The organism is Pseudomonas gingeri, assembly GCF_013386115.1.
Lineage (GTDB): Bacteria > Pseudomonadota > Gammaproteobacteria > Pseudomonadales > Pseudomonadaceae > Aquipseudomonas > Aquipseudomonas gingeri.
This window is the reverse complement of sequence record NZ_JACAOR010000014.1, coordinates 514,621-572,291: the sequence shown is the minus strand read 5'-3', so window position 1 is coordinate 572,291 and position 57,671 is coordinate 514,621. Positions and strand designations below refer to the sequence as shown.

The window sequence follows — 57,671 nt, the reverse complement described above, 5'->3', positions numbered from 1 at the left end:
CTGTAAACATCGGGAAGCCATGGGTACTCCCCTTTATTCGTTTCAACAAGGAACGCGTCTGACATCTGCTGTTTGCCACTTCGATCTTTCATTTTCTTTATTGGCTCCCCTTTCATCACATTTGTGGCAAATGCATGCGGATCAGGTGTAAACTAGGCAGCTGAAAATTGCAGTGCCATATCTATGTGCATTCGCAACAATGAGCGCACACAAACCATATTTCAGGTCCTGACCATTGCCGCCAGAGCACTCGAGGTGCTAACACTTCGCTTAATGGCAGCGAACACCATCCAGTCCAATGGATACATTGGACTGCCAGAAGGGCCAACAACTTCCATGCCTAGCTTAAGCAGCCCATCTTTGTCTCGTTCCAGGGCCTACAAAAGCACTTCGACATGCTCGCTCTGCACAGGGTGCCGATTGTCCATGTCTCAAATTCTCACGATTCAATTAGGGACGATGCGTTCACTTTTCTAAAACAAAGTGTCGCGTTAAAAAACGGAAGGCCAAAAACCACTGGAGACTAGCAGCAAATCATCGAGCGCTCTGCCACAGGGGCAAGCGGCCGGTTCATGGACCGCTGGCCGAAAGCAGCTGTTCGCGTCCGATCGCTTCCACCCCAGAGCCGCCAGTCTTCCTCGCCAGTTCTTGGGATATCATCAGGATCAGGGTTTGGACGAAGAGCTTAGGCATTGGCGGACCTGACGAGGGACGACGGTAGGGAGCGTAAGATGAGATTGAGTTGGTCAGCACATAGCCTCAGTGAGTTTTTAGGGAGGGAATATGGTTTTTGACGAGGACGATCGCTTTCAGCGATGGATAAAGGTTTCTATTGGGTTGATGAGGTTCGAACCACATCTAATGGGGCTAGTTCAGAGTCTCGGGGACATGGACATTAAGTTATATGAAACTGATGAAAAGCTTGTGGATTACTACTGCCAAAAAAACATCTCACCCGATTATGAGGATATTCAAGGACATGTGACCCAGTCATACCTATGGGTACTTGGCGCCTATGAAGTTGTCCGAACGTTGACTCAGCGAATGTCAGAAAATCAGTGTAATGATCCATCTCAGGTTTTTGAGAATTTCAGGCAGGTCAAAACAAGGTTTGCTCGTGTAAGAGTTCCTTTGGCAAAATTTGAGCCAGCATCAATCCATAAGAAGACAGACAGTCATATCGCCTATCCTGGGTTTTCTTTTAACCTTGGCATCGCCTGGCAGGTAAGTGAGGGCGTCATCGTCTCTCGTCGTGAACTTTCTGATGCGCTATTGAACGCGCTTGAACACGCTCGGGTGGAGAACTTACGCAAGTCACCAAGCTAATAACTGTATTCAGCGGCCGCTTATGGCCGATTCTGTTGAAAACAGTCGACCCGGGCTGGCGGTCCATGCATTGAGCGGTGAAAACGTCATTTTTGCACGCTGCTGCGTGAAATCTGAGTCCTGTACCCTCTGCTCAAAATACGGTTTTCAATCTCAGACGCGTACTTTTCTGTCGTGAAAGCCGAGACCGATTTTTTCAACAGAATCGGCCAAAAGCTGCCGCTCAATGGTGCGTACCAAACTAGGGGCGACTCGCTGTTGTTTGGGATCAGCTTCATAGTTCGAAGATGCCTGTTTGTGAAAGAGCTCCTCGCTTACGCGGCAACCTCGCATTTGAAGGCGGGTGTGTCGAGTGCGATTTTCGGCTCTCTGAGGCGGCCATGCCTATTCGCCTCCGCAATCTAGGCTCCTTCGTAATCGCGGATGACTGTCGAGCATGCGAATAGGTACCGGAGGACGCGATTGACTGTCGAAGTCATGCAATTGGCTAGCGATTTTTGAAGTCAGTGTGATGTCGACTTCGCGTGCGAATCGTTTTCGATCAGGCACGCGAATTAGTGTCGGAGTCGATGCGAATACTCAATCTAAGAAAAGAGTAATTCGAATGCGTTTTATAAGTTAAAATACTTATATGTAACGTCTGATAGCGCTAGGTAATTCTACTTACTGTTGCCCTAAGAGAACTTTCTCTCAAGAAAGTCCAGAACCTCCCTTAAACGTAGCAAAACTGAAGCAGGTAGAACTTCTTCCCCTATATCAGCGATGGCGCATCGTTCAGCCAAATACCAGCCTATCTGCTTCTTGGAGGGTTTGGCTTTAAGTTCCAGAGCAAGCTTAATTGCGTCTTCAGCCTCAGAACCAAGCAATGCTTCTAAGCTTGCCCCCTTATACGCGCCACTAACGGAGCTAATTGTAAGCACTTGGCAATCAGAGAGGTACCACTCTGAGCGGTAACGTTCGCGCTCTTTTATTCCCGCCTTATCATCGTCAAGCAACACTACGAAGTTCTCTCCACGACCCATAATTTGGCTAATTAGCGGCCCTGAAGCTCCTGAGCCAACCCCGGGAATTAGGCTGTAGGAGTATTTTTTACCAGTAGTTAATTGGGCAATTCGCAATGCATAATAATCAGAAACCCCCTCAACAATGACATAGGGGGGAGTGCCAATTATTTCCGGAGAGACGTATTGTAATTTTTCTATGACGGGCTGGAAATAGCTGGCTCGCGATGGATACTTAGAAACAAACTCTCTATACTTCGTCAATTTAACGTTAGTAGGTTTCGCGTTAAATCCAAAATTATCGTCTTGATCGTAATCAATCGCTGTGTTTTCAACAATGCACGCACCACTCAGCCATCTTGGATTTATCATATGATGACTGTGCGTAGAATAAATCACTCTGTTTCCCCCAGACGCTATTCTGGAGAAGCTTGTAAGCAACTCGGCTTGAGCTTTTGCGTGAAGATTTGCGGCTGGCTCATCAAACATGAATATAGTTGGCCTCGACTGAGCCTGCTTGAATGACGTGAACAGCAGAAATGAAAAGAACCACCGAAAGCCTAATGAACGCTCACTTATCGAATACCTAGACTCACCATCAGATAAGTGAAAGGATGCATATGGCATATCGTCTTTCTCAGAGTCAACATTCCACTCAACAAAAATATTTTTTGCAGATATTGGTCGTTGAAAAACCCTCTGCCAACTCCCCAAAACCTCGCGAGTAACTGCGTTAGATATTTTTTGAAACACTGAATCAATTGGTGCTTTGCTAGGGCTTCCAAAAAATGTGGAGTACCATCCTTTAGCACCTTGCGATGCTTTATAATCCGCTATTCTTTGGCATACATGCCGATCAACACTTAGATCCTCACTAAGACTATTCAGTATATTTTGAAACGCTAGTCTGTAATAACGGTTTATAGGCTTTTCCGCCTCATGCTCTTGAAGGTAAATTCTTGAGGGCATGTCTACTAAAAATGTCGGAAAATAAGAAATTTGCGGTAGCTTTTTCGTTAAGTGCTCTGCGCAATTCAGCCAAAAGTCAGGCGTATCCTTATTTTTTGGCCTCGCATAGGCTTTAAATGCAGTCTTTTTGCTTCTTCGAACTTTTGGCTTAAAATTCCAAATGTTGTTTGTTTCTTTTAACACACTATCTTCAAAATCATATTCTCGCCGTATTTCGAATATTGACAATACCGAATTGCTATCCAGCTCTAATTTTTGGGATGCGGCGATCTCATGCAACTCATTGATATCTTCATCCTGAAGGCGTACCTTCGCAGAAATGCTGATAGACGAAGAGAATGCCGCTTTTTTATGGATTGGAATCAGCGCTGCACCATATGTTTTTGAGTGAACCCCATCAAAAAGTGCTGACACGAACTTATCACCACTTACAAAGTGAGACAGAGCCTCAAGAATTGTTGTCTTTCCGCTCTCATTAAGCCCAATCAAAGTAATTACGGGACAGTCAATCCGATCTTCGAGATCGACAGAAACCATTTCAATTCCCTTAAAGTTCTTAATTGTGAAAGTTTCTATCGTCGGCATAAAACATCACTCCCTGATCGTTTTTTCTAAAGCAATTAAAGACACTGGTGAGCAGTAAGCATCAGAATGCCACTATCATTGTGAAGGTCAAGACTTTTATTTTGAAAGCAGTAATTGCGCTGAATGTCCGCAGACAACCGTTCGCAATATCGCGGGCCGCGCTGGTCATTGAGCTATGAGTAACCCAGGATTTCCAGTAGCCCTAAAAGCCTAGAGTGAGCACAGGAGGGGTAAGTCGCATATGAAGGGCCGCTTCTGGCCGAAAGCGAGCGCTTGAGAACGCCCACTCCTGCTCCCCAATTCGCGAAACCGCAGGACAACTCCCTTTCCCTCGCCTGAAATTTCCTAGAAAATCCCGAACGCTTGTTTGCGCCTGATCACACCGCTAGGCTTCGACTCGTCACTGCACATCAGTGACAGGGTTTGGTAGCCCTCGGTGTAACTAGGCGCAAAGCGCCACCTTGAGCAAGGCGCTTTTTTTCGGCCTCGGCTTTATGGTGGCCGTGCGCAGGGCGTCCTCGGACGCGCCGGGTTCCTAGTGCACCGGTCTACCAACCTGCGTACGGCCGCCACCCCTGAATCGTTTGGTAGCGATGGTGACGGCTCCTTAACTTGCACTAGGAGTATCGAAACCATGTTCAAACCCACCCCCAACCCGCCTGCAACGCCCAGCACCAACATCGACGCTCGGCTTGCCGACCGCGCCCTCTCCCACTACAACCTCGGGCCGAAGGCCATATCGAAACCCGTACCTATCACACCACCCTCCAATCAGCTCTCCGCCCTGGCAACCCAGGAAGACGCCCTGGTAAACGCCTATTCACTCCTGCAATCCGCCGCGGCCACCGCCTATGAAAACGCCGACAACCAGACCGGGGCCAACCGCAAGGTGGCGATGGGTGTGGTGCATTTGATCGAGATGGCGCAGGTGTGGATCGATGCGGTGCTGGATAAGCAGCCCGCCAGCATCGGTAGCTGACAGCGCTCAGGGATGAACGGGAAGCAAGGCTTCCCGTTTCTTTTGCCGGTATGTGTGATGTGACGCAGAGCGTCACGGGCTGCATTCCCACGCAGAGCGTGGGATTGATCGGCAAAGGCTTCCCGTTTCTTTTGCCGGCATGTGTGATGTGACGCAGAGCGTCACGGGCTGCGTTCCCACGCAGAGCGTGGGAACGATCGGCAAAGGCTTCCCGTTTCTTTTGCCGACATCTGTGATGTGACGCAGAGCGTCACGGGCTGCATTCCCACGCGGAGCGTGGGAACGATCAGCGCAGCAAGCCAGGGCTCAGTTGCTGGGCCGTTGCTTGGTCGCATCCAACTCGGCCTTTTTGGCCGTGCTGAGTTCGGTGATTTTCGCCGACTTGGCGATCGCCATATCGAAGGTGTCCTGCATCTTGGCAATGGCGTCGGTCGCCGTACCCTTGAGCCCACCGTTGGCGGCCCAGTCGAAGTTCCAGACGCCGGACAGGTTGTCGGCCCCGGCCACGTCATGGGTTTCGATGGCGGTAAAGACGTCGGGATGGCGCTCCATGTACTTGGCCGCTTCGGAGACGTTGGCGGGAACCTTGCCCGAGGTGTCGTTGGCCAGTTGAGAAAGCTCCTGCTTGGTGATCGCCGACTTGCCATTCTTGCGCATGTAGTCGGCAATGACCTGGCTGGACTTGGCCGTGTCCAGCGTGCTGTCAAACACGGAACTTGACGCTTTCGGACTGCTCGGCCCGCTACCAGCGGGTGATACGGTAGTAGACATCGGCGCTGCTCCCTCGATGGAATGACTGATATCGCCGCAATGACGATCACGAGTCACAGACGGTAGCATGGGCCAATGGCCACTCCTCGGCGCCTTCACAACAATTCACAACGTTTCTCATCCGCTGCCCCTGGCTCGTCACCAGACACAAAAAAAGCACCCGCAGGTGCTTTTCTTGTCAGCGCTGTCAGCTCGCCAGACCCGCCGCCCGGGCCCGCGCCGTGTGCAGTTTCTTGTAGCTGTCGATCAGCCGCTGATGCCGGTCGAGCCCTTCCAGTTTCATACTGGTCGGCGTCAGGCCATGGAAGCGCACACTGCCGTTCACCGAGCCGATCACCGCGTCCATACGCTCGTTGCCGAACATGCGACGGAAGTTGGCTTCGTAGTCTTCCAGCTGCAGATCCTCATCCAGGTGCATCTCCAGCACCGCGTTCACGGCCTGGTAAAACAGCCCGCGCTCGACGGTGTTGTCGTTGTACTGCAGGAAGGTTTCCACCAACTCCTTCGCCTCGTCGTAATGCTGCAAGGCGAGATGGATCAGCAGCTTCAACTCCAGGATGGTCAACTGGCCCCAGGCGGTGTTGTCGTCGAACTCGATGCCGATCAGGGTGGTGATGTCGGTGTAGTCGTCCAGTTCGCTCTCTTCCAGCAGCCCGACCAGCGCTTGCAGGCCGTCATCGTCCAGGCTGTGCAGGTTGAGGATATCCTCGCGGAAGAACAGGGCCTTGTTGGTGTTGTCCCAGATCAGGTCGTCGACCGGATAGATCTCCGAATAGTCCGGTACCAGGATGCGGCAGGCAGTGGCCCCGAGGTCGTCGTACACCGCCATGTACACTTCCTTGCCCATTGCTTCGAGGATGCCGAACAGCGTTGCGGCCTCCTCGGCATTGGAGTCTTCACCCTGGCCGGAGAAGTCCCATTCGACAAACTCGTAATCGGACCTGGCGCTGAAGAAGCGCCACGACACCACGCCGCTGGAGTCGATAAAGTGCTCGACGAAGTTGTTCGGCTCGGTCACCGCGTGGCCTTCGAAGGTCGGCTGCGGCAGATCGTTCAGGCCTTCGAAACTGCGGCCCTGGAGCAACTCGGTCAGACTGCGTTCCAGCGCCACCTCGAAGCTCGGATGCGCACCGAACGAGGCAAATACGCCGCCGGTCCGCGGGTTCATCAAGGTCACGCACATCACCGGGAACTCACCGCCCAGCGACGCATCCTTGACCAGCACCGGGAAGCCCTGCTCTTCCAGGCCCTGGATGCCGGCCAGGATGCCGGGGTACTTCGCCAGCACCTCCTGCGGCACATCCGGCAGGGCCATTTCACCTTCGAGGATTTCGCGTTTCACCGCACGCTCGAAGATTTCCGACAGGCACTGCACCTGCGCTTCGGCCAGGGTATTGCCAGCACTCATGCCATTGCTGAGGAACAGGTTCTCGATCAGGTTGGACGGGAAGTACACCACTTCACCGTCCGACTGGCGCACATAGGGCAGCGAGCAGATGCCGCGCTCGGTATTGCCGGAGTTGGTGTCGTACAGGTGCGAGCCGCGCAGTTCGCCATCGGGGTTGTAGATCTTCAGGCAGTACTCGTCGAGGATCTCGGTCGGCAGCGCGTCTTTACGACCGGGCTTGAACCAGCGCTCGTTCGGGTAGTGCACAAACGCCGCGTTGGCGATGTCTTCGCCCCAGAACTGATCGTTGTAGAAGAAGTTGCAGTTGAGCCGCTCGATAAACTCGCCCAGCGCCGACGCCAGCGCGCCTTCCTTGGTCGAGCCCTTGCCATTGGTGAAGCACATCGGCGAGTGCGCATCGCGAATATGCAGCGACCAGACGTTGGGCACGATATTGCGCCACGAAGCGATCTCGATCTTCATGCCCAGGTCCGCCAGGAGGCCGGACATGTTGGCGATGGTCTGTTCCAGCGGCAGGTCCTTGCCAGCGATGTAGGTCAGCGCTTCGGAATCGGAGTTGAGCATCAGCAACGCCTGGGCATCGGCGTCGAGGTTGTCCACTTCCTCGATCACGAACTCGGGGCCGGTCTGCACCACCTTTTTCACCGTGCAGCGGTCGATGGAACGCAGGATGCCCTGGCGGTCCTTGGCCGAGATATCCGCCGGCAACTCGACCTGGATCTTGAAGATCTGGTTGTAGCGGTTTTCCGGATCGACGATGTTGTTCTGCGAGAGGCGGATGTTCTCGGTGGGAATATTGCGCGTCTGGCAGTACAGCTTGACGAAATAGGCGGCGCACAACGCCGAAGAAGCCAGGAAATAATCGAACGGACCCGGGGCCGAGCCGTCGCCCTTATAGCGGATAGGTTGATCGGCCACCACCGTGAAGTCATCGAACTTGGCTTCAAGTCGAAGGTTGTCGAGAAAATTAACCTTGATTTCCATGCGGGAATTACCACTATAACGAGCTAAATAATTTGGCCGGCATTATCCGGTTTTTCCACCAGAAGAGCACGCTGTCACGGCATCTCTCGCTCGTTTGCCGGCCTTTCCGGCTGTTTGGCCCCTCAATACCCGGTCATTTCCAGATACCCCACGCCCGTCTGGCTGCCGGTGAAACTGATCGGACCTTCCCAGTAGGGAAACGCGGTGCCCATCCAGGCATCGTCCCGCAGTGGACGGGTGTCGATGCGCAACTGTTTGCCCGGGATCTCCAGTCGCCACTCCACCGGTAAACGGCGTCCGGCTACCTCGGCGATCCGTCCCGGCGTCAGGATGATCTCGTCGCCCCGCAATGCCTGGGCCTGGCCATCGGCACTGATCCAGGTGCCGGCGCGGTAGCGCTGGCCGTCCGTCTGCCGGACCTGGAACAGCATGACTTTGGCACCATCGGCCAGGTGCAGGGAGAACCAGTCCCAGCCCGACTGGTCGGCGGCCAGCGGCTGGCTGCTCCACTCGCGGTCGAGCCAGGCCTGCCCCTTCACTCGGACTTCACGGCCGTCGACCTGCAGGCTGCCGCTCACCTGGAAATAGGGCTGGCTGTAGTACCACGACGCCTGTCCCTTGCCGGACTTGAGGCTGTAGCCGTGATCGCCCTGCAAGACCAATGGACGCTCGCTGCGCAGGTTCAGCCGGTAGGCGAAGTCACTGCCACGGGCCGTCATCTGCATATCGCCCAGGCCCTGGTTGGCCGGGGACAGAGCGTGAAACTGCCAGTCGTCGATCCAGGCTTTCAAGGGCTCGGCCTCCACCCCGGCGGTACCTACCCCGCCCCGTGCCAGAGCCTGGGCGTAGTGATGGCCGTGCTCGCTGGTCAGGGCCGCATGGCCCATCCACAAGGTCGGTTCGCTCCAGCCGGTCAGCTTGCCGGGCACCTGCAAGGCATTGCGGAACAGGGTCCATTGCACGCCGTAGGAATGGCCCTCGGCATCCTCGAGATTGGCGGTGACATACCACCACTCGATGCGGTAATCGCCGTGCGCACCGTGATCACGGGGAAACACCAGCGGTTGACCGGGCACCACCTGGGCATACCCGGCGGCGGTCGCGCCGAGCCCGGCAAAGCCTTCGGATCCGGCCGGCGGTGCCTGATCGCAGGCCCCCAGCAACAGGCCGAACAACAGCGGCAACAGGCCCCTAGCGTTCATTGGCAAAGGTCCTCAACAATTCCACCGGTCGCACCCGCAGCAGTTTCCACAGGGGCCAGGCGGCAGCGACCAGGGTCACCAGCAGCGCCAGCACCGACAGTTGCAGCAACTGCCAGGGAAAGACCTGCATCGGCAGGCGCCAACCGAACGCCTGGACATTCACTACCGCCACCAGGCACCAGGCCAGCGCCAGTCCCAGGGGAATCGCCAGCAGCAAGGTGATCGAGGCCAGCAGCAGGGTCTGCCCCAGGCTCAGCAATAACAGTTGCCGGCGGGCGACACCCAACGCCCACAGCGGCGCCAGTTGCCCCAGGCGACTTTCGCTCAGGCTCAGCAGGCTGATGAACAACGCCACGCCGGCCACGCCCAGGGTCAGGCTATTGAGGGCTGCGGTCGCCGCGAAGGTGCGTTCGAAGACCTTGCCGGCGGCGTCCTTGAGTTCGCTCTGGTCGATCAGATGGGCCTCGTCGAAGTGGAAGGCCTGCTGCAATTCGCGCTTGAGCGGCGCCACGGCCTCGGGCTCTGCCAGCAAGCTGTAGCGACTCGGTCGCAGCCCCGGCCAATGGGCCTGCAACGCCCTGCCTTCGAGCAGCAGATGGCCCTTGGGGTTGCCATAATCGGCATACACGGCCAGCACCGGCAGCGACCAGTCGCCCCTCGGGGTCGGCAGCACCAGGGGCTGGCCGAGCGCCAGCTTGAGGTGCCGCGCCAGTTGCTCGCTGATCATCACACCCTCGCCCGCCGCCCAACGCTGCCAGGCATCGTCACGCGCCTCCAGCAAAGGCCAGTGCTGGCGATAGATGGGCACATCGGGTATCCCGCGCACCTGGATCGGCCAGCCCTGCAGGCTGATCTCGACGTCCCAGCCGGGCAGCAGCGCCTGAACGTCGCGACGCTCGGCCAGCCAGCGCTCCAGTTGCGCGTCCTGCTCGGGTCCTTGCGGGGTGATATACAACTGCGCGGCCAAACGCTGGTCGAGCCAGCTGGTGAAGGTCTGGCGAAACCCCGAGGTCATGCTGCCCACGCCGATGTTCGCGGCCAAGGCCAGCAGCAACGCCATCAGCGCCAGGCTCAGGGCCGGCAATTGCTGGCGGCTGTCGGCGACAAACCACTGGCTCAAGGGCCGGCGACAGGCCGGCAGCACGCTGCCGAGAATGGCATTCAGGCACACCGGCAGCAGCAAGGCCGCCGCCATCAACAACGCGGCCATCAGGACAAAGCCGCTGGCCAGGCTGTCACCCCAGGCAATACAGGCCAGCACCACCATTGCCAGCAACCCGGCCAGCCAGGCCTGCTGGCGCAGGCGCCGGGCCTGTGCCGACCGCCAGGCTTCGGCCTGGGCCAGCGCCAGCAACGGCAGGCGCGCGGCGCGCCAGACACTGCCGGCCCCCGCGAGCAAGGCACCGCCCAGGGACAGGCCCAGGCCCGCCAACCAGTCGCTCGGCGGCAGGTTCAGGCTGCCCGCCACTTCGGCGCCATAAAGGCCGCGCAGACTGGCCGCCACATCCGGCAACAGCAGGCTCGCCAGGCCATAGCCACTGACCACGCCAAGCACACCGCCGACCAGGGCGAATCCCAGCAGTTCCACGGTCAAGGCACTGAGCAGGCAGCGGGCGCTGACGCCACACGAACGCAGGGTGCGCATCAGGCCGCGACGCTGCTCCAGGGCCAGGCCGATAGCGCCGTGGACGATAAACAGCCCGACGATAAACGCCAGGAATCCCAGTGCGCTGAGATTGAGATGAAAGCTCTCGGTCAGGCGCGCCAGGTCACTTTCATCACCCGGCGCCTGCAACCGCAGGCGGCTCGCCAGATCCGCCGGCAAGGCCGGTTCACTGCGAGCGAAATCCGTCGCCAGCAACAACTGCGAGAGTTGCTCCGGCGCCTTCAGTACCCGTTGCGCGGCACCGATATCCATCAGCAGCAGGCCCGGCGGCAGTTGCGGCCGCAAGGCCAGCGGCGGCAGTAGCTGCCCCTCGGGATCACGGGGACGCTCGCCGACCTTCAAGCCCAGGCGCTGCAAGGTATCGGGCGCGACCCAGGTTTGTCCGGGCACGCCGATAAACGCCAGCAGCTGCCCGCTGTCCACCGCCTGACCGGCCAGGGTGCTGCCCTGGGGCAGGCTGACCGGATCGATGCCCAGCACCTGCAGGCGCTGGACATGCCCGGGATGGCGGGGATCGTCCAGCTCCAGCCGGCCTTGCAACAGCGGCGAAACCGGCCAGCCCGCCAAACGCAACCGGACAAACAACTGCTGCTCGAAGCGCCCGCCATCACGGCTGACCAGACGATAAGGCGCCGCCCCGCCGATCAACTGGCTGGCCCGCGCATAACTCTCCCGGGCCTGGCTGTTGAGGGCCTGCACGCCGGTCAGTAACGCCGTCGCCAGCCACAGTCCGGCCAGCACGCTGCACAACTGCACCCGATGGCGCCACCAGTGGCTGAGCAACGCGCGCAAGGCCCAATAGAAGCTCCTCATGCCCCCGACAGCTCGCTCAGGCGGCCGTTGTGCAGGCGCACCCGGCGTTGCAGCCGGCTGGCCATGCGCTCGCTGTGGGTGACCATCAGCAGGCTGGTGCCGTTGTCGGCCAACAGATCCAGCAACAGCCCCAGCACTTCGTCGCTGGTGCTCTCGTCGAGGCTGCCGGTGGGTTCGTCGGCGAGTATCAGCGGTGGCTTCGCCGCCAACGCCCGTCCCAGGGCCACCCGCTGTTGCTGGCCGCCGGACAGTTGCTCGGGGTAACGGGACAGGGTCTGCGCCAGGCCGAGACGTTCCACCAGTTCGTCCTGCCAGCGCGGATCGTGCCGTCCGGCCAGACGCGCCTGGAAGGCCAGGTTGTCGGCCACGGTCAGGCTGGGAATCAGGTTGAACTGCTGGAAGATCAGGCCGATGTCGTGGCGCCGCCAGCTCGCCAGCTGGACTTCGTTCAACTGGCACAGATCGCGCCCGGCGATCTCGATCGCACCGGCATCGGCCCGATCCAGCCCGGCCACCAGGTGCAGCAAGGTGCTCTTGCCACTGCCGGACTCGCCCATCAGGGCCAGGCTCGCCCCCTGCTCCAGCTCCAGGTCGACGCCCTGCAGCACGGCCAACGGCCCCTGGGCGGTGGCGTAGGCTTTACTCAGCCCGCGAATACGCAACATCGATAACCTCACTCAAGACAAAGCCCGACCGGCGAATCGCCGGATCGGGCTTCACGATGACTGCCGTTATAGGCCAGTGCGGACGTTTTTGCACCGTCGATCAATCGGGGAAGTTGGCTTTCAGTGCCGCCAGGCCACCGCTGTAGATGCCGTGGAACAGCGCCACCACTTCCTCTTCGCTGACCCCGACCGGGGTGAAGATACCGGCCCATTCGACAATGGCCGTCTGTGGGGTACTGCCCTCGCGGACCTGCAGGGTCGCCAGGTAGTCGGTGGCGGGGAACGGCGCCTGCTCGATGGAATAGCTGTAGCGCCGGGCCCGGTTGTCGAAGGCTTCCAGGCGCTCGACCACAGTGCCGCCATCGGCGGTCTGCAGGGTCCGCACCCGCCCGCCTTCGCTCAGGCTGCTGCGGGGAATGAACGGCAGCCAGTCGGGCAGCGAATCGAAGCCGCCCATCAATTGCCAGACCTGCTCGGGTGTCGCGGGGATTTCAATCGTAACGGATGTTGCAGCCATGAAAATTCTCCGGAAAAACCTCAGATAGCCAGGCTATCGACAACACCACCGTCGACCCGCAGCGCGGCGCCGGTGGTGGCGGAAGACAGCGGTGACGCGAGGTACACGGCCAGGTTGGCCACTTCCTCGACATCCGCTGCCCGCTGGATGATAGAAGTCGGCCGGGCGGCCTTGACGAAAACGTCAGCCTCTTCCCGGGCACTGCGCCCCGACGCGGCGGTGGCGTCCTTGAGCATCTCTTCCAGGCCGTCGGTAAAGGTCGGCCCGGGGAGGATCGCGTTGACCGTCACGCCACTGCCCGCCAGGCGCTTGGCCAGGCCATGGGAGACGGCCAGGTTGGCGCTTTTGGTGACACCGTAGTTGATCATATCGGCGGGAGTGGCGATACCCGATTCGGAGGAGACGAACAGCACCCGTCCCCAGCCGCGCTTGACCATCGCCGGCGTGTAGTGCCGCGACAGGCGTACGCCGGAGATCACATTGACCTCGTAGAAACGCGTCCATTCTTCATCCGGGGTGTCGAAGAAATCGACATCGTTGAAGATCCCCAGGTTGTTGACCAGGATGTCGGCGTCCGGCTCGGCCCGGAACAGCGCCTCGGCGCCGGCGGCCGTGCCGAGGTCGGCGGCCAGGCCGCGGACCTTGGCCTCGGGATGCGCGGCGAGAATGACCGCGATGGCCTCGTCGACCTTGGCCTGCTGACGGCCGACGATCACCACTGTCGCGCCGGCGCCCGCCAGGCCCTTGCCGATGCCCAGGCCGATACCGGCGGTGGAACCGCTGACAATGGCGACCTTGTTGGAAAGATTGATCTGCATGAGAACCTCGATTGAATGAATAAAGCGATATCAAGCCGGACACGGCCCCTGTAGGAGCCCGGCTTGCCGGCGAAGAGGCCCGTGAAGCCGCCGGAAGCTTCACAGGTTACCGATCGTTCCCACGCTCCGCGTGGGCATGCAGCCCGTGACGCTCTGCGTCACAAGAGCGGACGCGGAGCGTCCCTAGAGGCATTCCCACGCGGAGCGTGGGAACGATCCTCACGATCATCAGGGCTTTCCCGTTCTGTCAGCTCAGCGGCAATGGCGCGTTACCCGCCACCAGTCCGGCGCTGCGCAGGGCCTGCCAGAATTCGGCCGGGATCTTCACCTGCAACGCCGCCACATCCTCGACAATCCGCCCTGGCCGGCTCGACCCGGGAATCACCGCCGCCACTGCCGGGTTGGCCAGGGAGAACTGCAACGCCGCGGCCTTGATGTCCACGCCGAAGTCCCGGGCAATCGCCTTGATCCGTTCAACTTTAGCCAGAATCTGCGGCGATGCCGGCTGGTATTCGAAATTCGTGCCTCCGGCCAGCACACCGGAGCTGTAGGGACCGCCGACGACGATATCGACGTTCTGCGCCGCCGCTTCCGGCATCAGCCGCTGCAAGGCACGCTCATGGTCCAGCAGGGTGTAGCGGCCGGCGAGCAGGAAACCGTCCGGCTGCGCCTCGGCCAGTTGCAGGGTCAGCTCGCACGGCTCGACCTTGTTCACCCCCAGGCCCCAAGCCTTGATCACGCCTTCTTCGCGCAGCCGGCTCAGCACCCGGAATGCGCCCTTGCGGGCCACGTTGAAGTATTCCAGCCATTCGTCGCCATAGAAGTCCTGGGCGATATCGTGAACCCAGACGATATCCAGGCGATCGGTGCGCAGGCGCTTGAGGCTGTCCTCGATGGAACGCAGCGTGGCATCGGCGGAGTAGTCGTTGACGATCTTGTTCGGCCGGCCATGGGCGAACACCCCGGCCTTCTCGCCCAGATCACGGGCAGCGACGTCTTCGACTTCGTCGAGGATCACCCGGCCTACCTTGCTGCTCAGCACATATTGGTCCCGCGGATGCCTGGCCAGGGCCTCGCCGAGGCGGATCTCCGACAACCCGGAACCGTAGAACGGCGCGGTGTCGAAGTAACGCACACCCTGCTCCCAGGCGGCCTCGACGGTGGCGAGCGCTTCGTCCTCGGGAATGGCACGGAACATGTTGCCCAGCGGGGCGGTGCCAAAACCCAGGGGACCTTGCAGTTTGTCTCTGATACTCATGAATGGACTCCTTCAAGCTCGATAAAAGGGATCACGCCTTGCCCTCAGCAGGTGCCAGATTGTTCGCGAGGGGCGGCATCGATCGCGGTGTCGGGACAAATACTAGGTTGCGAACTTTTGACCGTCCAAGACATAATTTGCGCCACTTGAGTCCTTCGAGGTCTGACATGATCGATCTACGCCAACTCCGCTACTTCGTCGTGGTCGCCGAAGAAGAGCACGTCGGCCGCGCCGCAGAACGTCTGCACATCTCGCAATCGCCCCTCAGCCGGCAGATCGCCCAGTTGGAGGAACGCCTCGGGCTGACGCTGTTCGAGCGCAGCCAGCAGCGCATTCGCCTGACCGTCGACGGCCAGACCTTCCTCGCCGAGACCCGCGCCTTCCTGACCCACGCCAACCGCCTGGAGTCCCTGGGGCGGCGCCTGGGTCGGGGGGAAGAAGGCGGCCTGTGCATCGGCTATATCGAGAACGCCATGCATTCGGGGGTGCTGCCAGATGCCTTGCGGACCCTGCGCACGGCCCGGCCCGGGGTGCATATCGCGCTGTACAGCCTGAATTCGGCGGAACAATTGGAGGGCCTGCGCCAGCGCAGCCTGGATATTGCCCTGGTCAGCGAACCGCCGGTGGCGGACGACCCCGACCTGAACAGCGCCCGGGTGCTGGACGACCCGATGCTGCTGGCCCTGCCTGAACAGCACCCGCTGGCCCTGCTCGACGAACTGCGTCCGGAGGATTTCCCCGGCCAGGAATGGATTGCCGTGCAACATCGGCAAAATGCGGGTAAGCAGGATGACTTCGTCTCGGCCTGCATCAAGGCCGGTTTCAACCCGGATATCCGCCTGGAAGCCAGCGAGCCGCTGACCGCCCTCGGCCTGGTGGCGGCGGGCCTGGGCCTGACGATGATCCAGCGGAGCCTGCGCCACAACGCCCCGCAAGGCGTGGTGCTGCGGGAACTGCCGTGGCTGTTCTATACCACCCCGCTGTGGGCCGCCTGGCATCGGATCAACCTGCGACCACTGGTGGCGACCTTCCGCGAAGTCCTGGTCAACGACGCCTACAGCGTCATGCCATCCCTGGCGACCAGCACCGAGGCAGGCAACGTCCCGGCGTGATCCAGCAGCCAGGCATCCAGCGTGTGGCCGACATGGGTCAGCACCGCCTGCGCCGGGTTCAACGTCGCAATCGTCGCCAGCGCCAGGTTCAGGTCGTTGTGATTGCGCGGGGCCTGGGGTTGCGGCGGCATCGAGCAGTCCAGCACCAGCAGATCCAGCGGTCGCGCCTGCAGGAAGACCTCGGTTTCGGCGGGCAGGCCAACGGTGTCGGTGAGATAGGCAATGCGGCGGCCCTCGCCTTCCAGCAGATAACCCAGGGTCGGCCTGGAATGCACCAACGGTAGCGCCGTGACGCCCAGCGCCCCCAGTTGGCGGGTTTCGAAGGCGGCGAACGGCTGGCTGAAATCGAGAATCCCCGGATGCTTGTAGAGGTCCGACAGCCCTTCCGGATCGGCCGGGCCGTGCACCGGGATCACCAGGCCCTGGCCCCAGCGCAGATGCAGCAGGCCCTGGGCGTGATCGGCGTGGTAATGGGTCTGCAGGATGCCGCTGAAACTGCGTGGCGCAAAACGCTCGGTGAGGTCCGGCAGGCCGCTGTCGATCAGCCAGCGCTGGTCGCCGCATTCCACCAGGGCGCTGCAGGGCAGGCGCCGCAGCGCCGGCTGTTGGCGGGCCGCGACGCAGGCCCGGCAGTCGCAGCCATACACCGGCACCTGGCGTGCATCGCCGGTGCCGAGCAAGGTCAGGCGCATGATCACTCCTTGCCGATCAGGGCAAACAACCGGGTCACGGTCTGGCGGATCGGCCCGGAGTTGTCGAGCAGCACCAGCGACGGATCATCCGCCGCCAGCACGCCGGCCCCGAGGGTGAAGTCGGCGTTGCGCGCCAGCCGCGCCTCGATCTCCGGCAACGACTCGCGGCCCCGGGCCAGCAGCCGTTCGCGCAATACCGACTGCTCCACCGTCAGCAGCACCACCAGCAGGTCGGGATAACGCTCTCGGGCCTGGGGCAGGTAGCCGCGCGAGCCGTTGACCAGCACATCCTGGCCTTCCCCCAGCCACTGGTCGATCTCCCGGGGAATCCCGTAGAACAGCCCGTTGGCCTTCCAGCTCAAGGCAAAGGCCCCCTGCACCTGCATCGCCGCGAACTGCTCGGCGCTGACGCCATGGGCAGCCTCGCCGACCGCCTCGGCGGAACGGGTGATGACCCGCCGCACGATGCGGCAGCCCCGTTGCGCCAGAGGTTCACGGGCGGCATCGAGCAGGCTGTCCTTGCCGGAGCCCGAAGGCCCGATGAGATAGATCAACCTGCCCGCCATCAGAACACCCTCTTCGCTTGTCGCCACACTTGCTGGATCACCGGCAGGCCGCCCTGGTTACGGGCATGGATCAGGTCGGCACGCAGGCCGACGCGGATTTCCCCGCGGTCGTCGAGTCCCGCCGCGCGGGCCGGGGCCCGGCTGACCATGGCCACGGTCCGTGGCAGGTCGCAGTCGTTGTCCTGGGCGGCCAGCAGAAAGGCCGCCTGCAACAGGCTGGCCGGATAGTAATCGCTGGACAGGATATCCAATAACCCGTCTTTTGCCAGTGCCGCCGCCGCCACGTTGCCCGAATGCGAGCCGCCGCGCACCACGTTCGGCGCGCCCATCAGCACGGCCATGCCCAAGCGGTTGCAGGCATTGGCCGCCTCCATCGTGGTGGGAAACTCGGCGATGCTCATGCCGAACGCCGCCGACTCCTCGACATGGGCCAGGGTCGCGTCGTCATGGCTGGCCACCGACAGGCCGCGGGCCAGGCAATCCTCGACAATCGCCCCACGATAACGGTTGCTGTACTGCGCCGAGTTGGCGATCTGCAGGACGATGAACTCGTCCATCTGCTGGTCGCTCAGGTGGTACTTGCCCATATAGTACTCGCGGTACTTGGACTCCAGGGCGAACTGGCGCTGGCCCGGCGAATGGTCCATGACCGAGACCAGTTGCACCAGCGGGTTTTCCACCAGGTCGCGGAACACCGCCAGGGTCTCGGGGTGGCAGACCTCGCAGCGCAGGTGCAGGCGGTGCTCGGCGCGGGTCAGGCCGGCGGCGCTGGCGGTGGCGATGGCATCGAGCATGCCCGGCAGTTGCTGCATGCGCTTGCCCTTGGGGTTGACGTCACCGATGGACAAGGCGTCGAACACCGTGGTGATCCCCGCCGCGATGATCTGCGCGTCATGGCTGAGTACCGCCGATACCGACGGCCAATCCACGCCGGGACGCGGGGTCATGTGCTTTTCCAGGTTGTCGGTGTGCAGCTCGATCAACCCCGGCAGCAGGTAGTCGCCCTGCAGGTCCTGGGCCTGGGGCAACTGGCTGCGGCCCTCGCCGATCTCGGCGATCAGGCCGTCGCGCAGGACCAGGGTGCCGGTGATTTCCTGGTCGGCGAGGACCAGTCGGGCGTTGCTGAGAATCTGTTCGTTCAGCATGGCGTGGCTTCCTTGGGCATCGAGGCAGTCGGGGTCATGTCGAGATGGCGATCGGCAACCGCCTCGCGGGCGGCGCGGTCGTGGAAAATACCGATCAGAGCGGTACCGGCGGCTTTCGCCTCGCCGATCAGTTCCAGCACCACCTGGCGATTGGCGTCGTCGAGGGACGCCGTCGGTTCGTCGAGCAGCATCAGCGGCCAATCCACCATGAAGCCACGGGCGATGTTGACCCGCTGCTGCTCGCCGCCGGAGAAGGTCCCCGGCGCCAGTTGCCAGAGCCGCCGCGGGATATTCAGGCGGCTCAGCAACGCCTCGGCGCGGGCCTGGGCGACGCCGCGCTCCCAGCCACGGGCCAGGGCCGGCTCCATGACCACGTCCAGGCAGGCGACCCGTGGGATCACCCGCAGGAACTGGCTGACATAACCCAGGGTGCGCTGGCGCACGTCCAGCAGTTCCCGCGGTTCGGCGCCGACCAGTTCCAGCCAGTCGCCGGCATGGCGCACGCGGATGCTGCCGCCGGCCGGCAGGTAGTTGCCATACAGGGTGCGCAGCAAGGTACTTTTGCCGGCGCCGGACTGGCCGTGGAGTACCAGGCACTCGCCGGCATCGACGCTGAAGGCCAGGCCGTCCAGCACATTGAGCACCACACCGTGTTGCTGGTGCAGGGTGAAGGTTTTCGAGAGGTCGCGGACCTCGAGCAGCGTTGTCATCGGAGACACCTCAGGCGGAACGCGAATCAGGGTTGCAGGACGGAAGACACCAGCAGTTGCGAGTAGGCATCCTGGGGATCGTCGAGGATCTGGTCGGTGAGCCCCGACTCGACCACTCGCGAGCGGCGCATGACCATCAGCCGGTCCGCCAGCAGGCGGGCCACGGCCAGGTCATGGGTGACGATCACCACCGCCAGGTCCAGCTCGCGCACCAGGCCGCGCAGCAAGTCGAGCAGGCGTGCCTGCACCGACACGTCGAGGCCGCCGGTAGGCTCGTCCATGAACACTAGGCGCGGCCCCGAGACCAGGTTGCGGGCGATCTGCAGGCGCTGCTGCATGCCGCCGGAAAAGGTCCGTGGCAGGTCGTCGATACGCAGCGGATCGATCTCCACCTGGCTCAGCCAGTCCAGCCCGGCGGCGCGCAGTTGCGCATAGTTGCGGATGCCCTGGGCCATCAGCCGCTCGCCGATATTGGCCCCGGCGGAAACCCCCATGCGCAGGCCATCGCGGGGGTTCTGCTCGACGAAGCCCCATTCGGTGCGCAACAGCGTGCGGCGCTCGGCCTCGCTGGCGCTGTAGAGGTCCAGCCAGCGGTCCTGCTTGTCGCGGTAGGCGATCGCCCCGCTGTCCGGCGGGCAGCGGCCGCTGAGCAGCGACAGCAGGGTCGACTTGCCCGAGCCGGACTCGCCGACGATACCCAGCACTTCGCCGGGATAGAGGTCGAAGCTGACGTCCTGGCAGCCCTTCTCCGGGCCATACAACTTGCCCAGGCCACGCACTTGCAGCAAGGGCTTGGCGCGTTCGTTGCGGCGTGCCTGCACGGCCGGGTTCAGTAAGGCGGCGTTCATTGGCCTTGCTCCTGTTCGCTGACGCGCTGGGCGCAGTAATCGGTGTCCGAGCAGACAAACTGCTGGGTGCCGGCGTCGTCGACGATCAACTCGTCGAGGAACGAATCGTGGCTGCCGCAGATCGCGCAGCTCTGCTCCCAACGCTGGACCTCGAAGGGGTGATCCTCGAAGTCGAGGCTGGTCACACGGGTGTACGGCGGCACTGCGTACAGGCGCTTCTCGCGCCCGGCGCCGAACAGCATCAGCGCCGGACTCATGTCGAGTTTCGGGTTGTCGAACTTGGGAATCGGCGACGGGTCCATCACGTAGCGGTCGTCGACCGTCACCGGGTAGGCGTAGCTGGTCTCGATATGCCCGTAGGTGGCGATGTCCTCGTACAGCTTGACGTGCATGACCCCGTAGTCGTTGAGGGCATGCATGGTCCGGGTCTCGGTTTCCGACGGTTCGATAAACCGCAGCGGCTCGGGATTGGGCACCTGGTAGACCATGATCTGGCCTTCGCGCAGGGCGATTTCCGGAATCCGGTGACGGGTCTGGATCAACGTCGCCTCGGGCGTGCGTTCGGTGGTGACGACACCGGCGGTACGGGCGAAGAAACGGCGGATCGACACCGCGTTGGTGGTGTCGTCGGCGCCCTGGTCGATGACCTTGAGCACATCGTCGGCACCGAGGATCGCCGCGGTCAGTTGCATGCCGCCGGTGCCCCAGCCGTAGGGCAGCGGCATCTCGCGGCCACCGAACGGCACCTGGTAGCCGGGAATCGCCACGGCCTTGAGCAGGCCGCGACGGATCATGCGTTTGGTCTGTTCGTCGAGGTAGGCGAAGTTGTAGGCCTCGTCGCGAATCGGGGTCTGGCCGTTCATCAACGGTTCTCCTCGGGGTTGCGCAGTTTGCGGATCAGTTCCAGTTCGGACTGGAAGTCGACGTAGTGCGGCAGCTTGAGGTGCGAGACGAAGCCGGCGGCCTCGACGTTGTCACAGTGGGCCAGCACGAATTCTTCCTGCTGGGCCGGTGACACCACCTCTTCATTGAATTCCTCGGCCCGCAGCGAGCGGTCGATCAGGGCCATGCCCATGGCCTTGCGCTCGGCATGACCGAAGGCCAGGCCATAGCCACGGGTAAACTGCGCCGGCTCGGTTTTCGAGCCGACGAACTGGTTGACCATCTCGCACTCGGTCACTTCGATCGAGCCGATGGCGATCGGGAAACCCAGTTCCGCCGGTTCGATCCAGACTTCCACCGCGCCGATACGGATCTCCCCGGCAAAGGGGTGATTGCGTCCGTAGCCGCGCTGGGTCGAATACCCCAGGGCCAGCAGGAAACCTTCATCGCCACGGGCCAGTGCCTGCAGTCGCTCGGCACGCGTGGCCGGGTACTCCAGGGGTTTGCGGGTGATATCGTCGACCGCGGCACCCTGGTCGCTTTCGGACTTGATCAGCCCTTCCCTGGCCAGCAGTTCCAGGACTCGCGGACACGGCGCCAGGCCGGCGCCCTCTGCCACCTGCGGCCCCGGATGCTCGCCCTCGGCCAGCAGCGCGAAATCCAGCAGGCGGTGGGTGTAGTCGAAGGTCGGGCCGAGCAGCTGACCACCCGGTACGTCCTTGAAGGTCGCCGACAGGCGCCGGTCAAGTTGCATGTCCGAGGTATCGATGGGCAGGCTGTCATTGAAGCGCGGCAGCGTCGTGCGGTAGGCCCGCAGCAGGAAGATCGCTTCCACCAGGTCCCCCGCCGCCTGCTTGATCGCCAGCGCGGCCAGTTGTTCGTCGTACAGCGAGCCCTCGGTCATCACCCGGGCCACCGCCAGCGGCAGTTGCTGGCGGACCTGCTCGACGTCGAGTTCGGCGATGGCGGTGTCGCCACGGCGTTTTTTCGCCAGCAGGCGGTGGGCATTATCGATGGCTCTCTCGCCACCCTTGACGGCTACATACATCAGGCAAGCTCCTCGGACAGGTGGCTGACACGGGTACTGCGCGGCAGGCCGAGCACGTCGCCGGCGGCCAGGAAAAACACATCCAGCCCACGGGGAAACGCACTGTGGCGATCGCGCTGGTGCCAGAACGTCGCGGCCAGCGGCAGGCCGACCCGCTGTTCGTCGCGGATACCCGGACCGCGCCAGGCCAGGGAGCGCCCGCTCTCCAGTTGCGGCAACTGGACCAGCAAGGTGCAGGACTGGTCCGGGTAACGTTCGTTGCCCAGGTCGAAGCCGGCTAGGTCATGCAGATCCTCGGCCGCGAGCAGGGCAAAGCGCGCTTCCTCGCGTTGATGGGTCAGCGGGCAGCCACAATGGAACGCCAGGTTGGCGCGGATCAGCGGGGTATCGAAGGACGGCGCCAGCCACAGCGGGGTATCGCCGTCGAGCAGCGCCAGGCATAGCGCGTAGGTCGCCGGCGCCAGGCCGTCGAGGCTCGGCAGCGTGGGCATGGCCTGGACCACGCCGGGATTGGCCAAGGCGTCGAGGGCCGCGCGGAAACTGCGCTGGGCATCCAGCACCGGGTCGGCGAAAGCGCCTTGCAGAAGACTTGCACTCATCAGTTTTCTCCTCGCACCAGGGTGAAGAACTCGACCTTGGTCGCGGCGGTATCGGCGGCTTTCGCGGCCCGACGCAGGGCCTCGGCATGGGCCAGGGGTTCGATCAGTTCACTGAGCCAGCGCGCCTGCTGGCTGCCTTGCAGATGGGCGTCGGCCAATGCGGCCAGCTCGGCATGCCGCTTGTCGCGTCCGGCCAGGTAGCTGTAGCCGACCCGACCATCGGCCAGGCGCACCACGCAGCGGGTGACGGTCATTTCGCCGACGTTGAAGGGCGCACCGGTGCCGCCCATGCGGCCACGCACCAGGGTCATGCCGACTTCCGGGGCGCGGATCAGCTGGTAGTCAGTGTCGCGCAGGGCCTCTTCATGGGCGTGCAGCTCGACGCCCTGGGCGCGGGCCAGGACGCCGATCCAGCGTTGCCGTGCAGCGTGTGTTTCGGGAGCAGTCATCTTGAGGTTCTCCATCAGGTCACGACCTGGTACTGAAAGCGGTCCGAGCGGCTGGTGGACAGCGCCAGCTCCACCGGCCGTCCGGCGGGGTCACGGGAAACGGTCAGCACCGTCAGCACCGGCATATGCCGGGGCATCAGCAACAGGCCGGCCTCGTCGCGGCTGGGCAGGCGCGCGCCGATCAGGCTGAAGGTGCGGGTCAGGGGCAGCTTGCGGTCGGCGAAGAACTGCCGCAGCGAACCGCCGTTGTAAGGGTCCAGCCAGCGCGCGCGGCTGGCGCAGTAGCGGTGACGGATCAGGCTCACCGGTTGTTCGTCGAGCAGGCGCAGGGTCTGCAGCTCGATCAGCGGTGCCTGCTCCTGCAACTCCAGGTGGCGGGCGTCCTCGCGGCTCGCCGGGCAGTGCCGGCGACGCAGCAGCAGCGCCTGGACACCGACGCCCTGGGCCGACAGCGACTGGCTGTAGGCACTGTCCGCCGCCATCGGGTAGATCAGCGGACGCTCCAGCACCTGGGTGCCCTTGCCCTGCAGGCGCAGCAGGCAGCCCTCGGCCACCAGTTCGTCGATGGCGCGGCGGATGGTGTGGCGGTTCACCGAGAAGCGCGAGGCCAGCTGGACTTCCGGCGGCAGGTAGTCCCCCGCGCGGTAACCGGACAGCTCGCGGCGCAGGGTATCGGCCAGCTCGCGGTATATCGGCTCTACTTGTCTAGACAATGTCATGGCTAAAAAAAGCGCCCTCAGGCACCCTCTCCGATCAGATGAATTGTTTGCGCAGGCGTTGCGACAGGATGTCGATCACGCTCACCACGAAGATGATCACCAGCAGCACCGCGCAGGTCTGGACGAACTGGAAGGCGCGGATGTTTTCCCAGAGGATCACGCCGATACCGCCGGCACCGACCATCCCCACCACCGTGGCGGAACGCACGTTGGACTCGAAGCGGTACAGCGCGTAGGAGATCCACAGCGGCATGACCTGCGGGATCACCCCGTAGATCACTTCCTGCAAGGCACTGGCACCGGTGGCACGCACACCTTCCACGGGACCCGGATCAATCGCCTCGACCGCTTCGGCGAACAGCTTGGCGAGGACCCCGGTGGTGCTGATCCACAGCGCCAGGACACCGGCGAACGGCCCCAGGCCGACCGCCACCACGAACAACATGGCGAACACCATTTCGTTGATCGAGCGGAACGAGTCCATGACCCGGCGCAGCGGCTGGTGAATCCACCAGGGGGTGATGTTGTCAGCACAGAGAATGCCCAGCGGCACCGAGCAGACAATCGCCAGCAGCGTGCCCCAGAGGGCGATATGCACGGTGACGATCATTTCCTTGAGGTACGAGCGCCATTCGTGGAAGTCCGGCGGGAAGAAGTCGGCGGCGAAGGTCGCCATGTTTCCCGAATCGCGGTACAGCTGCAGCGGGTTCATTTCCGCGCCGTGCCAGGCCCAGGCAAACATCGCCAGTACCAGGGCCCAGCCGATGTAACGGCTCCAGGAACGTTTGCCGACAATATCGGCGTGTGCAGCGTGAGTATTCATGAGCGGCTCTCGTCGACGGAGGATGACGCGCTGCCTGGCGGGTACGACCCGGGCAGCGCGGCCCGGTGCCTCAACCCGCCTTGGCGGCGGTCTGCTTGTCCAGTTCGCTGATGCGGTCCTGCAACTTCGCAAGGCCGGCATCGATGTCTTTCAGGCGAGTGGTTTTTTCCTCGGCGCTCAGGGTGGTGCTGGCGCTCACTTCGGTGCGCTGCTTGAACAGTTCGAGCTGGCGGATGGTCAGCAGCTGGTCGTCGCTGGACTTGAGAAACTTGCCCAACTGCATGTTGGTCAGCACCGCCTTCTCTTCCGGCGTATCGCCATAGGTGGCGAAGAACTCGCGGATCTTGGCCTTGTTGGCGTCCGACAGGTTCTTGTTCCAGACCATCGGGTCGGCCGGGATCAGCGGCGAGCGCCAGATTTCCTTGAGCAGCGCGGCGTTTTCCGGCTGGGTCACTTGCAGGCGGTCCCAGCTTTCGGTGTTGAAGGTGGCGACGTCGATCTGGCCCTTGGCAACGCTCAAGGCGTTCACTTCATGGCTGGAGTTGAGGGTGCGCTTGAACGCGGTGGCGGCATCGACATGGTTCTTGGCGAACACGTAATAGCCGGGTACCAGATAGCCGGAGGTGGAGTTCGGATCGCCATTGCCGAAGGTCAGGCTCTTGGCGTTCTTGAGCATGTCGGCAACGGAGTTGATCGGGCTGTCCTTGCGCACGATCAGCACGCTCCAGTAACCCGGATTGCCATTGGCGGCAGCGGTCTGGGCGAAGATCTCACCGTTGGAGCGGTCCACGGCTTCCATCGCGCCCTTGTTGCCGAGCCACGCCACGTCCACCTTGTTGAAGCGCATCCCCTGGATCAGGCCCGCGTAGTCGGAAGCAAAGGTGGCTTTGACGGTGAGGCCGGTTTTCTTCGACATGTCGTCGAGGAACGGCTGCCAGACACTCTTGAGGTTCTGCGACGACTCGGTGGACATGAGACCGAAGTTGATGACTTGTTCCTGTGCCTGGGCGGTGCCCAGGACGCAGCTTGCCAGCAGAGCGGCAGACGCGAAGACGCGACCGATACGGTTCAACATGGAATGGATTCCTGCAGGTGCGTTAAGGGTTCGAGAGGTTGTCTGGGTTCAGGCCAGGACCAGCCGGGGCGCGTTGTCCATGCGCCGGGCCTGATCGGAAAACATCAGGCTGGTGTCCAGGTCGGCGCCGTACAGGCCGTTGAGCAGCGGCCCGGTCAGTTCCGAAGCGGCGCCGTCGTAGTGGATCCGGCCGCCCTTGAGCGCCACAGCGCGGGGGCAATAGCGAACGGCGTAATCCACTTGATGCAGGGTCACCACGACGGTCTTGCCGTCGCGGCGGTTGATGTCGGCGAGGATTTCCATGACCTTGCGCGCCGATTCCGGATCGAGGGAGGCGATCGGCTCGTCGGCCAGGATCACGTCGGCGCGCTGGGTCAGGGTGCGGGCAATGGCGACCCGTTGCTGCTGGCCGCCGGACAGGGTCGAGGCACGCTGGCCGGCCAGGTCGAGCAGGCCGACGCGCTCCAGGGACTCATGGGCCCGATGTCGCTCCTCGGCGTTGAACAGGCCGAAATTGCCGCGAAAACGCGGCATGCGACCTAGACAACCGAGAAGTACGTTGTCTAGAACACTTAGCCGGTTGACAAGGTTGAACTGCTGGAAGATATAACCGATGTCGGCCCGCAGACGGCGCACGTTGCCGTTGAGCCGGCCGCTGGACTGCACGTCGCGCCCCAGCACCCGGACCCGACCGCCGTTGTCGCGGTCGCACACGGCAAGGCCGGCGAGGTGGCGCAACAGGGTCGACTTGCCGGACCCGGAAGCGCCGATCAGCGCGACCATCTCGCCGGTCTGGATGGACAATTCGAGATCGACCAGGGCGGTCTTGCGCGAAAAGGTCTTGTTCAAACGATCGACATGGATGGCTACGGTCATGGGAGCTCTCTGTCTGGTTATAGAGGCCGTCCATGGCCGCATTGGGATGACCAGACGTTAGAGCGCGCGTGTTGCGGTCCTGCGAACAGAACATGACCGTGAAGTCACGGTTTGATGACGTTTGTGTTGATGTTTTCCCACAGGCCGCGCAATAGAAGGATCGCCCTCCGGCACCGGGTGATCGCCGTCAGACGGCTGGTCTGCGCAAAACTACCCCGGCCCCGATCAGCGCACTGGCGACGGCCAGCACCAGGATCACCCCTTGGGTACCCAGGGAGCCGGCCAATACCCCCACCAGCAAACCGGCCAAAGGTTGCGACAGGTTGTTGAGCAAGGTGATCACCCCCACCGTCTTGCCGAAGTCCTGCACCGGAATCACCTGCTGGCGGACACTGCGCATATAGACATTGAACATCTTGTCGAAGCCGACGATCAGCAGGAAGCCGACGACATAGCCCGCCGTCGAAGGACTGCACGCAGTGACAAAGGCACCGAGCAGGATCAGCCCATAGGACAGTCCACCGAGCAGCCGCAACGGCAGGCTGAGCCGTGCCAGCAGGAACAGGATCGCGATGGTCACCCCGGCCCCGACCGCCTGCAGCCCGGCGTAATAGTCCTTGCCCTGTTCGTGGACGCCAATCACCAGCGCCGCCGAGGTGGCCAGGGTCACGCCGATGATCAGGTTGACCCCGACCGCCAGGCAGATGATCTTGCGCAACGGCGCCAATGCGCGGATATGGCCGAAGGCGATGCGCAGCGGTTGCAGCCAGAGCCCCGGATGCTGCTCGAAGGTTTCCAGGCTGATCACGCTGCTGCGCTGCCAGGCCAGCATCGCCAGGTCGGCCAGCACGAACAATCCCGCCACGCCGAGCACCACCCAGGGCCAGGCCATGGCCTCCAGCAGCAGCGCCGCCAGCAAGGGCCCGAGCACCAGGCCGCTCTGGTCGGCGATCTGCGAATAGGACAAGGTCCTGGTATAGCTGTAGCGGGCGAAGATATGCGGCAGCAGCACTTCGCGGGCCATGATGCCCTGGGTGGTCAGCACCCCGCACAGGGCCGAGAGCGCCACCAGCCAGTAGATACCGTCGAACAGCCCATGACAGGCGACGGCGACCACACAGGCCAGTGCCCGGTAGACCTGGCTGATATGCAGGATGCGCACGGGCGAAAAACGGTCGCAGAGGGCCCCGCAGATCGGGAACGCCAGGAAGCGCGGCAACGCCTCGACGAAAAATGCCAGGCCGGCCCAGGAGGCACTGTTGGTGGTCTGGAACACCAGCAGCGGGACGATGAACAACAGGATCTGGTCAGCCAGTCGTGAAAGAAACAGCGAAGCGAAAAACGCCAGGTAGTCCCTGCCCATCGTTTCCTCTTTGTCCAACGGCACGAGGCCGAAAGCGCGAGGATAGACCATTCGTCACGCTTTCGGACAGCGCTGTCTTTCAGTCGAGGAAATCCGCTTCCCCAGTGATCAGGCGGCGTTTCACACTCTCCAGATGGCTGCGGGCGCTGTCCGCCTCGCCGACCCGCATCTGTCGTGCCGTCGCCGCGATGATCCCGGGGGCAATGGCCTGCAACTTGCGCCCCGTGCTCAGCGCCCGGATCTGCACTTCGGCGGCGCGCTCCAGGTAATAGAGATCGTCCCAGGCTTCGGCGATGCTGGCCCCGATCACCATCACCCCATGGTTTTTCATGAACAGCACCGCCGTCTCGCCCATGGCCGCGGCGATACGATCGCCTTCGCGGCTGTCCAGGGCCAGGCCGTTGAAGTGTTCGTCCACCGCCACTCGACCATAGAACTTCAGGGCCGTCTGTCCGGCATACAACAACGGCTCGCCCTCGCACATGGCCAGGGCCGTGGCATTGGGCATGTGGGTGTGAAAGGCCGCGACGGCCTTCGGGTTGGCCCGGTGCAAACGGGCATGGATATAGAACGCCGTGGCTTCCGGCTGACCGTCACCGGCCAGGACATTGCCCTGAAAATCACAGATCAGCAGGCTCGACGCCGTGACCTCGGCAAAGGCCAGGCCATAGGGATTGACCAGGAACAGTCCCGGCTCTCCCGGCACCAGCGCCGAAAAGTGATTGCAGATGCCCTCGGCCAGCCCGAGCCGAGCCGCCATGCGCAGGCAGGCAGCCAGGTCGATACGGGCCTGACGGATCGCCGGGCTGTCGAGATCGCCATGCTCGGCGGCGTTGTTAACGATGTCGTGCAGTTGATGAGCCATGGCGTCAGACCCAATCCAGGGAAGTGAACAGCTCTTTCAGCCCCGCCAGGTCCGGCAGGATCGCGTCGGGGGTGTAATCGGCCAGCAGTCGGCGCCGGGTGCCACGGTCGATCCATACGCAGCGAAAGCCCATGTCCCGGGCCGCGGCATGATCCAGGTGCGGACTGGCGCAGATATGCAGCACCTCTTCCTTGCTCACCCCGAGTTGCTGGTGGGCATGACGGAACAGTTGCAGGTCGGGCTTGTAGGCCCCGGCCTGCTGGGCGGTGATCACCCGGTCGATATGCCCGTTCAGTTGCGCCACATTGCCGGCGATGATGTCGTCATCGGTATTGGAGACGATGGCGATGCGAAACCCCTGGGCCTTCAGCCAGCCCAGGGTCGGCACCACTTCGGGAAACGGCGGCATGGCGGAGATCCGCGCGTTGAGCTGCTCCGAATCGCTATCCTGGTAGCCCAGGTCCAGGTCTTCCAGCGCCAGGCGCAGGGACTGACGGGAAACCTCCTTGAACGAGCGATGGGGCGGTTCCTGTTCCAGGCGGTGTTCGTGGTGATCGTAGATACGGATGAACTCGTCCGGGTCGATACCCGACTGGCCCTTGGCTTCAAGCAATGCGTGGACATGGGCCAGCAAGCCCTCGTCCCACCGGATCAGGGTGCCGTAGCAGTCGAAGGTCAACCAGAGCGGGCGTGGCGTGTGGGTCAGGGACATAGCGGTGATTCCATCGAATTGACGCTTTGAGCCTATAACCCCTGCCATGAATTGGAAAATTAAATTATTATCCAATCTTAATTCCATTTACGAATGTATAGCCATGTACGACCTCGACCTGCTCAAGACCTTCGTTTGCGTGATCGATGCCGGCGGCTTCACCAAGGGCGGCGAGCGGGTCAATCGCACCCAGTCCACGGTCAGCCAGCAGATTCGCAAGCTGGAAGACCAGGTCGGGCGCGCCCTGCTGGTCCGCCATCGGGCGTGCAAGGAAGTGCAACTGACCGAGGATGGCGAACGCCTGATGAGCTATGCCCGGCGCCTGGTGCTGCTGGCGAGCGAGGCCCAGGCAGTGATGCAGTCGGGGGATGGTGCCGGCCTGGTGCGCCTGGGTGTGCCGGAGGATTTCGATGTGCAGCGTATGATGCAGTTGCTCTCGGGCTTTGCCGGCCGCCATCCACGGATTCGTCTCGATACCGTCAATGGCCTGAGCCTGGACCTGAAAAGCCGCCTGGCCAACGACGACCTCGACCTGGCGCTGATCAAGCGCAATGCCGGCGAAGGCACGGCGCTCGCCAGTTGGCCGGAGGAACTGGTGTGGGTCAGTGGCGCGCAGGTCGATGTGTACCAGACACCGCTGCCCCTGGTGGTTTACGCCCAGGGCTGCATCTACCGCAACCGGCTGATCCACACCCTGGAAAGCCAGGGGCGAGCGTGGCGGATCGCATTCTCCAGTCAGAGCCTGGCGGGTATCCAGGCAGCGGTATCGGCCAATCTGGGGATCAGCCTGTTGCCGCGCACGGCGGTACTGGCCGGCCATCGCGAGCTGTCCAGCACCGAAGGTTTCGGTCTGCCGCCGGCCTCGGAGCTGGCGCTGGTGAGCGCCGACAGAGCACAGTCCCAGCCCCAGCGCCTGCTGATTGAATATCTGCTGGAGCAGTTGCACTCCTAAGGCGTAGAAATCCGTGCCTCGCTTGTCAACGACGAGGCCCGCGAGCATGCCAGAAGCTTCGCGGGCAAGCCCGCTCCCACAGGACAGAGCCTTACCCACACATGATGAGTCCGCTCGATTATTGTGGGAGTTGGCTTGCCAACGAACCGCCGCGGGCGGCCATCCACCTCAATCAATGCATCAGACCTCGTTGCGCGCCACCAGCCGCGAAAAGCTGGCCAGGCACGCGGCTGTCGCAAACCCCGCGCCGATGTACAGCGCAATGACCGGTCCATGTGTAGCCGACAAACCGAAACTCAACGCCACCAGCGCGGCACCGGTCGACTGGCCGATCAGGCGCGCGGTGGCAATCATGCCGCTGGCACCGCTGCTGCGTTCCCGCGGGGCGCTGGTCATCAGGGCCTTCTGGTTCGGCGACTGGAAAAAACCGAAGCCCAGGCCGCAGATCACCATGCGGATGCCGATATCCAGCGCGCTCGGATCGCTGGGCAGCAAGGCCAGGGACAACATGCCCAGGGCCAGCACCCCCAAGCCGATACCGCCGAGCAGGCCTGGTGGGTAACGGTCCGATAGCCGTCCGGCAAAGGGCGCGATCAAGGCCACCACCACCGACCAGGGCGTCATCAGGTAGCCGGTCTGCACCGGGTCGCGGCCCAGCACCGTTTCGAAAAAGAATGGCAGCGAGACAAAGGCCAGGCCCTGGGTGGCAAAGGAACAGACCGCCGTCAGCGCCGACAATGCGAACATCGGGCGCTTGAGCAGATCGATGGGGAACATCGGTGCCGGATGCCCGGCTTCACGGCGGATCATCACAAAACCCGCCGTCAGGCACACCAGCAACGCCAGGCAGATAGGCAAGGTGCCCGCAAACTGCGCGCCCTCCCCCAAGGCATAGATCAGCGAGCCAAAGGTGACGATGCTCAGGCCGGCCGTGATCCAGGCAAAGCGCTGGCCGTTGGGCGGCGTGTGGGGCAGCGAAGGAATGGCCATCGCCAGGGCGATCAGGCCGATGGGGATGTTCACCCCGAACAGCCACGGCCAATTGGCCACGGACAGGATCAGCGAGGCCACGGTTGGTCCGGCGGCGAACGACATGCCCACCACCAGCGCATTGAGGCCCATGCCCTTGCCGAGCTTTTCCGGCGGGAACAGGCTGAAGATCAGCGCCGCGTTGACGCTCATGATCGCGCTCGCCCCGACGCCCTGGAGGACGCGGGCCATGGTCAGCTGGGTCAGGGTGGTCGACATCGCGCACAGCGCCGAAGACACCGTGAACAGCACCAGGCCGAACAGATAGATTTTGCGATGCCCGATCACGCCACCGAACGAGGCGAAGGCGAGGATGGTCGCGACCGCCGACAGCTGGTAGGCATTGATGATCCACACCGAGGCGGCCGGCGTGGTGTGCAGGCTGGTGGCGATGGCCGGCAACGCCGTGTTGGCGATGGCGGTGTCCAGTGAAGCCAGGGCGATGGAGATCAGGATCGCCAACATGCCACTGACCTGACGCGATAGACGCGGCCTGAAAATTCCCGATAACCCGCTGATCGCACACCCCCGAAACCCGCTGCACAGAGCGGATCATAACTTTTTGCCAAATACCGATGACGACGTTTTGCTGAACCGCGGCTGTACGACAGCGAGCACAGGTCCGCCTGGTGTCGCTGCCCATGGTGATCCCCTAGCCTCACTTGATAAACTAGCGACTTCTTGGATCACTCCCAATAAAAGGTTGGCAATGGACGTTCTGGCAAGCATGAAGGTCTTCGTCAAGGTCGTCGATCACGGCAGTTTCAGCGCGGCGGCGCAGTCCATCGGGATTTCCTCGACCATGGTCGGCAATCATATCCAGGGCCTGGAGAAACACCTGGGCACCCGCCTGCTGCACCGCACCACCCGCCGCCAGAGCCTGACCGAGATCGGCCAGGGCTACTACAGCCAATGCCTGGCGATCCTTGGACAGATCGAACACGCCGAACTGGTCGCCCGCGAACAACGTGCCCATCCCCGCGGCCGCCTGCGGGTCAGTGCCTCGGCGACCCTGGCCTCGGACCGGTTGATCCCGGCGATTGCCGCCTACCTCAAGACCTACCCGGAAGTGGATATCGAATTGCAGTTCAACGACCGGGTGGTGGACCTGGTGGAAGACGGCTTCGACGTGGTGTTCCGCTACGGCGAACTGCCCAGCAGCGCACTGGTGGGACGCCTGCTGAGCAAGAACCGCCGCATCGCCTGCGCCTCGCCGGCGTACCTGAAGGCCCACGGCACGCCACACGTGCCGGCGGATCTGCAGCAACACAACTGCCTGGTGTTCCTGCGGGCCACGCCACAGCGCGAATGGTTGTTCCGTGGGGTGAGCAGCGAAAGCGTGCGGGTGAACGGGCAACTGTCGGCCAACAACGGCACGGCCCTGATGAATGCGGCGCTGGAAGGCATCGGTATCGTCCTGCTCCCGCAGACACTGGTGCAGGACGCCCTGAAGGATGGGCGCCTGGTCCACCTGCTGCCGGACCACGAAACCCTGGACCGGCCGCTGCACCTGGTCTATCTGCCGGACAAGCACATGACGCCGAAGTTGAGCAGTTTTATCGAGTTCATGGTGGGGCGGTTTGCCTGAAGAGAAGCAGCAAGATTGAATTCGATCGTTCCCACGCTGGGGCGTGGGTGCGATCAATGCCTGGGGCTTCTAAAGCGAAGCCTCAGTCTTGATCAAGAACAAATCTTCCCGGAACAAGCTCTTGAGCTCGGCGCGGCGCTTTGAGAATAGCGGAAAGTTACTCGCCACCTCCTGAAGGCTCTCTGTAACTCTTACAAGATACCCATTATTCAATTTTTCAATGGGAAATCCTGACGCCGCGATCCGTTCAGCATCGACCTCTGCAGAAAACTCGTCCCCATAGAACATGACCCAGCCGATATTCGGCACGTCCGGTTTCAAGGCCGAGTTGAATGACCCGATCTGAAAACTGTTGTTTTTCTCGTGAGGACCGAGTTCGGGTTCACTGAAGAGATGAAGCATTCCAAGCTGAGGAGGAAAAATTTCGCACCATGCTTTGAAGAGCGAATACCAGTCGACTCTCTCGCTACTGACCGAACGGAAGCTGATTGCGCCTGGAACCAGCTGCCCTCTGGCATTTCGCGCCGTGTGAACAACGCTCCCCGAGCATTTGACCGCCTTTTTTCTCCGCCACGCGAAATCCTGATAGAAGTCGGACAATACGCCATTGACTCGTATGGCGGCCTTTGCTGCCCAGTCTCCCTCACTCGCAGCCGTGCCCATGAAAGGCTCTATGAATTTATCCGCATTGTGCGACACCTGTTCTGGAACAAGCAAACCCTCGTCCCGGCTTAACGACGCAACGAAAGCCTCTCCGACACCCCAACCAATAGTTTCAGATTTCGTCCTGATTGCTATCTGCACATACGGCTTCATATATCTTCAAAATCTCGTCAATTCACGCGTGGCAGGATTATATCTAAAAACATCCCCACCTGTGCTCCTCACCTGGCGCATGACTTCCGCCGAGATGCCATTTGTTCTGGGGCTGACCACCACATTCAAGGGCTGTCCAGAATCACTTGCAACTTTAATCTGCGCTCGCAACTGGTTGGACATGGAGAGGTTCAGTACGTTCTTGACCTCCAACAGGCCTCCTACGTTCTTCCCCCACATATCAGGAATCGTTGTCACTTTTGCGCCATTGGCAAGCTCGACAGTTACCAGGCTCGTATTTTTCACTCCCCCCAAATCATCAAAGGCACTAATGACTTGTCTTTCAAACTCGACGCCATTTTGGCGATTGAGGGTGATCTGGGGTACTTTGCACGGCCCGGTGTTGTGGACCCATGTTTTCAGTTTACCCACGTAGAACGTATGCCCGATATCAACCGTCAGGTTGAACGTTTTCCCCACCGGCTGGAACAGCTCCAAAGACTTGACCCGGGTCGAGACGTTTTCGCTTGCCCCATCTCCCAGCGACTGGAGCAAGTCACCCGGTTTGAGATTAATGGCCGGGACAAAATCGCGTTGGGCTGGAACATAGAAAGGGTGCGATGGGGTAACCAACAGCGTTTCGCCCTCAGCCGGACCGTCTGTGCGAATACTTTCCAGCTTCAGGCGATAGATCGGTTGATCCGTGCGCACATGGGTTGCCAGGATGGCGGCGGCAAACGGCTCACCGCCGTTTTCAGGTTTGCTCCAGACGATATCGCCGACCTTGAGCATATCGATGGCGCGGTCCCCTGACGGGGTCGCCACCATCGTGCCTGCGGCGAAACAGCAAGGACCACGCAGCTCGCCCCCTACAACGTCCTTGACCTCGTTGTTTGCAATGCCGGTCCTACCACCAGGAATCTTGACGCTGGCAGCGCCCATCGCTCCGACGATGATATTCCCAAGCCCGTTCCAGGTGTCGCCATCGATGACCTGCTGGGCGCCATAACCGGCCTGCAAGACTCCATTGGCAGCCGCTGCGATACGAATGGCCGAGCCCAACGGACCTGACATCGCATACAACGCCGGCGTCCCGATGTTTGCCAGACCCTGTTGCTCGTTGCTGATTCGCAAATAACCTTGCGCATCCCTGTACACCATCTCATTGGCCGTTTTTTCCCGGCTCCAGAAGGGATCCAGGACAGAGACACCATCCAGTGCACGCAATGCATCGGCATAAGCTGTTTTCGAATCAGTCGTACCCGCATACGGGTAATCACGGATGGGAGCAGGACCGGTCTCAATCAACATCTTGACGCTGGACGCGGCAACTTCAGGCCCATACTTGAGCTGCTGCTCGTAGGCATAGACTTGCAGGTAGGCCTTCAGCTCACTGGTTTCCGCTGCGGACAGGGAAGCGGGATCGTTATGGAGCTTGGCCAGCAAGTCGTCGCTACGATGGTCGGCGCCCTCAAGCGTGGACAGCTTCCTCGCAGCGTCGAGACTTCCAGTTTCCTCAAACTCTTTACGAGCCCGATCACGCACGGCTTGCGAGTGATTGCCCAGGAAGTTGTACTGGGTAGCATTCCCTGCCACCGTAGACGCAATCGAGGCATCGCCACCGGACGCTACCGCCCCCAGCACGCCGGCAATCTGCGAGAGCGCCATCAGGTTGGCTTCGGCCCGAATGTATTCAGGGGAGCCTTTTACCAGATTTTCCGGGAGAAGCTTGTCACCCAAAAGACCTACCAGGACTTCGTTGGCCCCGCCGGCTATGGCCCCCGTTTGGAAATCGCCCCCCATGGCCTTGGACAGCAGCCCACCGAGACCGGCGTGCAGGAGGATCTTTTCCAATCCACCTTCGGGCAGTTCCATATCGCCGATCTTTCCGGCCCCGACCGCGCCACCGATGCTGGCAGCGGTGCCCATCGCCGAGCTGGCCAGGTTGTCCTGGAAGCTACCGCCATAGACGGCGGTCTTGATCACCGCATCCGCAGTCACCTTCAAGGCAACGGTCTGTGCACTCTGAAGATCGAAACCCATGCTGCCGGGGCTGTAGTTGAGCCCTTGCGCCACACCGGCCGTCGCGATCGAAACGGCATAGCCCTTGAGGCTGTCCTTGGAAGTGACATCCTTGAGTATCGCGCCGAGGTTGCCTCGGTTATCGATAGTACTGACGGTCGCCTTGGTCGCAACACTGACGGCGCCCGCCTGGGCCATGGTGCTCCAACCGGCCATCATCGGCCCCATCACCGCAGCCAGCGCAATCGCGATGATCAATTGCGATGCGGGTCCCAATCCCGAGGTGTTGTACTTGAAGGATTCGTGAATCTCCTTCACTTGCCGCCAATCCACGTCACCACGCACCTCGGCTTCCTTCAGCCACGCCAGCTTCGGATCAGCCGTCACCATCGCATCGATAGTCTGACTGACCGTCTGCTGGTTGACCTGCTTGACATCGATTTTCAGACCTTCGACAGCCTTGATGGTGACTATGCCAGCCGCAGTCAGCTGACTTTGGCGAAGTGTCTCGTCGGTATGGCCCTTGCCCTTGGATGAGTTCCAGAAGGCGTTGTTGTTGGTCTTGGTATGGCTCTCATCGTGAAGGTCCTTCACTCCCTCGAAGGTGATGCCACCCCCGCTGTCCAGCGTGAGATCCTTGGCGCTTTCAAGTTTCGCCACCTGATAGCGCTGGTCACCTCCGCTCTTGAGTGTCAGGTCTCCCCCGGTCTTGATCTCGCTCCCCACATTCGTCACTTGGGTCACTTCATCGTGACGGGTCTGCAATTTGCCGAAACTGCCCTTCTTTTTCTTGTCGTAGAGCGAATAGTCGCTGTCCTGTGCCGCAAGCAGATCCAGGTCGCCGCCTGCCACCAGATAAGCTTCGTCCCCGGCATTGATGCGGCTGGATACCAGTGTCATGTCCTTGCCGGCACTGAGCACGACATCACCACCCGCCGTCACGTTGCTGGCGATCTGCTTGACGTGATCCTCTTGCGTCGTGAGTTTCTTCGACTTGAAGTAGGAATGGCTTTCGTCAGCCGAAGAACTCAAGACCAGGTTCTCGGCGGCCTTCATGCTGATATCCCGCATGGCGTCGATATCGCTGCCGATCACCGAGATATCACGGCCGGCACTTACCGAGACGTCACGCCCCACTATCAGGTCGGAGCCATATTGAGTAACGCCGCTGCTTTGACCCCGGCCGGCCTCGCTACGATGTTGCTCCGCAGAGACGATGTTGACGTCACGGCCGGCAGTGAGTGTCGTATCACGGCCGCTGTACATCACGCTGCCGCTGCTGGTGATATCACGCCCGGCGCTGATGCTCAGGTCATTCGCCGCCTCGATGCGTGCACCACTGTCGGCATACTCCTGGGTCTGGCTGTATCCCTTGATGCTGTAACCCGTGGCCGAGACGGTGCGCTCGCTGACCACATCACCACCGATGGCGACCATGTTCACATCGCGACCGGAGATGATTCCTCCGGCCTTGTTGACGATATCGTTGCTGGCCAGCAGATCCAGGCGATTACCGGCTTCGATCAAACCGCTGTTGACGATGTTGTTACCTGCCACGGCGCTCAAATTGTTCGTTGCACGCAACGTCCCGGCATTCTGCAGATCCTGACCGGCAATCAGCGTAACGTCCGCCCCCTGGATCAACGCCCCGTTCGGTGCCAGGCGGTTGGTGGCCTGGGCCAGGTAGAGCACCGGCACCAGGACCTTCTCGCCATTCACCTCATGCTCTTCGAGCCAGACGATATCGTGGGTCAGCGCCGCGACCTGCTGGGAGGTCAAGCTGACCCCCACCGACAGGTCGAGCTGCTGCTTGCTCTTGATGGCGTTGTCCATCAGGTACTTGTAGAGCGCTTCATCGGAGGTCTGGCCGTCGATAAAACGTTGACCGGTACGCGCGACCACCGCCTGCTGGATCAGCTTCTGTTCATAGAAACCATCGCCCAGGCGCTTGGCGCTTTCATCCGGGTTGTAGCCGAGGTTCGCCAGCAGGTAGTCCGAGCTCATGAACTGCTTGAGGTCGGTCAGCACCGGGTTGGTTTCGATCAGGTACTTCTGCGGATTGGACCGGCCCGAGGTGTCCGGCAAGCCCTGCACCCGATTGATGACTTGGCTGCCCACCGAGGACACCGCACCACCCTGCCCCGGCAACTGGACACTGCCGCTATCGCCCGGCGTGCCGACATTGATCTCGCTGCCGGAGACACCGCTGCCCGTGGCCTGGCGGGTACTTTGTTCGAGTTGAAGATTGCTCGCGGCGATCCACGCCGCATCGGTGAACTGCAGGTTGCGCGCCTGGACGTCATCCGCACCCTGTTGGCGCTGGGCATTGCTCACCACCGCGCTGCCCATGCTCCAGGATTGCGGCCCCGCATTGGCCTGGCTGGCCTGCGTCGCCGAACCGCCCTGCCCGCTCAGGCGGAACAGGCCGTTTTGTCCGGTCGGCAAGCTGAAGCCCGCGATCGACAAGGGGTTTACTTGCTGCTGGGCCAGGTTCGGCGGCAGTTGCGGGTTCAGGTAGACGACCGTCGGCTTGGCCGCATTGCCGACCTGGGTGCCAGTACCGCTCTTGGTCGTACCCGAGAACTGGGTGTTGGCGTGCAGGTTGCTGTTGTCGATGGTGTTCTTGGCGTTGATCTGTATCGCCTGTCCGGCCTGGACCACCGAAGCGACACTGCCGCCGCCCGCGGTAAACACCTTGTTATCACTGTTCAAGGTTCCCGCCAGAATGCCAGCAGGCAACGCCACGTCGGGACCGGTGCCGAAGCTTGAGTTCAACCGTGTGTTTTTTTGCTTGCCGTAATCGTTGAGCTCAATGTGCGTGCCGCCCTTGTCGGGCTCATGGACCGATTTCCAGTAGTTGTAGACGTACTGGGAATATCGGAGCGCGTAGGCCTCCAGCGGACCACCGTCTCTGCTGGTGATGGAGGATATATTGCGCACGCCGGTATAGACGCGGTTACGGGTGAAGTTGCCGGACTCCAACCCCAGGTTCTCGAAGTTGTCGACATTCAGGCGAATGTTCTTGCCGGCGGAAATCAGCGAAGCGGTGTTGGTAAAGCGGCCGACATCGCCATCGATGTTTCCGGCCACCGCCAGGCTTGCCCGTGCGCCACTGATGATCGACTCCGAGGTGTAGTTCTCGGAGATATAGAACGTGTCCGAGTTGAACGTGATGTCACCCGACAACAACCGTTCCTGCCCGATAGTTCCCTCGGTCTTGTTGTTGAAGCTGTTGGCCGACAGCGAGAAGTCCCCGTCGACATTGATGGAGGACGCCAGGTTGGTCACGCTGTTGGCCCGGCCACCATTGAGTCCGGAAATATTCAGGTTGCCAATGCTGTAGACATCACCATTGTCGTTGGTGAAGTCATTGACCAGCAGGCCCATGTTGCGGCCGCTGAAGATCAGGCCATGGCTGTTCACCAGGGTTGGCGTCTTCAGCGTCAGGTCCTGTGCCGCGCCCAGTGTGCCGGTGTTGCCGATGGCATTGGCGATCACCGTCATGGAGGCGTTGGACGTCAGGCGCCCCGCGTTGCTCAAGCCGCCAGCATTGATCGTGGTATCACCCCCACCAGCAATGCTCGCGACACCGCTCAGGCTCACCTGGGCCGCACTCAGGCCCAGAGTGCCCACGCTGCTGTAGCGTCCATTGCCGCCGTAGGTGCCGGCGAGCGTCAGGTTGGCCGAGCCATCACTGGCGATCAACCCATCGTTGTTCCAGTTGCCGCCGTTGCCGGTCAGGCTGTCGGAGGCCAGCAATTGCCCGCTAGCGGTCTGGTTGAGGGTGTTGACGTTCACCGTCAGGCGCCCGGCCTGGATCACGCTGCTGTTGGTCCAGCTGTCCGCCGTCAGGGTCAGGCCGCCACGGGTCAGCAGGCTGCCGCCGGCATTGGTGATATTGGCGGTGCTGATATCAAAGGTACCGCTGCCCACATGCAGCAGGTTGCCGCCCAGGTTCTGGAAGCCGCCGGCATTGAGGGTCAGGTCGCTGTTGGCGGTTTCCAGCTTGCCATTGCGGTTGTCGAACAGGCCGCCGATCTGGAAATCAGTCTTGCCGCTGGTGCCCAGCGCACGGATCTGGCCGGTCTGGTTGTCGAGGCTGGCCGCGCGGACGCGTAGCGTGCTGTCGCTTTCAATCACGCCCAGGCGATTGTTCAGCGCGCCGTTGAGGCTGAGGTCGATGTGCTGGCCGGCGATCTGTCCGTCGTTGTCACCGCTGTTGTCGAAGTTGTTACCACTGACCTGCACCAGGCCCTTGGCGTAGAGACCGCCGTTGCGGTTATCGAAGTCGGCGGTGGTGACCAGGGCATCGCCACTCTGCGCCGCGATCCGCCCGCCATAGTTGTCGATACCGCCCAGGGCGCCGAGGGTCAGGCGCTGGGCCTGGATGATGCCGCCCTGACGGTTGTTGCCCAGGTCATAGCCGTTTTTCAGCACGCCGACGATACGGGCTTCGAGGGCGCCCTTGACGCTGGCCAGGGTGCCGCCACGGTTGTCGAGGTTGGCCGCGCTGACGGTCAGGTCGCCATTCTGGGCAATCAGCCTGCCGCTCTGGTTGTCGATATCGCCGCTGACCGTCAGGTTCAGCGCGCCCTGCCCTTGCAGCGAGCCCTTGCCGTTGGCGAGACTCGCGGCACCGAGGCGGACGTCGCCGTTCTGGCTGTAGATCAGGCCGTCGCTGTTGTTCTGGACGGCGCCGCTGCTGCTGATGACGAGATTGTCATTGGCCGCGACCGTACCGCGATTGCGGTTGTCCAGGCTGCCGGTGAGCAGGCTCAGCAAGCCCTGGCTGACCAGCTGGCCGGCCTGGTTGCTAATCTGGCTGCTGCGGCTGATCACCAGCGACCCGGCGCTGGCGAGCTTGCCGTTGGTGTTGGTCAGGGCACCGAGCAGATCGAGGCTGACCGCGCCCTTGCCGGTCAGGGTGCCGTTGCTGTTATCCAGGGTGGTGCCGGTGAAACCGATGTTCTGCTGCGCGCTGAGGGTGCCGCTGTTGTTCAGGGCCATGGCTTGCAGGGTCAGGGTCGCACCACTGTCGATGGAGCCGCCCTGGGCGTTGTTCAACAGGCCGCTGAGGGTCAACTGCTGGGCGCCGCCACTGGACAGGATACCGGCGCTGTTGTCGAGGCTGGCGGCATTGACGGTCAAGGCCTGCTGGCTGACCAGCGCACCGGCATTGCTGTTGAGCAATGCGCCGCTGACGTTGACACCCAGGTTGCCGTTGCGGCTGGACAGGGTGCCGCTGTTGCGGTTGTCCAGGCTCGCGCCGTTGACGGCCAGTCCCTGCCAGCCGGACATCAGACCGCCCTGGTTGATCAGGCTGCTGCCGGTCACGCCCAACTGGTTGTTGCTGATCAGCTTGCCGCCGCTGTTGTCCAGCGTACGTCCGACGAGGTTGAAGCTCTGGTTGCTGGAAAGCTCACCGCCCTGGTTGCTCAGGTCGCGCAGACGATCGAGGGTCAGGGGGCCCTTGGCGTTGAGCAGGCCGTTGCGGTTGTCGAGATCGCCACCCGCCAGGTCGAGGCGGATGGCCTGGTCGCCGAGCAGGCGACCACCGTTCTGGGCCAGGGCGCCGAGGGCCAGGTCGATATCGCCCTTGGCCGAGACTTCACCGCCATTGCCGGAGTCCAGGCTGCTGGCATTGATCGTCAGACCGCCCTGGCTGTTGATCAGGCCCTTGCCACTGTTGTTCAGGGCCATGGCGTTGAGGGTCACGGCGCCGGCACCGAGCAAGGTGCCGCCCTGGTTGTCGAGGTCGGCGCTGCTGAGCTTCAAGGCTTGCGCAGCGTTGATCAGACCCTGGCTGCGATTGCTCAGTTGACCACGGATGGTCAGGTCGAGGTCGCCACGGCTGGTGACGGTACCGCCACTGTTGTCGAGGCTGGCGGCGCGGATATCGAGCGCGGCGGCGGCGATCTGGCCCTTGAGGTTGGCCAGCGCCTGGTTGACCTGCAAGGTCACGGCCTGGTTGCTCAGCAACTTGCCGTTGCTGTTATCCAGGCTGTCGGCGGTCAGTGCGAAGGCCTGTGCACTGGAGATTTCACCCCCCTGGTTGTTCACGCCCTTGAGGTTGTCGAGCACCAGTGACGGTGCGTTGATCAGACCGTTCTGGTTGTTCAGTTGGCCATTGTTCAGGTCCAGGGTCAGTGCCGTGTTGCTGAAGAGCTTGCCGTCCTGCTGGTCCAGGCCGGTGACGCTGGCGACCAGGGCCTTGTCGCTGCCGATGCGGCCGTTCTGGTTGCTGACCTGCCCCGCCGTCAGGGTGAGGCTGTCGCTGCTGCTCAGGCTGCCGGTGCGATTGTCATAGGCGCCGGTACTGACAGTGACCGCACCTTTACCGCTGATCACTCCCGCTTGGGCGTTGTCGAGACGGCTGCTGGTCAGGTCGATGCTGCTGTCACTGACCAGGCGTCCGCCCTGGTTGCCCAATGCCCCGCTGGCCTTGACCTTGAGCGCCCCGGCACTCGACAGGGTGCCGGCAGTGTTGGTCAGCCCGACGCTGCTGACATCCAGCCGGCCTTCACTGCTGATCAGGCCAGCGCTGTTGTCGAGGTCAGCCCCGAGGGTAAGTCGTGCATCCTGGTCGCTGAGCAGTTGGCCGCCGGTATTGTCGAGGGTCTGGCCATCCAGCGTGACGCCGGTCTTGCCCTTGAGCAGCCCCAGGTTGCGGTTGAGTACCTGAGCCATTTCGAGTGTCAGCGTCGTATCGGCGAGGAGCTTGCCGCTGTCGCTGTTGTCCAGGCGGTTGCCGGTCAGGCGGATATCGGCACTGCTGGAGAGCTCGCCGCCGCGGTTGTCGATGACGCCGACATCGAGTTTCAGCGCTTTTGTCGCCCCTACCAGGCCGTTCTGGCGGTTATCCAGGGAGGTCCCGCCCAGGGCCAGCGCACCGCTGGCGATCAGCTTGCCGTTGCGGTTGTCCAGAGTGGCAATGTTCGCCGTGACATCGGCCTTGCCAGAGATGGCGCCATTGCTGTTATCCAGGCTGCTGGCCGTCAACAGGATCGCGCCATCGGCCACCAGGGTACCGCCCTGGTTGATCAAGGCTCCGGTCACGCCCAGGTCGATGGCACCCCGGCTGCTGATCAGGCCCTGGCTGTTGTCCAGGCTGGCACTACGGCTGTCGAGCGACGCGGCGGCAATCAGGCCCTTGATGTTGCTCAGTGCCTGATCGATGCGCAGGGTCAGGCCCTGGCTGCCGAGCAGTTTGCCGCTGCTGTTGTCGAGGCTTTTCGCGACGAGGGCGAAGGCCTGGGCGCTGGAGATCTCACCGCCCTGGTTGACCACCTCGTCGAGGTTCTTGAGCACCAGCAGCGGGCCGTTGATCAGGCCGTTGCTGTTGTCCAGCCGGCCGTTGTGCAGGTCGAGGCTCAGCTGGGTCTTGCTGAACAGTTCGCCGCCCTGCTGGTCGAGGCCTGTGATGCTGGCGGTCAGGTCCCTGGCACTGGCGATACGGCCGGACGCGCCGTTGTTGACGCGGGTTGCCGTCAGGTCCAGGCGGTCGTCGCTGGTCAGCCGTCCTGCCTGACTGTTGTCGAGAGTGCCGGTGGTGACGCGGGTGGCGCCCTTGCCGCTGATCAGGCCCTTGCGGCTGTTGTCGAGGCTGCTGCTGACGAGCACCAGGCCCTGGTCCGTGAGGATCGAACCGCCCTGGTTGAGCAACGCCCCCAGGCTCTCGATCGACAGGTCGGCGGCACTGCCGAGCTTGCCGGCCGTGTTGTCCAGGCTACCGACCTTGAGGTCCAGGGCACCTTCGCTGCTGAGCAGGCCGGTGTTGTTGAGCAACGCGCCATCAAGGCGGATATCCAGGCCCTGGAGGGCGGAGATGTTCCCGCCGCTGTTATCCAGGCTCGTGCCGCTCAGGTTGACGCTGCCCCTGGCGAACAGGCGGCCCTTGTTCTGGTTGATCACTTGCGCCACGACAAGGCCGAGGTCGGTCTCGGTCAGCAGCTTGCCGCCATCGCTGTTATCCAGGCGCTGTCCGCTGACACTGACGCTGCCGCGGGTGCTGGACAGCTCGCCGGCGCGGTTGTCGATCTGCTCGACATTGATGGTCAGGCCCTGGGTGCTGGCGAGCGTACCGCCATTGCGGTTGTCGAGGCTCTTGCCGGTCAGCAGCAAGGAGCCCTGGGCCACCAGCGCCCCACCCTGCTGGCTCAGGCTGTCGATGTTGGCGTCGAGGTCGCCCTGGCTGGCAATACGGCCCTGGGTGTTGGCAACCTCCCTGGCCTTGAGACTGACCGGGCCGACCGCGCTGAGCAGGCCGCCGCTGTTGTCCAGGCGGGTGCCTTCGAAGCCGATGGCCGCCTTGGCGACAAGATTGCCCTTGTCGCGGTTGTCCAACTGATCGACCAGCAGCTTGAGGTCCTTGTCGGCCTGGATCAGGCCGCCACGGTTGTCCGCCGAAGCGCCGCGCAAGGTCAGGTGAGCCTTGCCCGCCAGGCTGCCGCCGCGGTTGTCCAGGCTGCCGGTGTTCAGCTCGATATTGCCCGTGGCGCGCAGCTTGCCCTGTTCACGGTTATCAAATACGCCACTGACGGTAGCGGTCAGATTGCCGTCCGCCGCCAGCACGGTGCCTGCCGCACGGTTGTCGAGGCTGGCAGCGGTCAGGCTCAAGGCCTTGCCGGAACCCAGGGTTCCCCCGTGGTTATCCAACGCGCCGCTGAGGTCGATGCTCAACCCCAGGTCGCCGGTGATCTGCCCCTGGGTATTGTCCAGACTCGCGCCCTTCAGGGTGACCAGGGTTGAACCTGACAAGGCGCCGCCACGGTTATTGGCAGCGCCACTGGCCGTGAGATTCAGGCTCTTGTCGGACGCGATCAGGCCAGCGCTGTTGTCCAGGGTGGCGACGTTGAGGGTGACATCGGCCAGACTGGAAATCTCCCCGCCGCGATTGCCTAGCGCGCCGACGTTGACCACCAGATCGCCGTTGCTGGAGATCAGGCCGTCCTTGCCGTTGATGGCCTTGTCGGCGGTCAGGTTCAGGCGGTCGGCACTGAGTACCCGGCCCTGGTTCTGGTTATCGAGGGTGCCGGCGGTGACCGTGGTCTGCCGCTGGCCGCTCAGGGTGCCGCCCTGGTTGTTCAGGGTTTGTGTGGTGGTAACCGACAGGTCACGGCTGGCAAGGATGGTCTTGCCGGCGTTGCTGAGGTTCTGCGCCGTGACGCTGACGTCGCCTTCGCTGTTGCGGGTGTTATCGAGATTGACCCCGGCTTCGATGATGCCGTTGTTGCTCAGCTGGCCACCGCTGTTCAGGGTGATGCGGTCCTTGGCGACCAGGTTGTTCTGGCTGCTCAGGTCGCCTTGGGTTTGCATCTCCAGGGTGGTGCCGGCGTAGACCGGGCCCTTGGCTTCCAGGCTCTGGGCCTTGAGGTTGACCGCTCCGCTCGCCGCCGTATCGACCATGCTCAGATGACCGTTGGCATCGAGCTGGATATCGCCACCACTGGCGACCATCTTGCCGTCGAGCTTGACCCCGACACCGGCTTCGGTGCCCACCAGCTTGATCGCCCCGGCGTACATGCCGCCCAGCGCCGAGGAGTCGATCGCCAGTTGCGGGGCATTGGCGGGATTGGCCGTGCGGGCGGTGGCCTTGAGGGTCTTGGCATCGACATCGTTGGCGCCGGCAATGATCGCCAGGTTCTTCGCCTGGATCTCGGCATTGAGCCGGGCCGAACGGGTGATGATTTCGAACTGGTCGATATTGTTGGCGTTAAGCCCGGCGCCTTCGATGGACACGCTGCCCTGGTCGACCTGGTAACCCGACACCTGGCCGTTGCTGATCACCGGTTTACCGGTGGTGAGCGTTGCCTGCGGCGTGTTGATAAAGCCGCAGCCACTGCAACTGATGCCGTAAGGGTTGGCGACGATCACATGGGCCGACTGCCCCGCCACTTCGGTGTAGCCACGCAGTTGGCTGGGGCTACCGCCGTTGACTTCGTTGAGGATGGTGGTGGCGGCACGGCCGTTGAGGTTGCTGTTGCCGAGGATGATGCCGCCCAGTTGCGTGGACTGGGTCCGGTCGATGGCGTTGTTGAGGATGACGCCGTTGGCGCCGACGTTGTAGTCGTGGAACTGGTTATGGGACAGGCCGCTGGCATTCGGTGCAGCGATATTGACGATAGGTACGCCGTTTGCCGCTTGCCCAAGCGAAGTCCCTGGTGCACTGACCACGATGCCGTCCGCCTGGGCCCACAGCGGCTGCCAGAACATGACGTTCGCCAACAGGAACGCCAGGCCGCGCTTGGGCAGTCCCAGGAAGTGCTCACGGTTTTTCAGGGCAGCAGAAGGTTGGCGCGCAAGAAGCGCGAACTGGCGGACGTCCATGTCTGGAATCTCGAATCAGATGAAACGCAGGATGAGAAGACGCTCAACTGCAAGGAGATCGTGTACGGCGGCCCCCTGGCCCGCTCTCGGCGACAGGTGGAGCCCGCCGGTTCAATCCCTTGAAAAAAGCGGTAACATCAAAATGACATCGCGATGCTAAAGAGACAAAACAATGGCGTCAATGAACGCACGGAAAATATTTCAGTCTCGATACATGGCGGAAAATGCCGTTGCCGGGAGTCGATCTGCATCGATCCGGCGCAAGACACAGCGGTGGGCGGGTTTGTTTTTTTCTTCAGAAAACCGACGCGGAGCGTCTAGTCCGGCACTCCCACGCAGGCGCGTTCGATCGTTCCCACGCTCCGGCGTGGGAATGCCTCTCTGGAGGCTCTGCGTCCGCTCTTTGTGACGAGGGCGTCACGGGCTGCATGCCCACGCCGGAGCGCGGGCACGAGCGGTAGAGCTCAGAACAGATCCACGGTATACGTCAGGTACACCCGGTTCTCGTCCAGGTCACGCTGGCTGGCGACGGTGCTGCGCAGCATCGCGTTGCGCCATTGCATGCCGAAGCCACGCAACATCGGGCTCTGGAACGCATAGCTGACCATCAGGTCACGCTCCCACTCGTGCTGGTCGCCCTGGTCCGACTTGATCTGCCCGCCGCGCTGGTAGGTCACCTGGGTGGTCAACCCCTGCAGGCCCAGGCTTGCGAAGTTGTAGCCATACTGCGCGACCCAGGTGTTCTCCCCCGCACGCTGGAAGCGCGCGCCGGTCTGGCGGTCGGTGATCAGGTAGGTGGCCGAGCCGTCGCCCTGGTTGAGAAACGGAAAATCGCTGGAACCGTTGAGGTGCTGATAGCCGAGACTCACCGCATGCCCGCCCAGGCTGTAGGTGAACAGGCCGGCCAAGGCGCGGTTATCGACCTCGCCGTTGTTGTGATAGCCGCTGCTCAGGTAGCCCTCCTGGCGGCCGGCACGGGTGCCGTTGAGGCCGTCGGACGAACTGTCGAAGAAGCGCAGGTCGGTCTTCAGGCTCCCCACCGGCAGTTGCCGGGTATGCACCAGCCCGAGGAAATGCTGCTGGTAGAAGTCCTCCAGGTTGCCGTAGTAGTACTGCAACAGCAGGCTCGGATCGACCTGATAGTCGACCCCGGCAAAGTTGAATTTGTTGCTGCGTTGTCCGGCCGGTCCGCCGGCTCCGGCAATCGCCAGGTTCTCATTGTTCGACGAGTTGCGGCTCTTGACCTGGCTGACCTGGCCGCCGGTCAGGGTGAAGTGGTCGAAGTCCCGGGAGGTCACCTGCACGCCCTGGAAGGTTTCCGGCAACAGGCGCCCGTCGTTGTAGACCAGGATCGGCATCTTCGGCAGCAAGGTACCGGCCTTGAGCTCGGTCTTGGCGATGCGCACCTTGCCGGTCAGGCCCAGGGTGGCGAAGTCATCCACCGCCCGACCGCTGCTGTCGGTGGGAAACACGAAACCGCCCTGGGTGACGCTGTTCGGGTTGCCATGGGTGCCGCGCCCCGAGTCCAGGCGCACGCCGAGCATGCCCAGTGCATCCACGCCAAAGCCCACCGGCCCCTGGGTGTAGCCGGAACTGAAGTTGAGGATAAAGCCCTGCCCCCACTCTTCCAGCTTCGAAGGCGCCGCCGGGCCGCTGCGGTTGTCCTGGTTGAAGTAGACGTTGCGCAGGTCGAGCCTGGCCTTGGCATCGTCGATAAAGCCTTCGGCACGAACCGGCTGCGCGACGGCCAGGCTCAGCAACGAAAGGCCAAACAGGGTTGGTTGCAAAGCACGCGAGATCTTGTTGTGTTGACGCATGGTAGTTACACCCTTGGTTTTTTTATTGTCGGGAGCTCGAGGTCCGCCTGCCTTTTCCTGCCTGAACACCGGCTCCTGCAAAAAAGCGGTGTTCATGGCCATATTTCAGGCAAAGCGCGGCCCCTCCTGCCGCGCACGGCAGGATTGGTGATGTCATGTCAGTGGGGAGGCGTCAGTGCCTCAGTGGCTCGTGGAGACCTGCGGGCCGCTCAGGTCTTCCCGTACCGCGAAACGCTGCAACGAGAAGATCGCGATGGAACCGAGCAAGGCCGGTACCGCCAGGGCGATAAAGAACAGCGTGGGCTGGCCCAGTTGGGCGATCAGCCAGGCGCCGAGCATCGAGCCGATGATCGAACCGACCCGGCCGTTGGCCATGGCCCAGCTCACGCCGGTGGCCCGCGCCGTGGTCGGGTAGATGCTTGCCGAAAGCAGGTTCAGGCCGTTCTGCGCACCGGCCACGCCAAAGCCGACGAAGAACACCGCGACGGTCAGCCAGGTCGCCTGGCCGAGGGCAAAGCCCACCAGGGCGATCACCAGCGCCGCACCGAGGTAGGCCAGACCCAGCACCTTGTACTGACTGACCCTGTCCATCAGCAGCGCCATGAATATCGCCCCGAGGGTTCCGCCCAGCGGCACCATGGCACCGATCCGCGCGGAACTGGCGATGTCGTAGCCGGCGTCCTTGAGGATGCTCGGCAACCAGCTGGTCAGGAGGTAGAAGACAAACAGCGAGCAGAAGAAGGTGCCCCACAGCAGCACCGTGCGCAGTGCCCGGCCTTCGATGAAGAGTTGCGAGATCGGCGAACGTTCGACCGCCGGCCGCTGGTCTTCGACGAAGGTCACCTCATCCCAGTCGCGACGCCCGCTGATCTTCTCCACCACCTTGCGCAAGGCCGCTGCATAACGCGGGTGCGCCGCCATGTAGCGCACCGATTCCGGCAGGTACCAGGCCAGCACGGGCAGCAACAGCAACGGTGCGAGCCCGCCGATCAGCAGCACGCCGCGCCAGCCGAAGGCCGGGATGATCTGGCTCGCCACCGCCCCGCCCAAGGCCAGGCCGGTGGTGAAACCGCTGTAGCTGAGGGTCACCATGATCATCCGCCGGCGCAGCGGCGAATACTCGGAACTCAAGGTGATACAGGTCGGCATCGCCCCACCCAGGCCGATCCCTGTGAGGAAGCGCAAGGCCGTGAGGCTGTCGATGGAATGGGCCCAGGCCGAGGCCAGGGTACCGAGGCTGAAGATCAGCACCGACACCAGCAGGACCTTCTTGCGCCCGTACTTGTCGGCGATGGGACCGAACAGAAAGGCCCCACACATCAGACCGAACAGGCCGGCACCGAAGGCCGGCGACAGTTGGCTCGGTTGCAGTCCCCATTCCTGGCGCAGGGACGGCGCGATATAGCCGATCACGGCCGTATCGAAACCATCCACCAGCACCACCAGGAAGCACAGCAGCAGGACAATGATCTGGTAACGGGATATCGCACAGGCATCGATGATTGCGCCAATGGAGGCGGTCTTGTGGTTCATGGTGTTTCCCCTGTTATTGGATTTGTCAGTGGGGTGAAACAGGTTTCAGCGCGTTCAGGTTGGGTAGATTTTCGACCTCTGCAGCAGGTCCAGTGCCACGTCGACGATCATGTCTTCCTGGCCGCCGACCATGCGCCGCTGGCCCAGTTCGACAAGGATGTCCACGGCCTTGAGTCCGTAGCGGCGCGCGGCGATCTCGGCATGGCGCAGGAAGCTCGAGTAGACCCCGGCATAACCCAGGGCCAGGGTTTCGCGGTCGACCCGCACCGGCCGGTCCTGCAAGGGGCGGACGATGTCGTCGGCGGCATCCATCAGGGTGTAGAGATCGGTGCCGTGGTTCCAGCCGAGGCGTTCGGCGGCGGCGATAAATACCTCCAGCGGCGCATTACCGGCGCCGGCCCCCATGCCGGCGAGGCTGGCGTCGATGCGATCGCAACCCTCCTCCACGGCAACGATGGAGTTGGCCACACCGAGCGACAGGTTATGGTGGGCATGCATGCCGGTCTCGGTTTCGGCCTTGAGCACGGCCTTCACCGCCCGGAAGCGCTCGCGGATATCCTGCATGTTCATCGCGCCGCCGGAGTCCACCACATAGATACAGGTGGCGCCGTAGCTTTCCATCTTCTTCGCCTCCAGCGCCAGGTTCTGCGGACTGGTCAGGTGGCTCATCATCAGGAAGCCGACGGTGTCCATGCCCAGTTCGCGGGCGTATTCGATGTGCTGGCGCGAGACATCCGCCTCGGTGCAGTGGGTCGCGACCCGCACCACCCGGGCCCCGGCGTGGTAGGCGGCCTTGAGATCATGCACGGTGCCGATGCCGGGCAGCAACAGGGTGGCGACCTTGGCATGGCTGATCACATCGCTGACCGCCTCGATCCACTCCAGGTCGGTGTGGGCGCCAAAACCGTAGTTGAAGCTGGAGCCCTGCAGGCCATCGCCGTGGGCGACCTCGATGCTGTCGACGCGGGCCTTGTCCAGGGCGCGGGCGATGGCCTGCACATTGTCGATGGAATACTGGTGCCGCACCGCGTGGCTGCCATCGCGCAGGGTCACGTCGGAGATATAGAGTTTCTTGCCGGGATTGAAGGTCATGGGAGTCTCCTCAGTGGGCCATGGACTGGGCCATGCGCTCGGCGGTGGCCAACGCGGCACTGGTCATGATGTCGAGGTTGCCGGCATAGGCCGGCAGGTAGTGGGCGGCGCCTTCGACTTCGAGAAACACCGTGGTCTTCAGGCCGCTGAACTGTCCGAGCCCCGGAATATGCAGCGGTGCCTCGGCGGCAATCACCTCGAACTGCACTTTCTGCTTGAGCCGATAGCCCGGCACATAGGCCTTCACCGCCAGGGCCATGGCCTCGATGGACGCCTCGACTTCAGCCTGGTCGGCCGCCTGCGACAGCACGTAGACCGTGTCGCGCATCATCAGCGGCGGCTCGGCCGGATTGAGCACGATGATCGCCTTGCCCTTCCCCGCGCCGCCGACCGCCTGGATGGCATGGGCGGTGGTTTCGGTGAACTCGTCGATATTGGCCCGTGTCCCCGGACCGGCCGACTTGCTGCTGATGGAAGCGATGATCTCGGCGTAGTGCACCTTCGCCACCCGCGATACCGCCGCCACCATGGGAATGGTGGCCTGGCCGCCACAGGTGACCATATTGACGTTGGTCGCCTGCAGGTTCGCTTCCAGGTTCACCACCGGCACGCAGTACGGACCGATGGCCGCCGGGGTCAGGTCGATCAGGCGGATGCCTGGTTTGTGCCAGCGCAGCAGTGCATCGTTGCTGACGTGGGCACTGGCCGAGGTGGCATCGAAGACAAAATCGATGTCGGCGAATTCGGCCATGCGCACCAGGCCCTCGATCCCTTCGTGGGTGGTCGCCACACCCAGGCGCCGGGCCCGGGCCAGGCCGTCGGAGGCCGCATCGATACCGACCATCACGGCCATTTCCAGATGCCTGGCATTGCGCAGGATCTTGATCATCAGATCGGTGCCGATATTGCCGGAGCCAATGATGGCGACTTTTTTCTTGTGTTCGCTCATGTCGTGTTTCTCGCGGTCAGCGGCCCAGGGCCTTGGCGGTCTTGCCGGCGATGCCGAAGTCGGTCCGGGGCATCTCGGTGATGATCACCCGCACCGATTCGCGGGGGGCCTGGATCGACTCCACCGCCGCCTCGGTCAAGGCCGCGATCAAGCGGGCCTTCTGTTCTTCGTCACGGCCTTCGATCAGGAAAACCTGCATGATGGGCATGGTCCGACTCCTCAGGATGATTGCGACTGGAAGCGCATCGAGACGCTGCCCAGGTGCTGGTAACGCACGGTGATCTGGTCGCCCGCGGCCACCGCGATGGCTTCGGTGACACCGCCGGTCATGATGAAGCAGCCGGCCGGCAACTCACGGCCCTGGGCCGCGAGCATATTGGCGAGCATCGCCACGCTCTGCGCCGGGTGCCCGAGTACCGCCGCGCCCGCCGCGGTGGCGACCACTTCGCCGTTCTTCTCCAGCACCACCCCCAGGCACTTGAGGTCGATGCCGTTGACACTGCGCGACTGGCCGCCGGTGACAAAGCGTGCCGACGAGGTGTTGTCGGCGATCACGCTCTTGAGGTCGAAGCGGAAATTCTCGTAGCGCGAGTCGATCACCTCCACCGCCGGCAGGATGAAATCGGTGGCCGCCAGCACATCGCCGACATGACAACCCGGCCCCTTGAGCGGGTGCTTGAGGACAAAGGCGATCTCCGCCTCGACCTTGGGATGGATCAGCGAATCGACATCGATCACCGCCCCGTCCATGCACGAGCCGTAGTCGGTGAGGAAGCCGTGGATCGGATCGGTGACACCCATCTGCTTCATCTTGGCAAAGGAGGTCAGGCCCATTTTCAGGCCGACGATGCGCACACCCCGGGCCTCCTTGCGCTGGCGGATCGCATCCTGGATCGCATAGGCGTCTTCCCAGTCCATCTCCGGGTGGGTGTCAGTGATCTTGGCCACCGCTTCGCGGTTCAGCTCGGCGTTTTCCAGATGCTCGGCCAGGCCGGCAATGGTCTCTGCTGTCAGGTTCATCTGTTTTTCCTTATACGAAACGCACGGACGCCGAGCCGATACCGCCGAGGCTCATGCGCAATTGGTCGCCGGGCTTGACCGGCACCATGGCCGCCAGCGAACCGGAGAGAATCACCTCGCCGCGCTTGAGGCCGATGCCCAGGCGTCCGAGGGTGTTGGCCAGCCAGACCACGGCATTGGCCGGGTGCCCGAGCGCGGCGGCACCGGCGCCGGTGGCGACGATTTCACCGTTCTTTTCCAGGGTCATGCCGACACAGGCCAGGTCGATCTCATGGGGCGCGACACCGGCATCGCCCAGGACAAAGGCCCCGGCCGAAGCGTTGTCGGCGACGGTGTCCTGGATACGGATCTTCCAGTCGCGAATCCGCGAGTCGACGATCTCGAAACAGGGCATCACATAGGCCGTGGCCCGCAGCACATCGGCCAGGGTCACTCCGGGACCGACCAGGTCGTCCTTGAGCACGAAGGCGATTTCGCCCTCGGCCCTGGGCGCGATCAGGCCGGCGCAGGCGATGGATGCGCCATCGCCGTGGAGCATGCCGCTGAGCAGATGGCCGAAGTCCGGCTGGTCCACTCCAAGCATGTCCATCACCACTTGGCTGGTGACCCCGATTTTCTTGCCGATGACCCGCTCGCCCGCGTCCAGCCGGGGCTGGATCATCGCCAGCTGGATCTGGTAGGCCTCCTCGATGGTCAGTTGCGGATGGCGCTCGGTCAGCGGGGCAATCGCCTCACGCTCGCTCAAGGCACGGTGCAGCTCGGTACCGAGTTGCTGGATAGACAGGGAATTCATGGCCGGCCTCACAAGCGAACGCAGATATTGCGAAGTTCGGTGTAGAACTCCAGGGAGTGCACACCCCCCTCGCGGCCGATGCCCGACTGCTTGGCGCCGCCGAAGGCGGTGCGCAGGTCGCGCAGGAACCACGAGTTGATCCAGCAGATGCCGACATCCAGGGCCGCGCCCATGCGGTGGGCGACTTGCAGGTTGCTGGTCCAGACGCTGGCGGCGAGGCCGTATTGGGTGGCGTTGACCAGCCGCACCACTTCTTCCTCATCGTCGAACGGCGCGATATGGCAGCACGGGCCGAAGATTTCTTCGCGGATCACCGCCGAGTCTTCCGCCAGGCCGGTCCAGATGGTTGGCTGGATCCAGGCGCCTTCAGCCAGTTCCGCCGGCATCGGCGGGATCCCGCCGCCGCTGACCACGGTCGCGCCGTCCCGCACCGCCTGGCGGTAGTAGCCGAGGACCTTTTCCCGATGCCCGAGGGACACCAGCGGGCCCAGGGTGGTGCCTTCGGCATGGGGGGCGCCGATGCGCAGGGTCTCGACCTTGGCCTTGAGCGCCTGGACAAAGCGTTCGAACAACGGCCGCTGGACATACACCCGCTCGGTGCCGAGGCAGACCTGGCCGCTGTTTTCAAAGGCCGAGCGGGCAATACCGGCCACCGCCTTGTCCAGGTCGGCATCGGCGAAGACCACACCGGCGTTCTTGCCGCCCAGCTCCAGCGACACCGGGCGCAGGCCCCTGGCCGCGGCCTTCATGATGATTTCGCCGGTGCCGGTTTCGCCGGTAAAGGTGATGCCATTGACCTCTGGATGGGCCGTCAGGAAGGCCCCGGCCGAGTTCTCGCCAAAGCCATGGACCACGTTGTAGACCCCGGCCGGCACGCCGGCATCGCGCATCACTTCACCGAGCAGGGTCGCGGTGGCCGGGGTTTCTTCCGATGGCTTGACCACCACGGTGTTGCCACAGGCCAGGGCCGGGCCGACCTTCCAGGTCATCAGCAGCAGCGGTAGGTTCCACGGGCAGACCACCGCGATCACGCCCCTCGGCGCACGCACCGCGTAGTTGACCGCCTTGCCGCCGTCCGGGGTATCCATGGTGAAGCTTTCGGTGGGCACGTTCTTGATCAGGTCGGCGAACACCTTGAAGTTCGCCGCGCCACGGGGAATATCCAGGTGGCTGGCCAGCCCGTAGGGCTTGCCGGTATCGGCGATTTCCGCGGCAATGAATTCTTCGGCACGCCGCTCGATGCCTTCGGCGACCTTGTGCAGCAAGGCCACGCGCTGGGCCACGCTCAATTTGCCCCAGGGCCCGGTCAATGCCGCCCGGGCAGCCTTGACCGCCGCATCCACCTGGGCCTGGCCGGCTTCATGCACCGGGCCGATCAGGCTGTTGTCGGCCGGGTTGCGGTTGTCGAAGGTGCGCACACCCTCGACCCACTGGTTGCCGATGAAATTGTGAAACTCGCGCAGAGGCAGTTTGGACATGATCAGTTTCCTTCTTGTAAGCCATCTTGTAGGTACATGGCCGCCTCGGCATCGCCGGCGGTGAGGTGGTCCCACATGCGTTCGAAAATTCGTCCCGAGTTGGTGGCCCGGCGCGCGGTTTCCCCGGCACTCAGCAGCGGCCCCGCGAGCCCTGCGGCCAGCAGTTGCAGCTCGATACGGGCGGCGTCCTCCAGGTACCAGTTGAGGGTCAGTGCCTCCACCAGCGAAGCGCCGACCACGATCGCGCCGTTGCCGCGCATCACCAGCGCGGCATGGCCGGCCAGTTGCTCGGCCAGGGCCGCGGCCTGGGAGTCGTCACGCAGCAGTTGCGGGTCGTCCCACAATGGAATCGAGGAATGGAAATACGCGCCCATGCCGTGCCGCGATTGCGGGGTCAGGCGGGCGCAGGACAAGGTCATCACCTGGGCCGGCATGCTGCGGATCACCGCGCCGACCTCGGCCCGACGCCGATAGATCTGCTGGTGAATGCGCACTTCCCCCAACACCCCGGCGGGCAGTTCGGCGTCGATGGCGACCACCACGCCGTCCTCGCCCGGCTCGATCAGGCCCATGGGCTTGGCGGCGCAGACCAGGAAGTGCCCGGCATCCAGGCGCAGGCTGCAGTGCCCGTAGGCATGGGCCAGGCCGGCCCGGGACAGGGCCCGGGCGGCCATGCGCAGTTCGATCTGCTGGGCGCGGGTGGCGACAGGCGGCCGGCTCATGACTTGAACTCCGGGATATCCGGCTTCGAGCCCCAGGCGCAGAACGAGCTCAGGGCCAGCGGGAATTGCCGTGGGTGGTGAGTGGCCTCCTGCTCGGGGGCGATGTGGCTGACCCCGGTGGAGTACTCGTAGGTCATGCCGTCCGGCCCCTCGAAGTAGAGGAACACCGCGCCGGAAGTCGGATGCCGGCCCGGCCCGAAGAGGATCTTGATGCCGCGCTCGCGCAGGAAGTAATAGGCGCGCATCACGTCGTCGATGGTCTCGACCTGATGATTGATGTGCTGAACCCCTGGATGCGCCGAGGGAAACAGGGCGATCTTGTGGTGCACTTCATCGATGCGCAGCAGCGGCGCATCGCCAATCCGGTCGCTGACCCGGGCATTCGCCAGCTGGGTCCAGAACGCTTCGTCGCGCCTGGCGTTGGTGGTGCGCAGGCCGATATGGCTGAAACCGGTGATCCCGGCGTCCCGCGAGGGGAAATAGCGTCCGCCATAGGCATGGGGCGCAAGCACCAGTTCGATCTGGTTGCCGCTGGGATCGCGGAAGTGAATCAGCTCGGCGACCGCGCGCAACTCGGCTTCTTCGCGGCTGCCATGGCGGACGGCAAAGCCGTTGTCTTCCAACAGTTGCGCGGCGTGGTCGAGTTCGGCGCTGGAGTTGATTTCAAAGGCGGTAGTGGTTTCGGTGGGATCACCCTCGTAGTAGCACAGGGTGTGGTCGCGGCTGTCGGAGCGGAAGTACACCGCCCCATTGGCGCTGCGAGCGACCTGCAAGCCGAGCACCTGTGTGGCGTACTGGCGAGCCTGGTCGATATCCGCCGTGCCCAGACGCACGTAGCGGATGTCATGCAGATTGATCATGAGGGATGCCTCGGTATTATTTTTGTCTGGACACAATCCTCGCGCCCCGGCTTAAATAATCGAAGCTAATTCTGTTTATTCAGACTATTTGATTTGGTTATAGAGTATGCGCACCGACCTCAACCTGCTTCGCGTCCTGCTGGCGATCCACGAAGCCGGCAATGTCACCATCGCCGCCCAGCACCTGGGCATGAGCCAGCCGGCAGTCAGCGCCGCCCTCTCGCGCCTGCGCCATTCCCTCGGGGATGCGCTGTTCGTTCGCTCCGGCAGCCGCATGGAAGCCACGCCACGGGCCCAGAGCATCATCGAGCGGACCCGCGAAGTGATCGATATCATCGACCGCGATATCCTCAGCAACCCGACCTTCGATCCGTCCCGCAGCAGCGACGAGTTCACCTTCTGCCTCAGCGAAATCGGCGAAGTGGTGTTCCTGCCGACCCTGTTCGAGCACCTGCGCAAGGTCGCCCCGAAGGCGCGGATCCGCACCTTCGGCCTGTCGCCCAGGGACCTTGCCGAACACCTGCGCGAAGGCCGGGTGGACATGGTGCTGGGCTATTTCCCCGACCTCGACGCACCAAACATCTACCAGCAGCGATTGTTCTCCCACGACCTGGTGTGCCTGATCCGCCGCGACCATCCGATCAAGGACGAGCGCCTGTCGCTGGAGGACTTCTGCGCCCTCGAACACCTGCAGGTACGCGACGGCAGCCGCAGCCAGGAAATGTACGAAAGTCACCTGGCGGCGCTCGGGGTGGAACGCAATATCGTGCTGCAGATGTCCCACTACATGAGCACCTCGGCCATCATCGAGCGCTCGGACCTGGTGGTGGTGCTGCCGCGCACGGTGGCCCGGCTGTATGCCGAGGATTCGGCGGTCAGGACCATCGAGCCGCCGGTCGACTTTCCCAGCTACGACCTCAAGCAGCACTGGCATGCACGGTTCCAGAAAGACCCGCGGCATATGTGGTTGCGACAGACGGTTCGCGAACTGTTCGTGCCCGGGGAGTAGTCTTTCCGCGGCCGGGCGGCCGCAGAAACATTTGGTATTAATTTGCCGTGCGCATCAATCCATTCTAAAAATGCACTTATCAAATCTATAAGGCTGCTCCAGTATCCCCGCCAATAAAAATCTGCACTGCGATGCAGGCCATAAAAGCGCTGGAGACCTTCAAGATGCACGCCTCAACACCGACCGCCAGTTCTGCCCGTGCCAAGGCGGGCGCGGTAT

Annotated in this window: 45 protein-coding genes (1 of these 45 running past the window's edge); 7 read left to right on the top strand and 38 right to left on the bottom strand. The window is 62.6% G+C overall.

Annotated elements, in window-relative coordinates; genetic code table 11:
• Positions 1 to 888: 888 nt before the first annotated feature.
• On the top strand, positions 889 to 1,326 hold the full coding sequence (locus HX881_RS29310; RefSeq protein WP_246356603.1) for a hypothetical protein: 438 nt from the start codon (positions 889 to 891) through the stop codon (positions 1,324 to 1,326).
• Between the two features lie 674 nt (positions 1,327 to 2,000).
• Here the strand turns inward: HX881_RS29310 and HX881_RS29305 are convergent.
• Positions 2,001 to 3,881 carry an AAA family ATPase gene (locus tag HX881_RS29305; protein ID WP_177088038.1) on the bottom strand — a complete coding sequence of 627 codons (1,881 nt, stop codon included), beginning with the start codon at positions 3,879 to 3,881 and terminating at the stop codon, positions 2,001 to 2,003.
• 634 nt (positions 3,882 to 4,515) lie between these two features.
• On the opposite strand from HX881_RS29305, the gene HX881_RS29300 reads away from it, so the two are divergent.
• Positions 4,516 to 4,860, top strand: coding sequence for a DUF6124 family protein (locus tag HX881_RS29300; protein WP_177088036.1), 345 nt, complete (start codon positions 4,516 to 4,518; stop codon positions 4,858 to 4,860).
• Between the two features lie 306 nt (positions 4,861 to 5,166).
• Here HX881_RS29300 and HX881_RS29295 read toward each other — a convergent pair whose 3' ends face one another.
• The 8 genes from HX881_RS29295 to HX881_RS29260 all read right to left on the bottom strand — a co-directional run bounded on the left by HX881_RS29295 (position 5,167) and on the right by HX881_RS29260 (position 14,962).
• Entirely contained in the window at positions 5,167 to 5,571 is a 405-nt protein-coding gene (locus HX881_RS29295; RefSeq protein ID WP_017127195.1) for a hypothetical protein, read from the bottom strand.
• A gap of 247 nt (positions 5,572 to 5,818) precedes the next feature.
• Positions 5,819 to 8,023 (bottom strand): OsmC domain/YcaO domain-containing protein, encoded by a 2,205-nt coding sequence (locus HX881_RS29290; protein WP_177088034.1) that lies wholly within the window; start codon positions 8,021 to 8,023, stop codon positions 5,819 to 5,821.
• Positions 8,024 to 8,145: 122 nt separating this feature from the next.
• Positions 8,146 to 9,225: a lipocalin-like domain-containing protein gene (locus tag HX881_RS29285; RefSeq protein WP_177088032.1), complete on the bottom strand. Its 1,080-nt coding sequence runs from the start codon at positions 9,223 to 9,225 to the stop codon at positions 8,146 to 8,148.
• Complete coding sequence (locus HX881_RS29280) at positions 9,215 to 11,704, bottom strand: FtsX-like permease family protein (protein WP_177088031.1); 2,490 nt, start codon at positions 11,702 to 11,704, stop codon at positions 9,215 to 9,217. The genes HX881_RS29285 and HX881_RS29280 overlap by 11 nt, the downstream gene beginning before the upstream one ends.
• The gene (locus tag HX881_RS29275; RefSeq protein WP_177088029.1) at positions 11,701 to 12,369 is read right to left on the bottom strand and encodes an ABC transporter ATP-binding protein; all 669 of its coding nucleotides are present in this window, start codon (positions 12,367 to 12,369) and stop codon (positions 11,701 to 11,703) included. Before HX881_RS29275 ends, HX881_RS29280 begins: the two co-directional genes overlap by 4 nt.
• A 100-nt stretch (positions 12,370 to 12,469) precedes the next feature.
• Positions 12,470 to 12,886 (bottom strand): SRPBCC family protein, encoded by a 417-nt coding sequence (locus HX881_RS29270; RefSeq protein ID WP_177088027.1) that lies wholly within the window; start codon positions 12,884 to 12,886, stop codon positions 12,470 to 12,472.
• Positions 12,887 to 12,906: 20 nt separating this feature from the next.
• Positions 12,907 to 13,704 carry an SDR family NAD(P)-dependent oxidoreductase gene (locus HX881_RS29265; protein WP_017127189.1) on the bottom strand — a complete coding sequence of 266 codons (798 nt, stop codon included), beginning with the start codon at positions 13,702 to 13,704 and terminating at the stop codon, positions 12,907 to 12,909.
• 247 nt (positions 13,705 to 13,951) lie between these two features.
• The gene (locus HX881_RS29260) at positions 13,952 to 14,962 is read right to left on the bottom strand and encodes an aldo/keto reductase (RefSeq protein WP_103032874.1); all 1,011 of its coding nucleotides are present in this window, start codon (positions 14,960 to 14,962) and stop codon (positions 13,952 to 13,954) included.
• A 167-nt stretch (positions 14,963 to 15,129) separates the two neighbouring features.
• Between HX881_RS29260 and HX881_RS29255 the strand changes: the two genes are divergently transcribed.
• Positions 15,130 to 16,074: a LysR substrate-binding domain-containing protein gene (locus HX881_RS29255; protein WP_177088025.1), complete on the top strand. Its 945-nt coding sequence runs from the start codon at positions 15,130 to 15,132 to the stop codon at positions 16,072 to 16,074.
• Here HX881_RS29255 and phnP read toward each other — a convergent pair.
• The 16 genes from phnP to HX881_RS29175 all read right to left on the bottom strand — a co-directional run bounded on the left by phnP (position 16,017) and on the right by HX881_RS29175 (position 29,446).
• The gene (gene phnP, locus HX881_RS29250; protein ID WP_103032875.1) at positions 16,017 to 16,766 is read right to left on the bottom strand and encodes a phosphonate metabolism protein PhnP; all 750 of its coding nucleotides are present in this window, start codon (positions 16,764 to 16,766) and stop codon (positions 16,017 to 16,019) included. The genes HX881_RS29255 and phnP overlap by 58 nt on opposite strands.
• A 2-nt stretch (positions 16,767 to 16,768) precedes the next feature.
• Positions 16,769 to 17,332, bottom strand: a complete 564-nt coding sequence (gene phnN, locus HX881_RS29245; protein ID WP_177088023.1) for a phosphonate metabolism protein/1,5-bisphosphokinase (PRPP-forming) PhnN — start codon at positions 17,330 to 17,332, stop codon at positions 16,769 to 16,771.
• Entirely contained in the window at positions 17,332 to 18,477 is a 1,146-nt protein-coding gene (locus HX881_RS29240) for an alpha-D-ribose 1-methylphosphonate 5-triphosphate diphosphatase (RefSeq protein WP_177088021.1), read from the bottom strand. Before HX881_RS29240 ends, phnN begins: the two co-directional genes overlap by 1 nt.
• On the bottom strand, positions 18,471 to 19,187 hold the full coding sequence (phnL, locus tag HX881_RS29235) for a phosphonate C-P lyase system protein PhnL (RefSeq protein WP_103032876.1): 717 nt from the start codon (positions 19,185 to 19,187) through the stop codon (positions 18,471 to 18,473). Before phnL ends, HX881_RS29240 begins: the two co-directional genes overlap by 7 nt.
• A gap of 26 nt (positions 19,188 to 19,213) precedes the next feature.
• On the bottom strand, positions 19,214 to 20,035 hold the full coding sequence (phnK, locus tag HX881_RS29230) for a phosphonate C-P lyase system protein PhnK (protein WP_017127182.1): 822 nt from the start codon (positions 20,033 to 20,035) through the stop codon (positions 19,214 to 19,216).
• Positions 20,032 to 20,898 carry an alpha-D-ribose 1-methylphosphonate 5-phosphate C-P-lyase PhnJ gene (locus HX881_RS29225; RefSeq protein WP_177088019.1) on the bottom strand — a complete coding sequence of 289 codons (867 nt, stop codon included), beginning with the start codon at positions 20,896 to 20,898 and terminating at the stop codon, positions 20,032 to 20,034. The genes phnK and HX881_RS29225 overlap by 4 nt, the downstream gene beginning before the upstream one ends.
• Positions 20,898 to 21,965, bottom strand: a complete 1,068-nt coding sequence (locus HX881_RS29220; protein WP_103032877.1) for a carbon-phosphorus lyase complex subunit — start codon at positions 21,963 to 21,965, stop codon at positions 20,898 to 20,900. The genes HX881_RS29225 and HX881_RS29220 overlap by 1 nt, the downstream gene beginning before the upstream one ends.
• Positions 21,965 to 22,564 (bottom strand): phosphonate C-P lyase system protein PhnH, encoded by a 600-nt coding sequence (phnH, locus tag HX881_RS29215; RefSeq protein ID WP_177088017.1) that lies wholly within the window; start codon positions 22,562 to 22,564, stop codon positions 21,965 to 21,967. Before phnH ends, HX881_RS29220 begins: the two co-directional genes overlap by 1 nt.
• On the bottom strand, positions 22,564 to 23,013 hold the full coding sequence (gene phnG, locus HX881_RS29210) for a phosphonate C-P lyase system protein PhnG (protein ID WP_177088015.1): 450 nt from the start codon (positions 23,011 to 23,013) through the stop codon (positions 22,564 to 22,566). The genes phnH and phnG overlap by 1 nt, the downstream gene beginning before the upstream one ends.
• A gap of 14 nt (positions 23,014 to 23,027) precedes the next feature.
• On the bottom strand, positions 23,028 to 23,732 hold the full coding sequence (gene phnF, locus HX881_RS29205) for a phosphonate metabolism transcriptional regulator PhnF (RefSeq protein ID WP_017127178.1): 705 nt from the start codon (positions 23,730 to 23,732) through the stop codon (positions 23,028 to 23,030).
• A 34-nt stretch (positions 23,733 to 23,766) separates the two neighbouring features.
• Positions 23,767 to 24,555 (bottom strand): phosphonate ABC transporter, permease protein PhnE, encoded by a 789-nt coding sequence (phnE, locus tag HX881_RS29200; protein ID WP_017127177.1) that lies wholly within the window; start codon positions 24,553 to 24,555, stop codon positions 23,767 to 23,769.
• A 70-nt stretch (positions 24,556 to 24,625) separates the two neighbouring features.
• Positions 24,626 to 25,630 carry a phosphonate ABC transporter substrate-binding protein gene (phnD, locus tag HX881_RS29195; protein ID WP_177063608.1) on the bottom strand — a complete coding sequence of 335 codons (1,005 nt, stop codon included), beginning with the start codon at positions 25,628 to 25,630 and terminating at the stop codon, positions 24,626 to 24,628.
• Between the two features lie 48 nt (positions 25,631 to 25,678).
• Complete coding sequence (phnC, locus tag HX881_RS29190; protein WP_017127175.1) at positions 25,679 to 26,506, bottom strand: phosphonate ABC transporter ATP-binding protein; 828 nt, start codon at positions 26,504 to 26,506, stop codon at positions 25,679 to 25,681.
• A 187-nt stretch (positions 26,507 to 26,693) separates the two neighbouring features.
• The gene (locus tag HX881_RS29185) at positions 26,694 to 27,869 is read right to left on the bottom strand and encodes an MFS transporter (RefSeq protein WP_177088013.1); all 1,176 of its coding nucleotides are present in this window, start codon (positions 27,867 to 27,869) and stop codon (positions 26,694 to 26,696) included.
• 79 nt (positions 27,870 to 27,948) lie between these two features.
• On the bottom strand, positions 27,949 to 28,734 hold the full coding sequence (locus HX881_RS29180) for an aldolase (RefSeq protein WP_177088011.1): 786 nt from the start codon (positions 28,732 to 28,734) through the stop codon (positions 27,949 to 27,951).
• A 4-nt stretch (positions 28,735 to 28,738) separates the two neighbouring features.
• The gene (locus tag HX881_RS29175; RefSeq protein WP_177088009.1) at positions 28,739 to 29,446 is read right to left on the bottom strand and encodes an HAD family hydrolase; all 708 of its coding nucleotides are present in this window, start codon (positions 29,444 to 29,446) and stop codon (positions 28,739 to 28,741) included.
• 103 nt (positions 29,447 to 29,549) lie between these two features.
• Between HX881_RS29175 and HX881_RS29170 the strand changes: the two genes are divergently transcribed.
• On the top strand, positions 29,550 to 30,398 hold the full coding sequence (locus tag HX881_RS29170; RefSeq protein WP_177088007.1) for a LysR family transcriptional regulator: 849 nt from the start codon (positions 29,550 to 29,552) through the stop codon (positions 30,396 to 30,398).
• Positions 30,399 to 30,578: 180 nt separating this feature from the next.
• On the opposite strand, the gene HX881_RS29165 is transcribed toward HX881_RS29170, so the two are convergent.
• Positions 30,579 to 31,892 (bottom strand): MFS transporter, encoded by a 1,314-nt coding sequence (locus HX881_RS29165; RefSeq protein WP_177088005.1) that lies wholly within the window; start codon positions 31,890 to 31,892, stop codon positions 30,579 to 30,581.
• Positions 31,893 to 32,136: 244 nt separating this feature from the next.
• On the opposite strand from HX881_RS29165, the gene HX881_RS29160 reads away from it, so the two are divergent.
• Positions 32,137 to 33,015: a LysR family transcriptional regulator gene (locus HX881_RS29160; protein WP_177088003.1), complete on the top strand. Its 879-nt coding sequence runs from the start codon at positions 32,137 to 32,139 to the stop codon at positions 33,013 to 33,015.
• 69 nt (positions 33,016 to 33,084) lie between these two features.
• Here HX881_RS29160 and HX881_RS29155 read toward each other — a convergent pair whose 3' ends face one another.
• From HX881_RS29155 to HX881_RS29100, 12 genes are all read right to left on the bottom strand, one after another.
• Positions 33,085 to 33,831 (bottom strand): hypothetical protein, encoded by a 747-nt coding sequence (locus HX881_RS29155; protein WP_177088001.1) that lies wholly within the window; start codon positions 33,829 to 33,831, stop codon positions 33,085 to 33,087.
• A 6-nt stretch (positions 33,832 to 33,837) separates the two neighbouring features.
• Positions 33,838 to 46,179: a two-partner secretion domain-containing protein gene (locus HX881_RS29150; protein WP_177087999.1), complete on the bottom strand. Its 12,342-nt coding sequence runs from the start codon at positions 46,177 to 46,179 to the stop codon at positions 33,838 to 33,840.
• 464 nt (positions 46,180 to 46,643) lie between these two features.
• Entirely contained in the window at positions 46,644 to 47,996 is a 1,353-nt protein-coding gene (locus tag HX881_RS29145; RefSeq protein ID WP_177087997.1) for an OprD family porin, read from the bottom strand.
• Between the two features lie 180 nt (positions 47,997 to 48,176).
• Positions 48,177 to 49,529, bottom strand: a complete 1,353-nt coding sequence (locus HX881_RS29140; protein ID WP_103032878.1) for an MFS transporter — start codon at positions 49,527 to 49,529, stop codon at positions 48,177 to 48,179.
• Positions 49,530 to 49,583: 54 nt separating this feature from the next.
• Entirely contained in the window at positions 49,584 to 50,621 is a 1,038-nt protein-coding gene (gene dmpG / locus HX881_RS29135; RefSeq protein WP_177087995.1) for a 4-hydroxy-2-oxovalerate aldolase, read from the bottom strand.
• Positions 50,622 to 50,631: 10 nt separating this feature from the next.
• On the bottom strand, positions 50,632 to 51,570 hold the full coding sequence (locus HX881_RS29130) for an acetaldehyde dehydrogenase (acetylating) (RefSeq protein WP_177087993.1): 939 nt from the start codon (positions 51,568 to 51,570) through the stop codon (positions 50,632 to 50,634).
• 16 nt (positions 51,571 to 51,586) lie between these two features.
• Positions 51,587 to 51,778, bottom strand: coding sequence for a 2-hydroxymuconate tautomerase (locus HX881_RS29125; protein ID WP_103032879.1), 192 nt, complete (start codon positions 51,776 to 51,778; stop codon positions 51,587 to 51,589).
• A gap of 11 nt (positions 51,779 to 51,789) precedes the next feature.
• The gene (dmpH, locus tag HX881_RS29120; protein WP_017125321.1) at positions 51,790 to 52,590 is read right to left on the bottom strand and encodes a 2-oxo-3-hexenedioate decarboxylase; all 801 of its coding nucleotides are present in this window, start codon (positions 52,588 to 52,590) and stop codon (positions 51,790 to 51,792) included.
• A gap of 10 nt (positions 52,591 to 52,600) precedes the next feature.
• Positions 52,601 to 53,383, bottom strand: a complete 783-nt coding sequence (gene dmpE / locus HX881_RS29115) for a 2-oxopent-4-enoate hydratase (RefSeq protein ID WP_017125320.1) — start codon at positions 53,381 to 53,383, stop codon at positions 52,601 to 52,603.
• 8 nt (positions 53,384 to 53,391) lie between these two features.
• Positions 53,392 to 54,852: a 2-hydroxymuconic semialdehyde dehydrogenase gene (locus tag HX881_RS29110; RefSeq protein WP_177088120.1), complete on the bottom strand. Its 1,461-nt coding sequence runs from the start codon at positions 54,850 to 54,852 to the stop codon at positions 53,392 to 53,394.
• 11 nt (positions 54,853 to 54,863) lie between these two features.
• Entirely contained in the window at positions 54,864 to 55,583 is a 720-nt protein-coding gene (locus HX881_RS29105) for a class II aldolase/adducin family protein (RefSeq protein ID WP_177087991.1), read from the bottom strand.
• Positions 55,580 to 56,443 carry a VOC family protein gene (locus HX881_RS29100; RefSeq protein ID WP_017125317.1) on the bottom strand — a complete coding sequence of 288 codons (864 nt, stop codon included), beginning with the start codon at positions 56,441 to 56,443 and terminating at the stop codon, positions 55,580 to 55,582. The genes HX881_RS29105 and HX881_RS29100 overlap by 4 nt, the downstream gene beginning before the upstream one ends.
• 106 nt (positions 56,444 to 56,549) lie before the next feature.
• Here HX881_RS29100 and HX881_RS29095 point away from each other — a divergent pair, with 106 nt between their 5' ends.
• Together HX881_RS29095 and tcuC are read left to right on the top strand one after the other, a co-directional pair.
• Positions 56,550 to 57,452 carry a LysR family transcriptional regulator gene (locus tag HX881_RS29095; RefSeq protein WP_017125316.1) on the top strand — a complete coding sequence of 301 codons (903 nt, stop codon included), beginning with the start codon at positions 56,550 to 56,552 and terminating at the stop codon, positions 57,450 to 57,452.
• 164 nt (positions 57,453 to 57,616) lie between these two features.
• Positions 57,617 to 57,671, top strand: partial view of an MFS transporter gene (gene tcuC / locus HX881_RS29090; protein WP_017125315.1) — the start only. 1,244 nt of this gene lie beyond the right edge of the window; the window shows 55 of its 1,299 coding nt (coding positions 1-55); it begins with the start codon at positions 57,617 to 57,619; the stop codon falls past the right edge of the window.

Bases quoted from the DNA above. Each gene is read 5' to 3' on its own strand.
- HX881_RS29310 (WP_246356603.1), top strand. From the start codon at position 889: ATGGACATTAAGTTATATGAAACTGATGAAAAGCTTGTGGATTACTAC.
- HX881_RS29305 (WP_177088038.1), bottom strand. From the start codon at position 3,881: ATGCCGACGATAGAAACTTTCACAATTAAGAACTTTAAGGGAATTGAA.
- HX881_RS29300 (WP_177088036.1), top strand. From the start codon at position 4,516: ATGTTCAAACCCACCCCCAACCCGCCTGCAACGCCCAGCACCAACATC.
- HX881_RS29290 (WP_177088034.1), bottom strand. From the start codon at position 8,023: ATGGAAATCAAGGTTAATTTTCTCGACAACCTTCGACTTGAAGCCAAG.
- HX881_RS29285 (WP_177088032.1), bottom strand. From the start codon at position 9,225: ATGAACGCTAGGGGCCTGTTGCCGCTGTTGTTCGGCCTGTTGCTGGGG.
- HX881_RS29280 (WP_177088031.1), bottom strand. From the start codon at position 11,704: ATGAGGAGCTTCTATTGGGCCTTGCGCGCGTTGCTCAGCCACTGGTGG.
- HX881_RS29275 (WP_177088029.1), bottom strand. From the start codon at position 12,369: ATGTTGCGTATTCGCGGGCTGAGTAAAGCCTACGCCACCGCCCAGGGG.
- HX881_RS29270 (WP_177088027.1), bottom strand. From the start codon at position 12,886: ATGGCTGCAACATCCGTTACGATTGAAATCCCCGCGACACCCGAGCAG.
- HX881_RS29265 (WP_017127189.1), bottom strand. From the start codon at position 13,704: ATGCAGATCAATCTTTCCAACAAGGTCGCCATTGTCAGCGGTTCCACC.
- HX881_RS29260 (WP_103032874.1), bottom strand. From the start codon at position 14,962: ATGAGTATCAGAGACAAACTGCAAGGTCCCCTGGGTTTTGGCACCGCC.
- HX881_RS29255 (WP_177088025.1), top strand. From the start codon at position 15,130: ATGATCGATCTACGCCAACTCCGCTACTTCGTCGTGGTCGCCGAAGAA.
- phnP (WP_103032875.1), bottom strand. From the start codon at position 16,766: ATGCGCCTGACCTTGCTCGGCACCGGCGATGCACGCCAGGTGCCGGTG.
- phnN (WP_177088023.1), bottom strand. From the start codon at position 17,332: ATGGCGGGCAGGTTGATCTATCTCATCGGGCCTTCGGGCTCCGGCAAG.
- HX881_RS29240 (WP_177088021.1), bottom strand. From the start codon at position 18,477: ATGCTGAACGAACAGATTCTCAGCAACGCCCGACTGGTCCTCGCCGAC.
- phnL (WP_103032876.1), bottom strand. From the start codon at position 19,187: ATGACAACGCTGCTCGAGGTCCGCGACCTCTCGAAAACCTTCACCCTG.
- phnK (WP_017127182.1), bottom strand. From the start codon at position 20,035: ATGAACGCCGCCTTACTGAACCCGGCCGTGCAGGCACGCCGCAACGAA.
- HX881_RS29225 (WP_177088019.1), bottom strand. From the start codon at position 20,898: ATGAACGGCCAGACCCCGATTCGCGACGAGGCCTACAACTTCGCCTAC.
- HX881_RS29220 (WP_103032877.1), bottom strand. From the start codon at position 21,965: ATGTATGTAGCCGTCAAGGGTGGCGAGAGAGCCATCGATAATGCCCAC.
- phnH (WP_177088017.1), bottom strand. From the start codon at position 22,564: ATGAGTGCAAGTCTTCTGCAAGGCGCTTTCGCCGACCCGGTGCTGGAT.
- phnG (WP_177088015.1), bottom strand. From the start codon at position 23,013: ATGACTGCTCCCGAAACACACGCTGCACGGCAACGCTGGATCGGCGTC.
- phnF (WP_017127178.1), bottom strand. From the start codon at position 23,732: ATGACATTGTCTAGACAAGTAGAGCCGATATACCGCGAGCTGGCCGAT.
- phnE (WP_017127177.1), bottom strand. From the start codon at position 24,555: ATGAATACTCACGCTGCACACGCCGATATTGTCGGCAAACGTTCCTGG.
- phnD (WP_177063608.1), bottom strand. From the start codon at position 25,630: ATGTTGAACCGTATCGGTCGCGTCTTCGCGTCTGCCGCTCTGCTGGCA.
- phnC (WP_017127175.1), bottom strand. From the start codon at position 26,506: ATGACCGTAGCCATCCATGTCGATCGTTTGAACAAGACCTTTTCGCGC.
- HX881_RS29185 (WP_177088013.1), bottom strand. From the start codon at position 27,869: ATGGGCAGGGACTACCTGGCGTTTTTCGCTTCGCTGTTTCTTTCACGA.
- HX881_RS29180 (WP_177088011.1), bottom strand. From the start codon at position 28,734: ATGGCTCATCAACTGCACGACATCGTTAACAACGCCGCCGAGCATGGC.
- HX881_RS29175 (WP_177088009.1), bottom strand. From the start codon at position 29,446: ATGTCCCTGACCCACACGCCACGCCCGCTCTGGTTGACCTTCGACTGC.
- HX881_RS29170 (WP_177088007.1), top strand. From the start codon at position 29,550: ATGTACGACCTCGACCTGCTCAAGACCTTCGTTTGCGTGATCGATGCC.
- HX881_RS29165 (WP_177088005.1), bottom strand. From the start codon at position 31,892: ATGTTGGCGATCCTGATCTCCATCGCCCTGGCTTCACTGGACACCGCC.
- HX881_RS29160 (WP_177088003.1), top strand. From the start codon at position 32,137: ATGGACGTTCTGGCAAGCATGAAGGTCTTCGTCAAGGTCGTCGATCAC.
- HX881_RS29155 (WP_177088001.1), bottom strand. From the start codon at position 33,831: ATGAAGCCGTATGTGCAGATAGCAATCAGGACGAAATCTGAAACTATT.
- HX881_RS29150 (WP_177087999.1), bottom strand. From the start codon at position 46,179: ATGGACGTCCGCCAGTTCGCGCTTCTTGCGCGCCAACCTTCTGCTGCC.
- HX881_RS29145 (WP_177087997.1), bottom strand. From the start codon at position 47,996: ATGCGTCAACACAACAAGATCTCGCGTGCTTTGCAACCAACCCTGTTT.
- HX881_RS29140 (WP_103032878.1), bottom strand. From the start codon at position 49,529: ATGAACCACAAGACCGCCTCCATTGGCGCAATCATCGATGCCTGTGCG.
- dmpG (WP_177087995.1), bottom strand. From the start codon at position 50,621: ATGACCTTCAATCCCGGCAAGAAACTCTATATCTCCGACGTGACCCTG.
- HX881_RS29130 (WP_177087993.1), bottom strand. From the start codon at position 51,570: ATGAGCGAACACAAGAAAAAAGTCGCCATCATTGGCTCCGGCAATATC.
- HX881_RS29125 (WP_103032879.1), bottom strand. From the start codon at position 51,778: ATGCCCATCATGCAGGTTTTCCTGATCGAAGGCCGTGACGAAGAACAG.
- dmpH (WP_017125321.1), bottom strand. From the start codon at position 52,590: ATGAACCTGACAGCAGAGACCATTGCCGGCCTGGCCGAGCATCTGGAA.
- dmpE (WP_017125320.1), bottom strand. From the start codon at position 53,383: ATGAATTCCCTGTCTATCCAGCAACTCGGTACCGAGCTGCACCGTGCC.
- HX881_RS29105 (WP_177087991.1), bottom strand. From the start codon at position 55,583: ATGAGCCGGCCGCCTGTCGCCACCCGCGCCCAGCAGATCGAACTGCGC.
- HX881_RS29100 (WP_017125317.1), bottom strand. From the start codon at position 56,443: ATGATCAATCTGCATGACATCCGCTACGTGCGTCTGGGCACGGCGGAT.
- HX881_RS29095 (WP_017125316.1), top strand. From the start codon at position 56,550: ATGCGCACCGACCTCAACCTGCTTCGCGTCCTGCTGGCGATCCACGAA.